This window comes from Sutterella wadsworthensis (genome assembly GCF_003315195.1).
In the GTDB taxonomy this organism is placed as follows: domain Bacteria; phylum Pseudomonadota; class Gammaproteobacteria; order Burkholderiales; family Burkholderiaceae_F; genus Sutterella; species Sutterella wadsworthensis.
Genome location: NZ_QNRV01000007.1, coordinates 1 through 57,671, shown reverse-complemented (window position 1 = coordinate 57,671; position 57,671 = coordinate 1). Strand labels below are relative to the sequence as shown.

General features: G+C 57.6%; 42 protein-coding genes (1 of these 42 running past the window's edge). 29 read left to right on the top strand and 13 right to left on the bottom strand.

The features are described 5' to 3' along the window. From rimO to purF, 9 genes are all read left to right on the top strand, one after another. On the top strand, window positions 1-1,044 hold the 3' portion of the coding sequence (gene rimO / locus DES29_RS04965) for a 30S ribosomal protein S12 methylthiotransferase RimO (protein ID WP_021995427.1). 303 nt of this gene lie to the left of the window's left edge; the window shows 1,044 of its 1,347 coding nt (coding positions 304-1,347); its start codon lies beyond the left edge, outside the window; its stop codon occupies window positions 1,042-1,044. A 258-nt stretch (window positions 1,045-1,302) separates the two neighbouring features. Next, complete coding sequence (locus DES29_RS04960) at window positions 1,303-3,564, top strand: FimV/HubP family polar landmark protein (protein WP_113854530.1); 2,262 nt, start codon at window positions 1,303-1,305, stop codon at window positions 3,562-3,564. Further along, entirely contained in the window at window positions 3,564-4,373 is an 810-nt protein-coding gene (truA, locus tag DES29_RS04955) for a tRNA pseudouridine(38-40) synthase TruA (protein WP_021995083.1), read from the top strand. The genes DES29_RS04960 and truA overlap by 1 nt, the downstream gene beginning before the upstream one ends. A 138-nt stretch (window positions 4,374-4,511) precedes the next feature. Continuing rightward, entirely contained in the window at window positions 4,512-5,384 is an 873-nt protein-coding gene (accD, locus tag DES29_RS04950) for an acetyl-CoA carboxylase, carboxyltransferase subunit beta (RefSeq protein ID WP_005431962.1), read from the top strand. Between the two features lie 207 nt (window positions 5,385-5,591). After that, entirely contained in the window at window positions 5,592-6,935 is a 1,344-nt protein-coding gene (locus tag DES29_RS04945) for a bifunctional folylpolyglutamate synthase/dihydrofolate synthase (protein WP_113854538.1), read from the top strand. Window positions 6,936-7,170: 235 nt separating this feature from the next. Next, window positions 7,171-7,557 carry a cupin domain-containing protein gene (locus tag DES29_RS04940; RefSeq protein WP_021995178.1) on the top strand — a complete coding sequence of 129 codons (387 nt, stop codon included), beginning with the start codon at window positions 7,171-7,173 and terminating at the stop codon, window positions 7,555-7,557. Window positions 7,558-7,708: 151 nt separating this feature from the next. Beyond that, complete coding sequence (locus DES29_RS04935; RefSeq protein ID WP_113854529.1) at window positions 7,709-9,064, top strand: SPOR domain-containing protein; 1,356 nt, start codon at window positions 7,709-7,711, stop codon at window positions 9,062-9,064. Window positions 9,065-9,257: 193 nt separating this feature from the next. Further along, a complete protein-coding gene (locus DES29_RS04930; protein WP_005431966.1) occupies window positions 9,258-9,761 on the top strand; it encodes a CvpA family protein in 504 nt (167 codons plus the stop codon). Window positions 9,762-9,937: 176 nt separating this feature from the next. After that, window positions 9,938-11,449 (top strand): amidophosphoribosyltransferase, encoded by a 1,512-nt coding sequence (purF, locus tag DES29_RS04925; protein WP_021995938.1) that lies wholly within the window; start codon window positions 9,938-9,940, stop codon window positions 11,447-11,449. Window positions 11,450-11,545: 96 nt separating this feature from the next. Here the strand turns inward: purF and DES29_RS04920 are convergent, their stop codons facing one another. The 7 genes from DES29_RS04920 to cas2 (DES29_RS04890) all read right to left on the bottom strand — a co-directional run bounded on the left by DES29_RS04920 (window position 11,546) and on the right by cas2 (DES29_RS04890) (window position 24,337). After that, on the bottom strand, window positions 11,546-12,103 hold the full coding sequence (locus tag DES29_RS04920) for a hypothetical protein (protein ID WP_021995937.1): 558 nt from the start codon (window positions 12,101-12,103) through the stop codon (window positions 11,546-11,548). Between the two features lie 185 nt (window positions 12,104-12,288). Beyond that, on the bottom strand, window positions 12,289-14,877 hold the full coding sequence (gene pbpC / locus DES29_RS04915) for a penicillin-binding protein 1C (protein ID WP_113854528.1): 2,589 nt from the start codon (window positions 14,875-14,877) through the stop codon (window positions 12,289-12,291). Then, entirely contained in the window at window positions 14,874-20,678 is a 5,805-nt protein-coding gene (locus tag DES29_RS04910) for an alpha-2-macroglobulin family protein (RefSeq protein ID WP_113854527.1), read from the bottom strand. The genes pbpC and DES29_RS04910 overlap by 4 nt, the downstream gene beginning before the upstream one ends. Window positions 20,679-22,468: 1,790 nt before the next feature. Continuing rightward, the gene (cas2, locus tag DES29_RS04905; protein WP_021995789.1) at window positions 22,469-22,759 is read right to left on the bottom strand and encodes a CRISPR-associated endonuclease Cas2; all 291 of its coding nucleotides are present in this window, start codon (window positions 22,757-22,759) and stop codon (window positions 22,469-22,471) included. Then, a complete protein-coding gene (csx16, locus tag DES29_RS04900; RefSeq protein WP_021995788.1) occupies window positions 22,759-23,073 on the bottom strand; it encodes a CRISPR-associated protein Csx16 in 315 nt (104 codons plus the stop codon). Before csx16 ends, cas2 (DES29_RS04905) begins: the two co-directional genes overlap by 1 nt. A 19-nt stretch (window positions 23,074-23,092) precedes the next feature. Then, window positions 23,093-24,040, bottom strand: coding sequence for a CRISPR-associated endonuclease Cas1 (gene cas1 / locus DES29_RS04895; RefSeq protein ID WP_021995787.1), 948 nt, complete (start codon window positions 24,038-24,040; stop codon window positions 23,093-23,095). Window positions 24,041-24,055: 15 nt separating this feature from the next. Next, window positions 24,056-24,337, bottom strand: coding sequence for a CRISPR-associated endonuclease Cas2 (cas2, locus tag DES29_RS04890; protein ID WP_021995786.1), 282 nt, complete (start codon window positions 24,335-24,337; stop codon window positions 24,056-24,058). A gap of 358 nt (window positions 24,338-24,695) precedes the next feature. Between cas2 (DES29_RS04890) and DES29_RS04885 the strand changes: the two genes are divergently transcribed. From DES29_RS04885 to DES29_RS04820, 13 genes are all read left to right on the top strand, one after another. Next, the gene (locus tag DES29_RS04885) at window positions 24,696-24,878 is read left to right on the top strand and encodes a hypothetical protein (protein WP_021995785.1); all 183 of its coding nucleotides are present in this window, start codon (window positions 24,696-24,698) and stop codon (window positions 24,876-24,878) included. A gap of 324 nt (window positions 24,879-25,202) precedes the next feature. Beyond that, a complete protein-coding gene (locus tag DES29_RS12355; protein ID WP_147145860.1) occupies window positions 25,203-25,523 on the top strand; it encodes a hypothetical protein in 321 nt (106 codons plus the stop codon). A 72-nt stretch (window positions 25,524-25,595) separates the two neighbouring features. Continuing rightward, complete coding sequence (locus DES29_RS04875; RefSeq protein WP_021995783.1) at window positions 25,596-26,408, top strand: hypothetical protein; 813 nt, start codon at window positions 25,596-25,598, stop codon at window positions 26,406-26,408. A gap of 325 nt (window positions 26,409-26,733) precedes the next feature. After that, the gene (locus DES29_RS04865) at window positions 26,734-27,897 is read left to right on the top strand and encodes a Card1-like endonuclease domain-containing protein (RefSeq protein WP_170126113.1); all 1,164 of its coding nucleotides are present in this window, start codon (window positions 26,734-26,736) and stop codon (window positions 27,895-27,897) included. Beyond that, window positions 27,894-28,991 carry a CRISPR-associated ring nuclease Csm6 gene (gene csm6 / locus DES29_RS04860; protein WP_113854523.1) on the top strand — a complete coding sequence of 366 codons (1,098 nt, stop codon included), beginning with the start codon at window positions 27,894-27,896 and terminating at the stop codon, window positions 28,989-28,991. The genes DES29_RS04865 and csm6 overlap by 4 nt, the downstream gene beginning before the upstream one ends. Window positions 28,992-29,123: 132 nt before the next feature. Beyond that, a complete protein-coding gene (locus DES29_RS04855; protein WP_113854522.1) occupies window positions 29,124-29,801 on the top strand; it encodes an HD domain-containing protein in 678 nt (225 codons plus the stop codon). Then, entirely contained in the window at window positions 29,798-31,657 is a 1,860-nt protein-coding gene (gene cas10 / locus DES29_RS04850; protein ID WP_113854521.1) for a type III-A CRISPR-associated protein Cas10/Csm1, read from the top strand. The genes DES29_RS04855 and cas10 overlap by 4 nt, the downstream gene beginning before the upstream one ends. Window positions 31,658-31,665: 8 nt before the next feature. Then, window positions 31,666-32,097, top strand: a complete 432-nt coding sequence (csm2, locus tag DES29_RS04845; protein ID WP_021995776.1) for a type III-A CRISPR-associated protein Csm2 — start codon at window positions 31,666-31,668, stop codon at window positions 32,095-32,097. A gap of 20 nt (window positions 32,098-32,117) precedes the next feature. Continuing rightward, a complete protein-coding gene (csm3, locus tag DES29_RS04840; RefSeq protein WP_021995775.1) occupies window positions 32,118-32,834 on the top strand; it encodes a type III-A CRISPR-associated RAMP protein Csm3 in 717 nt (238 codons plus the stop codon). 9 nt (window positions 32,835-32,843) lie between these two features. Continuing rightward, the gene (gene csm4, locus DES29_RS04835) at window positions 32,844-33,782 is read left to right on the top strand and encodes a type III-A CRISPR-associated RAMP protein Csm4 (RefSeq protein ID WP_021995774.1); all 939 of its coding nucleotides are present in this window, start codon (window positions 32,844-32,846) and stop codon (window positions 33,780-33,782) included. Between the two features lie 23 nt (window positions 33,783-33,805). After that, a complete protein-coding gene (locus DES29_RS04830; RefSeq protein ID WP_113854520.1) occupies window positions 33,806-35,356 on the top strand; it encodes an RAMP superfamily CRISPR-associated protein in 1,551 nt (516 codons plus the stop codon). After that, window positions 35,356-36,330, top strand: a complete 975-nt coding sequence (cas6, locus tag DES29_RS04825) for a CRISPR system precrRNA processing endoribonuclease RAMP protein Cas6 (RefSeq protein WP_021995771.1) — start codon at window positions 35,356-35,358, stop codon at window positions 36,328-36,330. Before DES29_RS04830 ends, cas6 begins: the two co-directional genes overlap by 1 nt. Then, on the top strand, window positions 36,320-37,072 hold the full coding sequence (locus tag DES29_RS04820; RefSeq protein ID WP_021995770.1) for an HNH endonuclease signature motif containing protein: 753 nt from the start codon (window positions 36,320-36,322) through the stop codon (window positions 37,070-37,072). Before cas6 ends, DES29_RS04820 begins: the two co-directional genes overlap by 11 nt. A 165-nt stretch (window positions 37,073-37,237) precedes the next feature. Here DES29_RS04820 and DES29_RS04815 read toward each other — a convergent pair whose 3' ends face one another. The 3 genes from DES29_RS04815 to DES29_RS04805 form a co-directional block, all read right to left on the bottom strand. Continuing rightward, entirely contained in the window at window positions 37,238-38,407 is a 1,170-nt protein-coding gene (locus DES29_RS04815) for a hypothetical protein (RefSeq protein ID WP_021995769.1), read from the bottom strand. Then, window positions 38,407-39,282 carry an SAM-dependent methyltransferase gene (locus DES29_RS04810; protein ID WP_021995768.1) on the bottom strand — a complete coding sequence of 292 codons (876 nt, stop codon included), beginning with the start codon at window positions 39,280-39,282 and terminating at the stop codon, window positions 38,407-38,409. The genes DES29_RS04815 and DES29_RS04810 overlap by 1 nt, the downstream gene beginning before the upstream one ends. Before the next feature lie 65 nt (window positions 39,283-39,347). Next, entirely contained in the window at window positions 39,348-39,935 is a 588-nt protein-coding gene (locus DES29_RS04805; protein WP_021995767.1) for a Maf family protein, read from the bottom strand. Between the two features lie 169 nt (window positions 39,936-40,104). Here DES29_RS04805 and DES29_RS04800 point away from each other — a divergent pair, with 169 nt between their 5' ends. Further along, window positions 40,105-40,608 (top strand): YceD family protein, encoded by a 504-nt coding sequence (locus DES29_RS04800; protein ID WP_021995766.1) that lies wholly within the window; start codon window positions 40,105-40,107, stop codon window positions 40,606-40,608. Between the two features lie 88 nt (window positions 40,609-40,696). Here DES29_RS04800 and DES29_RS04795 read toward each other — a convergent pair whose 3' ends face one another. Both DES29_RS04795 and DES29_RS04790 read right to left on the bottom strand, forming a co-directional pair. Further along, the gene (locus DES29_RS04795; protein ID WP_113854518.1) at window positions 40,697-44,404 is read right to left on the bottom strand and encodes a pyruvate carboxylase; all 3,708 of its coding nucleotides are present in this window, start codon (window positions 44,402-44,404) and stop codon (window positions 40,697-40,699) included. A 193-nt stretch (window positions 44,405-44,597) separates the two neighbouring features. Continuing rightward, a complete protein-coding gene (locus DES29_RS04790) occupies window positions 44,598-45,428 on the bottom strand; it encodes a biotin--[acetyl-CoA-carboxylase] ligase (protein ID WP_021995762.1) in 831 nt (276 codons plus the stop codon). A gap of 840 nt (window positions 45,429-46,268) precedes the next feature. On the opposite strand from DES29_RS04790, the gene DES29_RS04785 reads away from it, so the two are divergent. The 4 genes from DES29_RS04785 (at window position 46,269) to DES29_RS04770 (ending at window position 51,342) form a co-directional block, all read left to right on the top strand. Then, entirely contained in the window at window positions 46,269-47,318 is a 1,050-nt protein-coding gene (locus DES29_RS04785; RefSeq protein ID WP_113854517.1) for an ABC transporter substrate-binding protein, read from the top strand. A gap of 147 nt (window positions 47,319-47,465) precedes the next feature. After that, window positions 47,466-48,323: an ABC transporter ATP-binding protein gene (locus DES29_RS04780; RefSeq protein ID WP_021995760.1), complete on the top strand. Its 858-nt coding sequence runs from the start codon at window positions 47,466-47,468 to the stop codon at window positions 48,321-48,323. Window positions 48,324-48,344: 21 nt separating this feature from the next. Next, window positions 48,345-49,139 carry an ABC transporter permease gene (locus tag DES29_RS04775; RefSeq protein ID WP_021995759.1) on the top strand — a complete coding sequence of 265 codons (795 nt, stop codon included), beginning with the start codon at window positions 48,345-48,347 and terminating at the stop codon, window positions 49,137-49,139. A gap of 298 nt (window positions 49,140-49,437) precedes the next feature. Further along, window positions 49,438-51,342, top strand: a complete 1,905-nt coding sequence (locus DES29_RS04770; protein ID WP_113854516.1) for a flavocytochrome c — start codon at window positions 49,438-49,440, stop codon at window positions 51,340-51,342. A 15-nt stretch (window positions 51,343-51,357) separates the two neighbouring features. Here the strand turns inward: DES29_RS04770 and DES29_RS04765 are convergent, their stop codons facing one another. Beyond that, on the bottom strand, window positions 51,358-51,612 hold the full coding sequence (locus tag DES29_RS04765) for a hypothetical protein (protein ID WP_113854515.1): 255 nt from the start codon (window positions 51,610-51,612) through the stop codon (window positions 51,358-51,360). Here DES29_RS04765 and DES29_RS04760 point away from each other — a divergent pair. Beyond that, the gene (locus DES29_RS04760) at window positions 51,602-52,507 is read left to right on the top strand and encodes a sulfurtransferase (RefSeq protein ID WP_021995757.1); all 906 of its coding nucleotides are present in this window, start codon (window positions 51,602-51,604) and stop codon (window positions 52,505-52,507) included. The genes DES29_RS04765 and DES29_RS04760 overlap by 11 nt on opposite strands. 1,084 nt (window positions 52,508-53,591) lie before the next feature. After that, a partial coding sequence (locus DES29_RS04755; RefSeq protein ID WP_113854513.1) for a beta strand repeat-containing protein occupies window positions 53,592-57,671 on the top strand: 4,080 nt, incomplete at its 3' end.

Below are 57,671 nucleotides of genomic sequence, written 5' to 3'. Positions count from 1 at the left end.
ATCGGTGTGACGGGACCGGACAGTGTGGATGAAGTCCTCGCCATGGTTGAGGGCGTGCTGCCGCGCCCGCACGATCCCTGGGATGATCTGGTGCCGGCGGCAGGTGTTCGTCTGACGCCAAAGCACTACGCATATCTAAAGATCAGCGAAGGGTGCAACCATCACTGTACTTTCTGCGTGATTCCGCACCTGCGGGGCTCACTGAATTCGCGTTCGATGGATTCCATCATCCGCGAGGCGATGAACCTCAAGGCCGCGGGCGTCAAGGAACTCCTCGTCATCAGTCAGGACACGGCTGCCTACGGCGTCGACAAGCGCTACAAACTCGACTTCGCCTGCGGCCGGCCGGTGCATACGAAATTAATTGATCTTTGCCGCGAACTGGGCAGACTCGATCTTTGGACGCGTCTGCACTACGTCTACCCGTACCCGCACGTTGATGACATCGTACCGCTGATGGCCGAAGGACTAATTCTTCCCTACCTCGATGTGCCTTTCCAGCATGCCCATTCGCGGATTCTGAAGCTGATGAAGCGTCCGGCCTGCGGCGAAAAGAATCTTGAGCGCATTGCGGCCTGGCGCAGAGCCTGCCCGGACATTACCATCCGTTCAACCTTTATTGTGGGCTTCCCCGGAGAGACAGAGGCGGAGTTTGAGTATCTGCTCGACTTCCTGCGTGAAGCGGAGCTTGACCGTGTCGGCTGCTTTGCTTATTCGCCCGTCGACGGAGCGGCTGCCAATGATCTCCCCGGCGCGCTGCCCGACGAAGTGCGCGAAGAGCGCCGCCGCCGCTTCATGGAAGTGCAGGCGGAAATTTCGCTTCGCAAACTCGCTCGCCGCATCGGCCGGATTGAAGACGTAATCATTGACGAAGAGCCTGATGAAGACGGTGTGGCTGTCGGCCGCACTAAGTCTGATGCGCCGGACATTGACGGCGTCTGCTACGTCACGACTGACCGTAAGCTCGTTCCGGGCGATATCGTCCCGGTGCGCATCACTGCCAACGAAGAGCACGATCTCGTAGGGCGAGAAGTTGTGGCATAAGCGTTTCTAAAATCCCAAATCGCAGGGCCCGCGTCTCAAAGCGCGGGCTTCATTTTTTCCATCAAGAAAGCCGTTTCGCAATTAGTAAACCGATTGACTTGAGCTCTGGCGGCGCCGACCGCGAGAGAACGCACGGCTTTTCTGGGGTGATGTGCCGCTCTCGATGGTGCAAGGCCCTGCGGTATCATTCACAGGATCTCCTGAAGGCGCTTTGCGGCAGTTCTGCAAAGCTCAAAATTTTCTAGGCTGTTCTGTTCAATGTTTCATCAGAAGCTCTCCATGCTTGCTGCGGCTGCAGCCGCAGCGCTTGCCGTTTTCCCTTCACTGAGCCAGGCCGTCGAACTCGGCGACCTTAAAGTGGTGAGTCAGCCTGGACAGCCGCTTGAAGCGGTGCTCGATGTCAATGACGTCGACATTACGATTTCGCCCCTTTTGGTGCGCGTGGCGCCGCCAGCCACTTATCTGCGTGAAGGCGTGGAGTGGCCCCGTGAAGCGCAGGATCTGAAGATGGCCCGCATGGGCGGCGAAGCCGGCAAGGTCCGCGTTAAAGTCGTGGGCGGCCAGAGTCTCTCGGAAGGTTTTCCGCTGCTTATTGAAATGAATGCCGGCGGAAAGGTCACCGTGCGCAGCTACCGGCTTGATCCGGTCAACGGCACCTTCCGCGTTTCAGCTGCAGAGGAAATGCCGGCGGCTGAGCCGAAGGCGGCCGCCGGGGGAGAGTTGTCTGCTGCGCCGGCTGCGGAATCCGCCGAGACCGCTCCGCAGTCGATGATGACTGTGGATAAGTCTGTTGAAAAGGTCTCTGAGACTGCCGAAAAGCCTGTGGAAAAAACGGCTTTTGCGGCTGCTGAAGCCCACCAAAAGACGACGCAACGTATTGAAGAAAAAGAAAAATCTGTTAAGTCTCTTGAGGCCGGCAAGAAGGGCGGGCATCGTACAGGACGTTATGCACCGAATGTTGTCCGCGAGTATGTGGCTTTGAACGGATTTAATCCCAATGATGCGTTCACGGTGCAGCGCGACATGACGCTTTGGTCGATTGCGAAGCTTTACTGGCCGAGCTGCCCGGGCGCCCTTCTCGAACAGGTTGCGGTTGCGCTGACGCAGAAGAATCCGAGTGCTTTCGTTGACGGCGATCCGTCGCGCATTGTGATTGGGCAGTCGCTTTCGGCGCCGCTTTCCGACGAAGTCTTTGCCATTGATCCCATGGAGGCGTTTCGCGCTGTGCACGGCGCTTCGGCAGCGGTGCCGGGACCGACACAGAATTTGATTGATGCGCAGCACCGCTCCCGCGAAGCTGCCGGCGAAACGGCTGCGGCGCAAATTGCTGCACTGAGCCGCGGTGAAAGTGTGAAGCAGGTGGCGGAGATCGGCCGCAAGGCGCTGGATGCTTGGGAAAGTAACCAAAAGAAGGCGGCTGCTGCAGGCGCTCCGACGGCTGCAGTGAATGCTCCGGCTGAAGCCGCTCCCGCTCTTCCTGAAGCCCCTGAGTCAGCGGCGCCTGCCCAACCCTCAGCTGAAGCTAATCCGCCGTCGGCCGCGCCCGTTTCGGAGGCCGAGACAGCCGCGGCCAATACGGGTGCTGCAGCCCAGCCGACAGCAGAAAACGACTCGAAGACGGAGGCGGCGGCTCCGTCGCCGACCGAATCGGCGCCTGCTGAGGACGCCAAGCCGGCTCAGTCTGCCGCTGATGCGCAGCAGCCCGCAGCCGAAGAGAAGCGCCCCTTGATTTCATATCTCCTTATTATTGTCGGCATCGCCATCATTGCTTCCATCGCCTGGCGCAAGCGCCGCGAGAAGGCCGTTAAAGAGGCCGAGGAAGCGGTTGCCGCGGCCAAAAAGGGACAAGGTGTCGTGGCTTTTCAGCGTGACGTGGCGCCCGCGGGCGAAGCTCAGTTGAAAGCGGTGGAGGCCACCGTTGATGAAGCCGTGAAGAACGGCACGACGGCCGGAGCCATGGGGGTGGGCGCGATGGCCTACACCGAGGCGCAGATGAAAGCCGATGCGCAGGCCGCAGCCGCCGCAGCCGCTGCTGCCACCGCGAAAAAGCAGGTTGAGGAGCAGCCGTGGCTGAAGGCTGATGATAACGATCAGGAGCTGCCGCCCCTTTCCGACGAAGAGCGCGAAAGCTCAGAGCGAACTGCCAAGCAGACGGCAGGCATGACCGCAGAAAAATTAAAGCGCGTCGACCTCAACCTGGATGAGCAGACGCCCGCCTATGTGCCGCCTTTGGCGCCGGAGCCCATACCGACGGAGGCTGCCGCCGCACCCGTCAAGGCGGCGCCGGCTCCGCAGCCCGCAGCCCAGCCGGCAGCGCCAGTGCCGAATGAGAAGGAGCGTGCGCGTCTCGAAGCCATTGATGCCAAGCTCAATCTGGCGAAATCTTTCATTGGTCTGGACGCCAAGAAGGAGGCGCTCGAGCTGCTCGCGGAGGTGAAAAAGGAAGGCTCGGAAGTTCAGCGTGCCGCCGCACACCGCCTCCTCGATGAGGTGAACGGCAAATCTGCTGGTGCCCGCTGATGGCCTTGGTCAAGAGCGAACCGAAAACGCTTGCGCTCGGGATTGAGTATCGGGGTACCGCCTTCAATGGCTGGCAGGTGCAGCCGGATCACCCGAGCGTTCAGGCGGCGCTGGAGGCAGCGCTTTCGCAGTTTGCAGATCATCCGATCTCTGTAATCTGTGCCGGACGAACGGATACCGGCGTCCACGCCACTCACCAAGTGGTGAGTTTTACCTCCGTCGCTCGCCGACCTTCGGCGGGATGGATCCGCGGCGTCAATGCCATCCTGCCCGAGAGCGTTGCCGTGCGTTGGATGCGCGAGGTGGACGAAAAGTTTCATGCGCGGTTTTCCGCGCGTTCCCGCACCTACGAATATTGGATCTGGAACGATCCCGTCCGTTCGCCGCTCTTTGAAGGGTCGGCCGGGTGGGTGTTTCGGCCGCTCGACGAGGCGCTCATGCAGCGGGGCGCGGCGGCGCTCATCGGTGAACACGACTTTACGAGTTTCCGTGCGTCAGAGTGCCAAGCCAAGACGCCGGTGCGCACGATCAGCGAACTCAAGATCGTGCGGCGCGGCGCATTGGTGGGCGTACGCATTACGGCCAATGCTTTTTTGCAGCACATGGTGCGAAACATCGTTGGCGCGCTTATTTATGTGGGCACGGGGCGGGAAAGGCCAGAGTGGATAGCCGAAGTGCTCGCCGCCAAATCTCGTGATGCAGCCGCGCCCACCTTCAGTCCGGCTGGGCTCTATCTCACCGGAGTGGGCTATCCCGAGCATCCGCATTTGCCTCAGCTTTCGTCAGGACCTTTTGGCAAAGTCTTTTGACGGAGGCGTCTGAAGGCGCATCCGAACGCGGGATGGTCGACCAAACGTGCTAGCCTCAAGCGGCACTCCGTGACGCGTGTTTGAAGGTCTGCACCTCGTATAATTTTTGCTTCGGTTTTCTGTTTCGAGCAAACGTCGATGAGCTGGATCAATCACATTCTCCCCAAAATCAAGCGCGAAGAAGCCCCGAAGAAGCCTAGCCCCATTCCGGAAGGCGTATGGACGAAGTGTCCGGGCTGCGAGCAGGCGCTCTATACCGAGGAGCTTGACCGGAGTCTGCGCGTTTGCCCAAAGTGCGGGTATCACTTCCGCATGGGCGCCCGCGTGCGTCTGCATGCCTTTCTGGATCCCGCTACGGCGGTAGAAATCGGCGCGGAGATCCGCACCAAAGATCCGCTGCACTTTGTCGACAGCAAACCCTACCCGGCGCGCCATGCGGCTTCGGAAGCTTCGACGCACGAAACAGATGCGCTTGTCGTGATGTCGGGTCTTCTTCGTCGTGAGCCGATGGTGGCTGCGGCCTTTGAATTCGGTTTCATGGGCGGCTCCATGGGCAGCGTCGTCGGTGAACGGTTTGCGCTCGGCGTGGAAGAAGCGATTCGCCGCCGCGCACCCTTCGTGGTGTTCTGCGCTTCCGGCGGAGCCCGCATGCAGGAAGGGCTTTTCTCCCTCATGCAGATGGCCAAGACGACCAACGCTGCGCGCCGTCTTGCGGATTACGGCCTTCCGTTCATCACTGTGCTGACGGATCCGACGATGGGCGGCGTCTCGGCTTCCTTTGCCTTTATTGGCGACGTGGTCATTGCTGAACCCAAGGCGCTCATCGGCTTTGCCGGTCCCCGCGTGATTGAACAGACCGTGCGTGAAAAGCTCCCAGAGGGTTTCCAGCGTTCCGAATTCCTGTTGAAGCACGGTCAGGTGGATAAAATCGTCGACCGCCGCGATATGCGTGCGCAGATTTCCGTCATTACGCAGCTTCTGATGAAGAAGCAGCCGATCAACGGGATTTGAGGCCGATCGTCTGCAGCGGCGCGGCTCCCTCCTGAGCGCATTTCCCGCTCATTGGTTTGGCGAACGCAGCTTTTTTCCGGGTTTCTGAATAGGTCAGACATTCGCTGAAGCGGGATACGGCTGCCGATGCGGTAAGTTTCTTTGACACGGGCATGCATCCGCAGCCCGTGTCTTTATTGTTTTTTCGATGAGTTGGATTTCACTGCTATGACTATCCCCGTAGTCTCTGTTTCTGCGCCGCATCAGGCGCCTGCTGCCGGTGCTTCGCTTAATCAATGGCTCGAGTTCATTGAGAAGCTCCACGATAAGCCCATCGATATGGGGTTGGAGCGCATGCAGACGATGATCGCCCGCATGGGGATTAAGTTTGAATGTCCCGTCGTCACGGTTGCCGGCACGAACGGCAAAGGGTCCACCTGCGCCGTCATGGAGCGCATTTGGCGCGAGGCAGGGTTCCGTACGGCCATGCATACGTCGCCGCACCTCATTCGCTTCAATGAACGCGCGCTCCTCAGTGGTGAGGAAGTCTCGGACGAGGCGCTGATCGCTGCCTTTGGCGAAGTGGAGTCCGCACGAGGCGGGATGACGCTCTCGTACTTCGAATACACCGGCCTCGCGGTGCTCAAACTTTTTCAGAATGCGCATCCAGACGTAGTGATCCTCGAAATCGGCTTGGGCGGCCGGCTCGATGCCATGAATGCCGTCGATCCGGACGTTTCTATTGTGGCGGCGATCGGCATTGACCATACGGCATTTCTGGGGAACACTCGAGAAGCAATCGCCGTCGAGAAGGCGCATATCTACCGCTCCGGGCGGCCGGCCATCTGCTCGGACCCCAATCCGCCGTCAACGCTGGTTGGCTACGCTGCCGAAATCGGCGCGAAGCTTCTGCTCATCAACCGCGATTTCAGTGTGACGGAGCATCTTGACGGGTCATTCCAATTCCGCATGGGCGACCTCAGCTGGCAGCTGCCGCGGCCTGCGCTCCAGGGTGAAAATCAATACCGCAACGCGGCGGGCGCCCTTGCAGCGATTATTTCGCTCCTCAATCGTCTTCCCGTGACGGAAGCCGCCGCCGCTGCCGGCCTCACTCAGGTACGCATCACGGCGCGTTTTGAAGAGATTACGACCCAGCCCTGCACGACGCTCCTCGATGTGGGGCACAACCCTCAGGCGGCGGGTGTCTTGGCAGAAAACCTTCATGTCTCCCGAAAGCCAGGAGAAAAGACCTTGGCCGTTTTCGGCATGCTCGAAGATAAGGATCGTGCTCAGGTGGTCCGACTGACAGCGCCGGAAATCGATCGCTGGTTCATTGCCGGCTTGCCCGGTCCGCGAGGGGGCTCGGCCGAGGCGCTCAAAGCTAAGATGCTCGAGGGCGGCGTGAAGGAGCGTGCGATTGAATCCTTTCCGACCATTGCGGACGCGCTTTATGCCGCTCGCCTCTCAGCCGAGGACGAGCCTGCGGCGCCAGTGCGCATCATTATTTTCGGATCCTTCGTGACGGTCGGCGAAGCGCTTGAGGTCTTTGCTAAGGAAGGACTGCGCCGGTGATCATCAGCGTCCGGGGTCCTTGAAGATTCTCCGCGAGTCTGCCCGAGGAAGCGCAGGTTCGCGGAGAAGATATTTGTCTGTTGACAAAAGTTCGATATCGAACTAACATAACGATCGAAGCCGCTCCCACCACAGAGCGGCTTTTAACGAAATAAATAATTCGATGTCGAACCACTTTGAGATCTTCCCTTTCGTTAATGAACTTCCCTGCTCTTACAATCAATGGATAAAAATCATGAATTCATCCAAGAAGAACTTCACGCTCATTCATGCTTCTGGCGACGCCCGCACGGAGCTCCATGATGAGCTTGGCCTAACGGGCTGTGAAGTCTCTGTCAATGACTTGCCAGCTGGTGCTGCCGTACCGTTTGTGCATGCGCACCGGCAAAATGAGGAGCTCTACGGGATCCTTTCTGGCGCTGGCGAAATCTGGCTTGACGGCGAGGTGATTGCGCTTCGTGCCGGCGACTGGCTCCGTGTGGCGCCGGCAGCTAAGCGCGCCATTCGGGCATTGCCGACCGAGGCTATGCGCTTTGTCTGTATTCAAACGAAGTGCGGCAGTCTCGAGGGCTTTACGATGACCGACGGGATGCCTTGCGAAGAAAAGGCGCCGTGGCACTGAAATTTCTTCTTATCGAAAAGTTAGAACGATAGGGCGGCCGACAGGACCGCTGATAGAATTTTGTGAGCTTCACCATTGTCTTCGGTCATAGAAGAGGACGAGCGGTGAAGCTCATACTGTTTTTATTGCTTGTAATGCTCGAGGCGTTCCCATGTCGTTCTTTAATCCTTTCCGGAAAAATCAACGCCCTGAAGGGGTGAAGCTCGCGACGATGCAAACGCCGGAAGAGGCTGGCACTGCCGCGCCGCATGCCGAACCCACCTTTGGACCGAGAACGGAGCCGTCATTAGGACGATTCAATGAGGGAACGCAGACGGGCGGGCAGACGGCACCGTCCGCTCAGCCGACGGAACCTCCGCCCTTTGACTTTGCTGAACCTGCGGCTCAGACCGCTGGGGAGCAAAGTGCTCCTCCTCAAGCGCCTCAGCCGCCGGAACGCCAAGCCGCAGCGCCGACTGCGCCTAAAGCAGCCCCCTGGGATCCGTATGGTATTCATGCGCCGACGACGGATAAAAAAGAGCCCCAATGGGGGGCTTCAGCCGAAAGCGTCTCTGCACCGGAGGCCGCTCAAATTCTGGCGCCCGAGGCCGCAGGCGCTCCGGCTGCGCAGGCGCCTTTTGTCATGCCTGAACCTCGCCAGGAACCGGATCCGTCCCCTGCGGCGGCAGGTGAGAGCGAAGATGCTGAAGTTCTTAAACCGGCCTTGAAGCCCGTGCCGCGCGAACAAGTGCGCGCTCAGGCCGAACGTGAACGCGCCGCTGAACGTCCGGCTCGTCGTCCGCTCACGGATGCGGAGCTGCTTGCCCGCCGACGCACTAAGCACCGCATGGTGGGAGCGGCTGTTCTTCTGATGGCCGCGGTGGTTGCCGCGCCTTTCGTGATCGATAACGAACCGCCGATCGACACGTCTAAGCTCGAGAGTACCGACATCAATATTCCTAAAGAAAGCGAGACGAGCACAACGCTGAATGTGCCGCCGGCGGCTCACGGGGATCGTGCTCAGGCGGGCGACGTGGATGTGTCGGATACGTCTATGGGCCGCGCGGAGTCGACTGCTAAAGCCAATCTTGAGCGTGAAGCGAAAGGAGCCGCCGAGGCCGCTCCGAAGCAGCCCGGCAAGACGGCAGCGCCAGCGCAGGCGGCGAAATCTGAAAAGGCCGAAAAAACGCCTGCCAAACCTGCCGAGAAGACGGCGGCAAAGCCCGATCCAAAGGCTCAGAAACCGGCTCAGAAGCCGCAGCCGGCCGCAAAGTCAGCCGGCATCGCGCCGCCCACGGGCAAGGGCTGGTATGTGCAGGTTGTCGCTACGAGCAACGAAGCCGCCGCGGAGCGCACAGTGAAAAAACTCGCGCTCCTGGGGCTCCCCGCGTACCGTACCAATGAGGGCGGCGCACTTTGGAAGGTTCGTGTGGGGCTTTATGCCGAGAAATCTGAAGCCGAAGGCGTACGGGGTACGATCATGCTTAACGGCATCGCTCAAAAGCCCTATCTGGCGAAAAAAGATTAATGCTTTGAGGCCGGACAGCAGGTCGCTTCGGGGTCATAAAACCTCCGAGGGAATCGAAAGTCCGGCAGACAATTTTCGGTACAATGTAGCCTTTTTAAGAGAAGTCCGGCGGCGCTCTTGAGGCAGCCGGAAACGGGCAGCGTAAAGCTCCCTATTTTCTCTCACTCATTTATCTCCCGCCTGCAGCGCACTCATGACGGAAATCGACTGGATCATCATTGCCGTTCTCGCACTTTCCACCATTGTTGGAATCATGCGCGGCGTGCTGCGTGAAGTGCTGGCCATTGCCGGCTGGGTTGCAGGCATCTTTCTGGCGATGAACTATTCCGCGGTTGTCGCCGAACACATTCCGCTTGAAAGCATCGGATGGCTGCCGCGCGTCATCATTGCGGCTGTCCTGATCGTTGTGGCCTGCCTCTTTGTGGTGGGACTGCTTTCGGCCATTATTCGGCGTCTGCTTGAAACGGCGGCGCTGCGCTTTGAAGACCGCGCTCTGGGCGCCGTTTTCGGCTTCCTGCGCGGCATTGTGGTTGTCTGCGCCTGTGTCTTCTTTTTCGGTATGCCCGCTTCCATCCATGAAAGCCGTATGTGGCAGCAGTCCGTGCTGATCGGACCGACGGAAACGATCATCAATTGGTCGATGCCCTATCTGCCGGCATGGCTCGCTGACATGCGCCGGTCTTATCGCCGCAGCTGAGAGAGGCAGGGCTCATTCATATCATGTGCAAGTTTTCACTCAAAGCCGCTCCGAGACTCGTCCGGGCGGCTTTGCGCATTGTGCCGTTATAGCCCATGCGCGCAAAGTTACTGTTTTTTCCCTTTTTCCTATTTTCTCTTCGGGCGTTCACCCCGGCCTAATCGAGGATTACATCCATGTGCGGCATTGTTGCCCTCCTTTCCAATGAACCTGTTAATCAACGCCTCTACGACGCGCTGCTCCTTTTGCAGCACCGCGGTCAGGATGCGGCGGGCATTGCGACGCTCGACGGTCTGCAGTTCCACATTCATAAGGCCATGGGCCTGGTGCGCGACGTCTTCCGTACGCGCAACATGCGTGATCTGACGGGCAATGTCGGCATCGGTCACGTGCGCTACCCGACGCAGGGCTGTGCGAGTTCGAATCAGGAGTCGCAGCCCTTTTACGTCAATGCGCCTTACGGCATCATGCTCGCTCACAACGGCAACCTGACCAATGCCGAGGCGCTTAAGCAGGATCTGTACGAGCACGATCATCGTCATATCAACACGACGAGCGATTCGGAAGTGCTGCTCAACGTTTTAGCCAATGAAATCTCCCGCGTCTGCGACGGCGGCAGTCTTGACGCTGACGGCATCTTCAAGGCCGTCGCGGCCGTACATAAGCGCGTGCGGGGCTCCTACGCCGTGGTGGCGCTGATTGCCGGCAAGGGGCTCCTTGCCTTCCGTGATCCGCATGCCATTCGGCCGATCTGCTTCGGTTCGGCGATTGCTGCCAACGGCGAACGCGAATGGATGGTGAGCTCGGAATCGGTGACGATGGTGGGGCTCGGCTTTAAGCTCGAACGCGATCTGGAACCCGGCGAAGCGCTTTGGATCGATTTCAAGGGGAACGTTGAAACGCGTCAGTGCGCCGAGAATCCAGTGAAGAATCCCTGCGCTTTCGAATACGTCTATTTTGCGCGTCCGGATTCCCTCATTGACGGCATCAGCGTCTATGGCGCCCGCCTCAATCTCGGCGTTTATTTGGCCGAAACGGTGAAAAAGACGATTGACCTCAAGGATGTTGACGTCGTCATGCCGATCCCGGACAGCTCTCGGCCGTGTGCGCAGGAGCTCGCCAAGCAGCTTGAGCTCCCCTACCGCGAAGGGTTCATTAAAAATCGCTATATCGGCCGCACCTTCATCATGCCCGGGCAGACGACCCGCAAGAAGAGCGTGCGTCAAAAACTCAACGCCATGCCCGTGGAATTTGAAGGCAAGAACCTGCTGCTCGTTGACGACTCCATCGTGCGCGGCACGACGATGAAGGAAATCGTCCGTATGGCGCGCGAGTCCGGCGCAAAGAAGGTCTATGTTGCTTCTTCTGCGCCCCGCGTGATGTTCCCGAATGTCTACGGCATTGATATGCCGACGAAGTCGGAACTGATCTGCGGCGACGGCAAGGATGCGGACGCTGTGGCTGAAGTGATCGGCGCCGACAAGGTGATCTTCCAGACGCTTGACGGCCTGAAGAATGCGCTTTCGGATTTGAACCCGTCGATTCCGGCCTTCGATTGCTCGTGCTTTGACGGCGTTTATGTCACGGGCGACGTGACGAGCGAATATCTCGATCGCCTGAGCCAAGCTCAGGCCGCTCCTCAGCCCAAGGCTCAGGACGATGAAGAAGGCGAAGGCGCAAACGAATAACGCCGAATGCTCTTGTCGGAGCTAAACGATAGCCGTTTGGGTTCATGAAAATGCCCGCCGGGAATCATTCAATGATTTCGGGCGGGCATTTGCCGTTTAGGGAGCGGGCGGCGCGGGAGGCGTTGTGCTGCTCGAACCCATCACGGTCTCCCAGCCGAGCGGGCAGGAGCGAACGGTCGGGAAGTATCCTTGTTCGCTCGAGCACCAATACCACGGATAGCTGCCGGATCCGGCAGCGCCCGATGCCGCGGGAGCCGCGGCCGCATAGGACGTGCTCGGCGTGACGGGAACCGTCTGCACCGGGACCTCAACATAGCGCGGCGTCGAGGAGCGATAGAGCTCTGCGCCGAGGATCGTGCCGACCGTAATCGTCGGCGCCCAGAAACCCCAGCTGCGGTACCAAGGACGAGGGTGCCAGCCGCGATGGTATCTCGGCGGGGGCGGAGGCGGGCCGGGGCGGAAGCCCGGGCGATGACCAGGACCGCCAAAGCCGGGCCCGGGATGGTGCATGCCGGGCGGCGGGCCGGCCAATGCCGGTGAAGGCAGGGCTGAGAAAGCGGCAAAGACGCCGCAGGTGAGCATCAAAGCCAAAGCGCCGAGCGAGCGTCGAAATCCGGAGCCGCTGCCGGCGGCTGCAGCAAACCTCTTCTTCATAACAAAGCTCCTTTCTTTGCAATAGCCATTGCGGCGATTTCTGAATCATTGTTCAGATATGACAAGGTTAGTGCGGGAACGCTGAGGTCAAACATAGGAATTTATAAAAAAGTGTTAGACCTTGCGCCAATCGGTTCTTCCAGACCCTTGGCCGGCAGACAGCCGGCCGTGCCGGGTTCTCGTGATTATCGGCGTCTGATCGTCAGGCGCATCGTGCTCGTGCGCCCGAGATCATCCACAACAGCGAGTTCATGCGTACCGGCGGGTGCAGACCATTCGAGCGCCTTGCCGACTCGGCGGGCACCCAGAAATGCGCCGTCGGCATACCAATAGAGAATGGCGGCGTCCGGATCGGCCCCCGCAGCGAGGAGCACACGGGCTGCGTCAAAGCCGGCAGGCGAGTAAATGGCGGCTCCCGCTTTGGGAGAGGTGATCACCGGTGCGCGGCCCCCTGGGACGCCCAAGCGTTCAGCACATTGGGCCGTGTATGGCGGGGGCGGCTCCTTGGCGATGCCCGCCGCCAGAAAGACCTTTTGAAAGTGCGTCGGCCAAAATTCCCAAACGCGTCTTTCAATGCCGGGACCGGGGCCGCAGGCCCGAAGCCCGGTTTCTTTGTCAATCCAAATTTCGCGAAAAACACCTGAATCCCGCACGGAGGTGCGGCCGGGAAGGATCCAGGCGTTGGTTCGCCGGCTGCAGAGCCGAATATCCAGGTCGCCCGTTGCCGCGCAGACCGGTTCTAGAGCAACTTTTAAATGTTTGTCTTCGGCCTCTTGCTGAGCACTGACCACGGTCGGCCAGTCGAGGGCGGGGATGCTCCCCAGACGCAAAGCCGCCGCGCGAAAGAGCGGGGCGGCAAGATGCGCGCCCTGAAGCTGCGGGTTGGGACGTCCGGCAAAGTCGCCGAGCCACACGACGATGACATAGGGACCGACCATGCCGGCGGTCCATGCATCGCGCCAGCCGTTGCTGGTTCCGGTTTTATAGAGGAGCTCGCGGCTCGCGCCGCGAATCGTCACCGATTCTCCGCGCGAAGCGAGCATGCGGCGAAGGACAAACTGCGCTTCACGCGAAAGCGGATCGGCCTCGGCTGGGGAGGCTTGAGCTTCCAGAAGCCGCAGCGGCCGAAGGAGTCCTTCCCCCGCGACCATGGCGTAGAGCTTGGCGGCGTCAGCCATGGTGATTTCTGCGCCCCCCAAAACAAGGGAGAGCCCGTACCAATTTTTATCATGGGTGAGCTCGACGCCGGCGCGTTTGAGGAATTCATAAAGCCCGGGACTGAGGCGCTTTTCCAAATCGACCGCCGGAATATTGCGCGAGAGCACCAATGCATCTTCGGCGGAGAGCGGCCCCCGGAAGCTGCCGTCTGCATTGTCCGGGGCCCATCCGCCGATGGCGATCGGGCTGTCGATCAAGACCGTCTTTTCGTGAATAAGCCCTTGATCGAGTGCGAGCGCATAGGTGAAGGGCTTCAGCATGGAACCAGGGCTTCGCTTGGCCGTCCAGGCATTGACCTCGCCCTGAATTGAGGGGTCAAAGAAGTTTGCCGAGCCCACCATGGCGAGCACGGAACGGTCGCGGGCGTCAACCACCGAAAGGGCGGCATTCTTCACGCCCCAAGGCGAGAGCCGTGCAATGGTTTCACGAACGAGCGCTTCCATTGCCGATTGAACATCGAGCGAAAGCGTCCCTTTAAGTTTTCCCGCTTTGAAAGCCGTTTCGTCAGCGTTGGGTTCTGACCGCTCCGGGGTCCCCACTATGCGGTTCAGAACCGTTTGCGCGTAGTGGGGAGCGAGAAAAGGGAGGTGTTCCGGACCGAAAACCTCCAGCGGCGCTCGCAGCGCCGCGGCGGCCGAGGGCGGATAAACGCCTTGCTCCACGAGGATCCGTGCGAGCCGCAGCCGCGCGGTATCGAGCGGCGTGCTGCCTTGGGGGTAAGGGCGCCGTTTGACGGGATTCTGCGGAATAACGGCGAGCGCTGCGACTTCTGCCGGCGTGAGATGGGAAGCCTCTTTATGGAACCATACGGCTGCGGCAGCTTCTGCGCCCTCCACATTGCTGCCGTAGGGCGCGAGGTTGAGGTAGGCCTCAAGAATCTGCCGCTTCGTGTAATGCGCTTCGTAGCGCATCGCATGCCAGATCTGCCGAAGTTTCCCGTCGGGTGTATCTGTCTGCAGATGGAGCCGCATGCGGGCAAGCTGCATGGTGATCGTCGACGCGCCGGTGCGCCAGCCGCCGATGTAGGTGCTGGCGGCCGAGCGAATCAGCGCCAGAAGATCAAAGCCCGGGTGCTTATAGAAGTTCCGGTCCTCATAGGCGATGGTGGCTTCAACCAGTTTGGGATCGATCGATTCGAGGGGTGTTTTAACGCGGAAGATGCCGTCAGCGGCCGGTACGACGCGAAGGAGGACGTTTTCTCGCGAGTAAAGCACGCTCGAAAAGGGAATGCCTTCGAGGAGCGGCGGCGCAGCTTCCGAGGCCGCGCGATTTTTGAGAACAGCATACCCGCCGTATAAACCCACGGTCATGATCGCCGCAGAAAGCAGGACATAGGCCGTGCGGCGCAGAAAAACAACGGCAGGGCTGCGGCCGACTTCCAAGGGCTGGGGAGCAGGTGAGGACGCCGTCGCCTCTTCGCTTTTGGCGGATTCTGCGGGGGCAGAAGACTGCGGCGACGCTGCGGCAGGCTGCTCAGCCGGCGCAGTATTCGCTGCGCCGGCCGCTGGTAATTGTCCGCTGGCATCGACGGGTTTGTGTGAAAGGTCGTCGGTCATTGGACTGCGCTCGCAGGCGTTGGGGAAGTGGCCGGCTGAGGAGCGTTCGTGCCAGAAGGCTCTTCAGGCGCCGTGATGCGGATCTTGGCGCTGCGGCTCTGAGCTGCCAGCGCGGGGTTGCTCAAGGACAAGGCTGCTGCGGAGCCCGCTCTATAAACGCCCGGATAGGCTGCCCGCACGGTGTAGGTGAAAGTGAGCGGCTCCCAGTTGGTGAGCGCAGGCACGGCCCACTGCACACGGTCTTCGGCACGGCGGCATTCGAGTGCGCCTTCGGGGCATGCCCCCGCAGGCATGGCCCAGACAAAGCCGCCCGGCAGGAGGTCGGTGACAACGGCGTCGCGTACGGCGCTTTCGCCCGCAAAACTCTTCACTCTGACGCGGACCGTCACGCGTTCGCCGGCGGTGAATTCGGTCTTGGCTTTGCCGTCGGCGCCAAGGTACGTGCGTTCGACTTCAAGCGCGGATCGGTCGGCCGGCTGCGTGTCATCGGGCACGATGTAGCCCGTTTGCTCGACTTGCCACCAAACATAGGGCGATGCCGGGAGACCAGATGCTTCGGCAGCCAGACAGCCGGGGGCATCGAGGAGCGCGCCCCAGGCGCCCAGCACGAGACGATCCTGGTCGGCAGGGAACCCGTCCGCACGTCGAGTGCAGACCAAATCGGGGGATGCGGCCGATTCGCCGGCCGTGAGACCGCCCACTTCGGGCGTGAGCGCAGCACGAGCGGCCGCAGCGGCATAGAGCGGCGAAACAATGCCGGCGGCAAAGGTGCGGGCCAGATCTTCACCGGCCATGCTCACCAAGAACCGTGCAGCGGGTTCTTGTCCCAAGCCGGCTTCGGAGAGCGCCGAGGCAGCCAAGGCGGCAGCCGTTTCCGGCGTCCACGCACCGGCGGCACGAGCCGTCGACGGCGTGGACTTCACCAGTGAGCGAGCCTCGTCACGAAGGCGAAGCCGTGAATAGGCGGCTGCCAGGAACGAGGCGGCAGCATCACGCTCCCAGCCTTCAAAGCGCGACGTCATGGAGGCGCGCAGGGCTTCGAGCTGCGCGGTGGTCATGGTGCCCTCACGGGTGAGCACCCAGAGCGTGTAGGCGCTCGTGCGGGCGTCATCAATCGTCTGAGGATCCAAATTGACTGAACGAACCAGGCGGCTCCGCAGGAGCTGCAGCGGTTCGAGCGCGCTCGAGTCAAGCCGAAGAGCGTCGACCAGATAGTCGAGCACTAAGGCGCTGAGGAAGGGATCGAATTCGCTCCAAGGCATCGCTTTAAGGCCTTCGCGAGTGAGGGTGCTGCGAACCGCGGCATAAACCTTTTCGCGGCGTTGGGCAGCATCTTGAGCGGCCTTCTTGGCGGCCGAGGCGTCCGTTGTCAAAACCGACTGCGGCAACAGGCGTGCGGCGTCCGTGTTGAGCGTAAGCAACACTTCCGGCAGCGATGCAGCCAGCCGGGGAAGTACCGCTCCGAAGTCGTTGTCAGCCGTCTGGAAGGGGCGGCCTAGTTCGGGAGCGAGCGCTGCGGGGGTGGAAGCTGCAATGAAGCGGGTGCGGTCATTGATCGGGTAGAGCACCGTCGGTACTTCGTATGCCGACTTATCCGCTGAATGCTCAGCTCGGCCTGCGTAAAGCCTTGTCTGGAGCAGCGATGCGGGCCGCACAACAATGGATTCGCTGCGCTGGGCGGAAAGCGTCTGTCCATTCTCTTTTGCGCGCGCGTCAGCCTTGAGGATAAATGGATGTTCGCCGAGCGCACTGGGTTGATTGGGAACCGTGAACTGAGCCGAGGCCGATATGCCGCCGACAGCCGGGAAGTTAAGCGGAAGAACTTCGGGTTCAGCAGCAAATGCCGCAGGCGGCGTGATCGTTAAGCTCGCGGATTCTGCGGGCATGTTCGGTGTGACGACCGCTCCAGCACGGAACACATCGCCAAGCGACAAGACACCGGGAAGAGCGGGAGTGAGAGCAAGCGGGGGCGCAGCGACAATGAGCGCCTGAGCAGAACCTGCAGAGGCTTCGGCCGCTCCCACAGCGCTCACGCGCACTCGGCCGGCATAGCCTTCGGGCAGTTCGACAGTAAAGGTTTGAGCGTCAGGCCCCACTTCAACCAGTCCGCCCCACCAAACCGTTGACGGTCCGAAAGAGCGCTTGAAGGGGCTCCCAAAGCCCGCAGCGGCTTTGGCGCTCGCCATGAAGTCGCCGCCAACCGGGGCTTTGATGAGGTCCTTAAGCGATCCGGCGTCGGGCATGAGGAGTGAAAGCGTCTCACGGGTGTCTACTTCGAGCGCTCGATCGAGCAGCATCGTCTTAATTGGGTCGGGTGTCTGCCAGTTGGTGAGCGAAAGCAGTCCGTCATCGGCCGCAAAGAGGAAAACTTTCGCCTTGGCAGCCGCGGAAACTTGAATGGGTATCCGGCGAGCGTTTTCGACTTTTTCGGGCGCCTTAATAGTGACGGGCAGAGTCTTGGCGGAGGCGTTGAGCTCAATGGGAACGGCGGTTTCCGCAAAACCCTTCAGGAACTTCTTGGCGTCAGTTTGGCCGCGCACGACAGAGAGCCGCAGCCATGCCCGCCCGGTGAAATCGGCAGGGGCTTCAAGCTCGAGCAGGTTTTCGCCTGCATTGACGCTCACCCACTTGGTGGAAATCACTTCTGTCGACTCAAAGCTTGCCAGCGCAAAACCCGATACTGGGGAGAGCAGCGAGACACGCACGGTGTCGCCGGCATTGAGATTCGTTTTTTCGAGCTTGGCGCGAAGCTCTGCCGTCGGCAGCATGCCGTCGGCAAAATCAGCCAATCGGCCGCCGGCAGTGCCGTAAGGAATCACGAGGAGTTCTTTGCCGGACTCATCGGCCGCACGAACAAGCCAATTGCCGGGCTCGCCCGTGAGCAGTTTGATCCGAGCAATGCCCTGATCATCCGCGGTGACGTCCATTGTTTGCCGAACTTCCGGGGCTTCATCGTCCGAATAGGTAAAGCGCCCCGAGCTGTCTTCACTCAGGGTAGTGATCCAGCGGCTTTTTTCAATTGTGACTTTGAGCCGCGTGCCTGCTTTGGGCTTGAGATTGCGGTCAATCACGGCCAAAGCCATGGAGGCCGGCTCACCCGTCAAAAGGAACCAGGAGGGCTGCGGCGTTTCTTCGATCCGCCAGCCCACGGCGATGTCGTTAGGCGAAGCAATGAAGGAGAGATGCCGTTCAACAGCGCCGGCCCCTTCGGCTTCGGTGCCGGTAAGCGTGAGGTCCACGTCGGCAAAGCCGTTTAACTCTAAAAGCGAAAGCGGAACCATCGCATCTATTGAACCAGAGCCGGGCGTAACGGCCGCTTCAATGTCCAAGGTCCGGCTTGTCGGCAGCGCCTTCCAAGGCGCGGCGCCGGGAGATGGGAAGAGCCACCCGTCCCATCCGGGCAATTTGACTTCAGAGACGGGCGTTACTTCTGCCGTGCCGGTTACGCGCCGACCTTGAGCGCCCGCGCCAAAGAGGCTCGTCAGCGTTGCTGAAATCGGCAGATCGTTTGGCTTGACCCAGCCGGCTTTAGCCTCATCAGCGGGAAGTTCAGCTGAGAGTGAAAGCGTTTCGGGGGAGAAGTCGCCCACAAAGACGCTTGTGGTGGAGAGCGCGGAGCGTTCTTCGCCGCCCGCGAAAAGGTCCAGGCGAAGCGTGCCCGGAAGCGTTCCGTCGGGAATCTTCCAGTCAAAGGAACCCAGCCCTTCGTCATTGAGTTTTACCGTGCGCCTCTCCAGTACTCGGCCGGCATCATTCGTGAGCTTGAGTTCAATGGGAGTGCCTTCCGGAAGACGGTCAAAATCGAGTTTGCGTACGCCGAAGCCGAAATGCACGGTTTCGCCCGTGCGGAAGATGCCGCGGTCGGCAAAGCTGAAAGCCGAAAGCCCCGTGCCGCCCGTATAACGGCCGCCGACATCCCAGCGAAGCGTTTCTGCAACGTTGGAGCCGTCCTTGAGCGAAAGCCATGCGAGGTCGGTGCCCTTGGAGCGGAGTGCGGCGGCGGCAGGCTTCTTTTCACGCTCCCAGCCGCGGGTCGATTTGAAGTGAGCACGTCCGTCCGCATCGGTTTCCGTGGTTTCCAGCACGGTGCCGTTTTCTGCCAAAAGAAAGGCTTTGAGACCTGCTGCGGGCTTCCCGTCAGCGAAGTTTGCTGCAAAGAGGTCCAGTGCGCCGCTCGCCGAGGTCTTGGCGATCATCGCAATATTGGTAATGAGAATGCGTTTGGAGGCATTGGCGACGGTTTCAGGCTTCCCGTCCTTCATGCGTGTGCCGGTGAGCTCAATTTGATAGAGCCCAGGCCCGCTGCCCATGACGGCTTCAGAGAGGTCAAGCGCTGTGAAGCGCGCTTCGCCCGGACGCTTGGGATTGACTTCTCCGAGGTCAGTGCTCCCCGATGAAGCCGTGACCCAGCTGTCAGGCGCAATCGACTTCATCACATTCCAGCCGTCGGCGGCGAGTGAAAGGAATTCATTGCGTACACGGGCAATGCGCCAATTGAGCTTGTCGATGCCGGCTGTAAAGAGGGAGAGTTCCCAGGAACCCGCCAGCGTGAGCATGTTTCCGGGCTGCAGGAACGTGATTTCTGCGGAGGGCTGCGGCAGGAGCAGTACGCTCTTCCAGCCGTCCTCCAGCCCCGGCATGCCGGCAGGGCCAAAGCCTTTGGGGAGCTCAAGATAGATGTAGTCGCCCGGCGTCGCTTTCAGGCGCAGCTTTACGCGCCCGGTGGTGCTCCATTCCAGATCAGGGCGAACTTCAAGCGCGGAAGCTCGCTTTAAAACTTCATCATCGATCAGCGGCGCAGCGGTCCAGACAGTGTCGGAGGCAGCCGTCGAATCGAGTTTTTTCGGCAGCGTCAGCACTCGGATACGCTTGGAGAGCTCTGTTGGGTCAAGCGCCAAAGACGAGGCGATAGTGATTTCATACTCGGCGTTGAGCCCGTCATCCTTCACCGGCAGAATGGAAGCTTCCGTAATTTGGAAGAGCGTGGAAAGCCCGGGAACCGTTACGGATGCTTTGGCAGCTTCAAATCCTTTGGGAACGGTAAAGCGGCCGTCTTTAAGCTTTGCCCGCCCTGCAGCGCCTTTAACCAAAGCGGAAGCAACGACCGGACTGTCGGCGAGTTCAATCACCGGCACCTTAACGTAGAGGCTCTCTGAATTGTCGCCCCAGACAAAGCTCGGCTTGCCGAGCTTCAAACCGGATTTCGCATCAAAGTCAAGCGTGAAATTCTGCTCAATGCCCGTCTTGACTGCCGCGGAAACGGAAGTCGTGAAATCAAACTCAAAGGATAGAGCACGGTTTTTCTGCTCAAGCGGGTCGATCCAAACTTGAGCACGGGAGGTCACGGCAGTGAGCGGGGGTGTTTCCACCGTGAGGAAATTGGTCGTCAGTGAGGCACGAAGCGGCATCGGCAGACCAATGAGGGAGGTGCGGAAGCGCTTCCCGGGCTGCCAGGCCTCTTTCGGCGTGAAGACAATAGTGCTTGGTGACGCCCATCGCCATTCCCCTGCAGTTTCCGGCGTGAGCTGCACGCCTTGAACTCGAGTTCCGGGTTTCCCGAGCGTCAGCTGACACCGTTCATACCATTCGTCCCCGTAGGCGGCACGGCATTGACTTTCCGCTGGGGAAATCTCAATGCGAAGCGGCGCTTTGGCGCTTAAGGGTGAAGTCCCTGTTGGAGCAAGCCAAATGCTTTGTACGTCATTGGCTGCCGGAGCGGCCGATGCCGCGCAGGCAAAGGCGCCGGCGAGGGCACAGACGAGAAGCGAAGGAGAAGAATTCAAAGGCTTGAAGCAACGCATGCGCGGACTCCACGGAAAGAAAGCATAAGTCCTTCAAGCTTAGCCCGCAGAGATCAAACCGTCGAGGCACGGAGGCAAGGAATGGGCATATGAGCATGCTTTCCAAGTATCAGGCTTGCCAATATCAATCAAATTGGCGGCAAGGCGGCGTCAGCACCAGCTCAAATTCCTGCAGCGACTCGGTCGTAAATCAAGAGCGTTATTGCCCTGGTGGCAGGACATAGTCATGGACTACTTAAGCGCATCGAACTCTATGGTCCTCAATGTCCTTGCTCTTTCGGCGGAGGGATGGGAATCATCTGGTCCCGTGGTGATCAGCGGCAGCAGCTGCACTGAAAGCAAAAGCATCAGTGCGTATCTCTCTGCGACGATCGGAAAAAGTATAAAAGGGCAGCGATTGACTGGATCAGTAAGGCGAAGGTCGGAAGGAGAACGTATGAGCCCGCAAGAATTCAGGTATTCCTCTGCGTTTGAAATGTGTTGGCTGGATAGTGTTTTGAACCAACGATGCTCTCAATCTCTTTTAGATATTTCTATTTCATACATAATGCAATGCAATTTTTATGTTTGAAGATTTTTAATAACTGAGGTCGCATATTGATAAAAATAAGTCAATCTAAACATACTCTTCAGTTCCTCATTTTATGAAGAAATAATTTATAATGAATTAAGTGCGAACGCTATAAAATTTGGGTGTAAAAGAAATTGTACTCAGTTGTGATCTTCTTTTTATATGGTCATCTCTCGATATAAGCAAATCAAATAAACATCCAGTTTGTATCGTAAAAGCCCTCGAGGGAGAAGGGCTTTGTGCATTATTCTTCAATCATTTTTTTCTTGTAAGGTATCCAGTATTCCCATTGCTGCTACATCAGTAATTAGCTTAGATCCTTTATAGATGGCTCCAACAATATTGGAAGTAGGAGCTTGTGCCTGTACTCTAATCTTTGCAAGGGCATCGTCGCCTTTCTTCAAAAAAACTATGGCAGAGAGCTGTTGGTTAGCTTTCGTATATCCTAGACTATCAATAGCTGTTCCAAGTGTTCTTTCATGCCATCCATATAGATTTACTTCGAGTATAGGTGAATATCGGTCAATTACTTGTTAGAGATGAATGTCTGTATGCTTGTTAAACTGTCGTGTGCTTCTTTAGCGAAATTATTTTTTAGTGACGAGTAAGCAAAAGACATTGAAGAAGCCATCACTAACTACATCAGTACGATGGGTCGCAATCCCTTTCTAATCAAGGTTGTCTTTCGACCGATTACTTGTGTCGGCAATGACTGGGTCTTCACCCGTCGCAATCCCTTTCTAATCAGGGCAGTCTTTCGACAGAAGAATTCGCTCAGGTGACAACCCAAAAGATTGTCGCAATCCCTTTCCAATCAGGGCAGTCTTTCGACTATGTGTGTGATCAGGAACTGCTTCTTGCAGCTCGGTCGCAATCCCTTTCTAATCAGGGCAGTCTTTCGACTGAAAACGCCTAGCGTCCTCGATCCCTGCTGCGTCGCAATCCCTTTCTAATCAGGGCTGTCTTTCGACAAAAGTGCCGGATCGTACTGGAGCCAGTCGACCTGTCGCAATCCCTTTCTAATCAGGGCTGTCTTTCGACTCTACTTTTCCAAAAATATTTCATTTTTATCAATGAAATGCGACAATGTCCAATAAGGGCAAAAAAGTGAATTTTGGTGCATTTGATCGATATCAAATATTTTCAGCAAGCCGCTGTCAATGAACTGTCCAATTTTACGCATGAAATCCTTTCAGATCCAGCTTGGGAGTTCTCAGCTTCAGCAGCTCTGAGAGAGCTCCGGAAACTCGGATAGATAGATGCCATCGGGAAGCGGTGCCTGCCCCAGAGCAATTTTGATGCCTCGTTCCGGGAGGGCGTAGAACCGAAGATCGTCCTTTGACGAGTCGATGATCTGTTCGGCCTTCTGACGGCACTTTGCAAACTGCGCTTCACTTCCCATGAGCAGAAAGACACTTTTCTGTATGGGCAACGCATACTCGCAGAGAGCCTTGTGAAGACGTTGAAGACGTGACGGGTTGGTGACGTCGTAGGCAATGATGAAGTGCATCAAATCTCCTCCCCGCACATAGGTGCGCAACGGACGACCTTGTATTCAACAAGACGGCATTCGAGTTGGTTCATTTCGTCGACGCCAAGCTCGCGGCCGCGCAGTTCTGGACGGAGACCTAACTCCAGCGTGAAGAAACGCGCGCCCCTTTTGCAGACCTCGGCAACAGCCTTCATCGGCAGCGTGCCAATGACGACGTCGCCGGTTTTTACAATTTTGGGATCAAGATGTGTGATCCATTGATCAATGCCGAGATTTTGCCTGCGAGACCATTCAATGGCTCCCGGGTGGCGTGAGATGAAGAACGTGCTCATGCAGATAGCGATGGAAGAATCAGTGCTCTTTTGCGTAAGTCAGGATGTCATCAGCAAGTTTGCGGGCTCTTTTTGCCAACATTCCGCGCCACTCACTGGCAGCCTTCTCAAAGGCGGGATAGAAGACAGACCGGGCATTCTTTGAGATAAAGCACCCGGCGTCGGTAGTCGAAAAGCTTTTTAAGGTAAAGAGTCCGCTTTCAAAGAGGTCGAGAACAAATCGGTCTACTAACGGTCGAGCGGGTTCCATGAGGTCGCACGCAAGCGAGTGACGGCCGAATTCGGGTTTATGCAGGAAGCCGACAAAGGGATCGAGTCCCGCTTGATGCGCAGCTATTGCAGCATCGGCGTAAAGGAGCACATAACTTAAAGAAAGCGCAGCGTTGACGGGGTCTCTCGGCGGCTTGCGATTGCGTCCAGTGAAGCCGAGTTCAGCAGGAAAGAGTGCCGTAAGGCCTTCGAAATACACGCGGGCAGCTCTTCCTTCTACTCCGCGGATGGCGGGTTCCGACGCCTTGGCGTCGATGAGCGGCCATAGTTTGCGGAGATTGTCGGTGGCTGCAACGAGTGCTTTTGGCGCGGTGTCTTTAAGTGCATCAGCACGGCTTTGAAGAAACTGACGCTGCGCTTCAATCTTCGTCTGAAGAATGTCAACAGCGACCAATCGACAAGCCTCAGGGTTGCGGCTCAGTACGCATTGATGGATGCGGATTAAGGCATCGTTATGCGGCCGCGGCAAAAAGAGTACCGGCTCATGCCTGCGGCCGAAGAGAAAAATCACTCCGACACCCAAACTGCCGAGTTTGGCAATTGCCTGCGTTTCCACTTTGGCGGTGCCCCGCATAACAACGCGTTCGAGCGGCGCCGTCGGAATAGTTCCGACGCGCTGACCGTCTTCATAGCAGGTAAGCGCCCCGCCCTCGAGTCGAAGTTCCAAATTGTTCCGGTCTATGTAGAGCGTTGTCATAAATAAAGAGGCTCCTCAGAGAATGAGAAACGGATCAATGGAACTGCGGCGGACTTTGCCGACGGCGGCGGCCAGTCGGCGCGGGTCAAGCTCGAAGAAATGGATACGGTCCGTTTTCTCATCCATGACAGCCTTGAGCTCGCTGACGAGCTGCGCACGTTCGCGATTGTCAAGAAGGCATTCCTTGAAAGACTTCTGCCCGCTTACTGCGTAGGCAGAGATGTGCTTGCGGATCTTTGCTGAAGCCTTCGGTGAGCTGACGTCGTAGAGGACGAGGAAAAGATGTCGAGCGGTCATAGAGGCGCATTCCTTGCAGTCACCGCCATGGTCGCACATGTCCGAGAACGATGAGGGGTTCACAAATTTGCGGTGGCTCGCGGCCGCAAATTTGTGAAGTCTTCACGAAAAAAACTTCCGTCTTAGGATTCGTTTCAGCCGCACTGAATACCGGCGAACGCTCTTATTTGGCGGGCGCAGGTTCCTGCCCAAGCGAAGAATGCGGACTGCGTTGCTGCGGAAAGTCTTTCTCCCATCGTCCGTCGACGACTTACCGCTCGGTCTCCGGACGTTGTTTCCGTTCCGGCGACGCAGGTTCTGCTCGATGCCGGCCAGTGCGGCTTCTCTCTCCCTCACTTTCATGGTCAAGAGGTATTAAATGAAAACACTCCTAGGATTAGCAATTTGCGGTGTGATTGTCTCCGTCATATCCGGTATTAGCAGCGGCAACGGCGCCGTTCTGGCGGAAAAGTTGATGGGTTCTATCGGTGCACTAGTATTCATTCTGATCATCTACGGCGTCGTGAAGCTCTTCAAGGCCGGCGGAAAGGATGCAAAGTAATGCACGTATTGGGAATCTTCGGCGGGTTGAAGCGATGGATCTGTTTCGTAGGGTGTAATCGCGTCCATAGGGGCGGCTGCTCAGGATTGGGCTCAGTTCTCATGTCCCGATGCCGACTTCATTGTGCCGGCGGATTGGCAAGCTCTCGATACAAACGAGAAGCAGCAAATTGCGGATCAGGCGGATGCCCTTCTGCGTCGGCAAAGACTGGAGGGTGGGGGCTCGTCTGCATCTAAGGTGCGGCACCTTGTGATGCGGGAGCCTTCAGCACCGCCGCAGGCGCTCATCCGATTTGTAACACAGCGTGGCGAGTTCGCAGCAGACGTGAGGAATGCACTGAGTGACGATGAGGTCTTTCGCGGGGTTTCCGAAGCGATCCGTACGGTATACCCTCGAATGATTCCGAATCTGCTGCGGTTTGAATCTGTCAGCCGACAGCGAATCAATGGCATTTCGGCACTTCAAATATTGTATTTCAGACGCGGAGAGGTCGATACCCAAACCGTCTGGCAGGTGCGCATGTTCATGGTGCCGCTCTCAGGTGACCGCTGGGCCACACTCACGCTCTCAAACGACGTGTCTGCGTCTGAATCTATAAAGACTGCTATGGATGCCCCGGCTCGTACCCTACAGCTCAAACGCTGAGACTCGACAATTGCGCATGCTGCTTCAGCCTTAGATCGATTTCACATTTCCGCTTCAGAAGGAGTCAGATACATGATCATTGCGCACCGCGACCTGAATGCTTTCGAACGGTCCTTAGAGCAGGGCTGCGCGCTCCACGGCCGGGTGATTAGACGGAAAGCCGGCGGCTACGAGGTGTTGATCAACGGATCCAAAGCCTTTCTGCCGAATGCCTGCGTACTCAAATCTGAGGATGCTCCGCTGCCCCGGAAGTACCTTGGGTGGTTCGTTGTTCAGACGCTCGCTTCACCCGATGACCTCCTGAACGGACGTTTGACGGTGGTGAAAGAGGTGTCAAAGTCGTCAGAGTGCGTGCCGGCAATGCCGCCAGAGGCCGAACTGGCGCCCGCCTCCCCGACCGAGGTCAGTGAGGCATCTTCGCCCGCGCGGACAGACTGGCGCAAGGGCTGGGCGACAGCGATTTCTCCGCTTTTGAGTACGCCGTCTCACTCAACGGCGCCTAATCCGTCGATCAAAGCGAAACCAGGGAGCCTATTGGCCCGCCTGAATATGCTCTTAAGCGCCTACGGTATTTCGGATCCCATGGAAGCGAATGAACTCCGGCTGCTCGTGCAGGATCTCGGTACAAAGAACTTCGCTTCGAGCGGCGATCTGAGCTTCTATATCCGCAGTCATCATCTGCAAACGCGCTATCCGCATATTGCCGGACGCGTGAAGTTCAGGAATTCCTGGGATGCCTCGCGTGAGTGGACGATGGACGGAGGCTTTTCCACCCAAATCTACAAGATCATCTGTCAGACACTCGGCTTGACCGGGCGCGGATCTGATGCGGTTGCGGTGGATTTCCGCTCAGAAAGTGAACTCTCGGCTGTCTGGCCGGCATGAATTGTTTTCAAAAAAGTCTTTCGGCGGATCTCACTATTAGATAGGAGGCAGCAAATGACAGAGGATTTGAATCGCGAACGAGCAAATGCCGAGAGTGTATTCACGCTGAACAGGAGAGCCGAATTCGTCATGACGGCACATTTTGCTGATCTGCCCCCGTGGATCGACTGGAGCCCCAGTGCGCTTGCCGAGGAAGTGTCCCGAACCTATGCTGAAAACACTCCTCAGAGCGGAGTTTTTTCTAGGCAGCAGAGGTGCGGAAAGCGCTCAGTGATGCGCTAGGATGGTCGCAATTATTAATTTGTCTACAGAAGGAACGTCGTCCATGGGTAACGCTGCCGAGAGCCGATCGAATGTCGATTTTCAGGCGTTCAGAACGCATTTTTGTCTTGTTTCTGAACAAGCTGCCGCAAACTTTTGGCCCATCATCCTTTATCGGCCGGATCATGTGGTCTTATTCGTTTCAAAAGCGATGAAGGAGGCAGCTGATCAGCTTGAGTATGCTGTGCGTACCGCTTCGCCTTCCACGAAGATTCGTCGCGTGTCGATAGAGAAGGTCGACGACGACAATGAGGTACGCAGCCTGGTTTTTGAACTTGCCTTTGAATTTGAGTCGTCCAACCCCATTGTTAACGTCACGGGCGGCACCAAGCTCATGGCTTTTGGTGCGCTTACGGGAGCCTATGACGCAGGTCTTCCGGCCTTTTACCTTAACGTGCAGAACAATGTCATCAGCATCCTGCGCGGCGGCAAGGAGAATCGCCGTGAATTTGTCGCGCCTATTGCGGTGAAGCTCAACTTAAAGACCTATCTTGCCGCTTACGGATATGAAGCGGGTGCGGTAGAGCTGCCATCTCTCTCTTATAAAGAGGAGCAGCTCGCTGAGAGCCTCATCTCCAAACAGAGTCAGCGTAGCGTTCTGAGTACGCTCAATTGGCTTGCAGCCGAAGCCCAAGAGAGGCGCGTGCTGCAGATTGATCCCAAGGAAGCGAAGCTTTCACCGGACCAAGATGAAGCCTTAAAGACCTTGTGCGAGTCCTTCTGTGATGCCGGTCACCTCACATTCAAGGGGCGGCTCCTCAGCTTTCCGTCTGAAGCCGACCGCTTCTTCGTCGCGGGCGGCTGGTTAGAGCGCTACGTCTGCGGCCAGCTCGCCGCCATGAACCTGCGCCCGCAGGCCAACCTCGTTGTCAAGAACAAGGTGAAGAATGAAATTGATGTCGCCTTCATGCATGAGGGCGGGTTCTGCATTGTTGAATGCAAGACGAGCAGGCTCGATGACCTTGAGGAGGCAAAAGCGGTGGTCTACAAGCTTGAAACGCTGAAGAAGTTCGGCGGGCTGAAAACGACCCTTATTCTTGTGAGTTATCACAAGCTTCATGATGAAGCAAAGAAGCGCGCCGATTCGGTTGGCATCAAAGTGATTCACGGCGAAGGACTCCGCAGCCTCAAAAATCAGCTTCGCAATGCCATTGCTGGGGAAAGATGATGAAATATCCTCGACGCATCTTTGTCGCCGTGGTCGGCATGACGCCTCAAGTCGTAACAGAGACGCTTTACGCACTGCTTCAAGAAAAAGGCGAAGCGCCGACTGAAATCCATCTCATTACAACTTCGAACGGCCGCAACCGAGCTGTCCGAGATCTGCTGGACTCTCAAACAGGGCAGTTTCATGCCTTCTGCAGAGACTTCAGCCTCTGCGGTCAGATCAAATTCGATGCCTCGATGATCCATGTCATTCACGATGCCGAGGGCGCAGAGATCCCCGACATCCGCACGCCCGAAGAGAATACGGCTGCGGCTGACCTCATTGTCGGATTGATTCGATCCTTTGCGCAGGATGACAAGACTCAGATCTGGGTGTCGCTTGCGGGCGGCCGCAAGACGATGAGTTTCTTCATCGGCTATGCGCTCTCTCTTTTTGGGCGCGAACAAGACAGCCTCTCGCACGTACTGGTCTCCGAACCCTTCGAGAACAACCGTGACTTCTTTTATCCTTCGCAGTCGCCCAAAACGATTTTTTCGCCTGCTGGTGAGCCGCTCGATGTGAGCACGGCCAAAGTGATGCTCGCCGACATCCCGCTGATCAGACTGCGCAGCGGCCTTCCAGACGCGCTCGTTACCGGCCAGGCCGGATACGGTGAAACCGTACTGGCAGCTCAGAGCGAGGTGGTGCCGGTGCATTCACTGAGCTTTGTTGCAGAGGAACGCACCGTCATTTGCGGAACGACCCCGGTGAAGCTCGCTCCGGCTCTTTTTGCCGTGCTGTGGTGGTTTGCCGAACGGCGCTGGAGAAGACTCGAACCCGTCCGGGCAGGCGAAAATGCCCAGGCCGAGGAGTTTCTGAAGATCTACCGTCGTGTCGTTTCTACTGGATCGGCCGAATACGAAGCAGCCTGTAAAACTGTCAAAACTCCTGAATACTTCCTCAAATATATTCAGGAAAAGCGCACTCAGGTGAATAAGGCGCTTCGCGCTAAGCTCGGAGAACGCGACAGCCGACACTATCGGATCGAAACGATTGGCCGCAGACCCAAAACGTGCTATGAGCTCGTGACGGCTCCTGAACTGATTCGAGTGTAAATAACTGACGCAAAAAAAGTATATCAACTGGTATAAACTCTAGTAAACACTTCTTAAACCTGCGACGTCCTGGTTCAGCTTCAGAGCGGCGCGGACATTGAGTCATACCTGAATTTTTCAAAGCGCATGCATATGGACAGTCTTCTGAACGATTCTTGCCGCGTTGCCTTCGCAGGCTTAATTTATAACCTTGACACGTTGTTTCAACGTGCGAACCTTAAGGGAGAAAGCCCGGCGGATGCGCTGCGCAGCATTCTCGGCCGCGCACCGGTCCTCGAGGGCGAGACAGCTCCCTTCAGTCCGCAGGGATCGGATGAGGTGAATGGCGAAACGCTTGAAAAGGTTGTCACACATCTGCAGCGGCCAGAAACCTTCCTGCAGTCAGTCGTTGCCACGGCAGGGCGCCTGTCGGCGGGTTTTGAGCGTGAGCTCTATGACGACGAGGGAAAGAGTGCCAAGGTGCAGAACCCTCTGCGTACGCGGCTGCGCGCTCTTTTCGAAGAGGTTTCGATTAGTGAGCCAGGCCGAACACTTTCCGCCAAGGCGCTGAAGAAGTGCTATGCCCTTCAGCCCCTCACACCGAAGTCGCTTTTCCCAGTGAGTCTTGCTGAGTCTGAACCCCGCACGGACGCGGCGGCCTCGGATGAATACGCTCAACTGTGGAGAGCATTCTCAGAAGCGCTCCGTAAAAGCAGCGTCGATGCTGTTGCGGGCAGCTTCACCAGTCAATGGCCGCTTTGGCTCGATGCCTTTGACACACTGTTGCTCACCTATACCCATGCAATACCGTTTTTGCCGAAAGCGGCGTGAAGCCCGACGTATCGCTCTACGATCATGCCAAGACGACGGCGGCGCTTGCTACGGCGCTTTGGCGATGGCACGAGGTGCGGGGCGAAACGGACAGTGCCGCAGGAGAGCGCCTGAGATCCCTTGCTGAGGAGGACAAAGCGAAATTTCTCCTCATTCAAGGCGACTTCTTCGGCATTCAGGACTTTATCTTCAGCGAAGGCGCCGAAACAAACAAAAATTCTGCGAAGGTGCTCCGCGGGCGGTCTTTTGACGTGTCGCTCATCTGTGAACTGGCGGCGCTTAAAGTGCTCGAAGCGCTCTCACTTCCGCCGACCAGCCTCATCATCAATGCTGCGGGCAAGTTCCTGATCGTTGCGCCGAATACGGCAGCGTCGGCTGAAGCGCTCGACCAAGTGCGCCGCGAGCTTAACGCATGGTTTGTTGATCATGCGTTTGCCACCTGCAGTGTCGGACTGGTGTCAACCGAGGCCTCCAGCAGGGACTTCACCGCCAAGCGCTACGGCGACCTGCTCGATCGACTCTTTGCGGATATGGAAAGCGCTAAATTTCAGCGCTTTGATCTTGCTGAGCGAAAGGAAGTCGTGCTCAACGCCGATTTCCAGCACGGGGTGTGCCGATGGCAGGCAAAACTGCCGGCCGATGGTTTGGCCGACGGAACCTCCTGCGCTCTCTCGCGCGATCAAATTCTCATCGGCCGTGCGCTCACGAAGCATGAGCATCTGCTGATTTTGAAAGAAACGGCGGAAGTTCAGTCGTCCGAATCGCTTCTAGTGTGCGAAATGCCGATCTTTGGCTATCGCGCGGCCTTCGCTCAGAGGCCTGGCGCAGATAAGCGCATTGAAGCGCTTGTGCGCTCGGGCGATCTCCTGCGCTGCTGGGATTTCGCACTTCCGGGGTCCGAAGACGAAGTGCTCTGGAAGGGCTTCGCCCGCCGAGCAATTAACGGCTACGTGCCGCACTTCGAAGAGACAGATCTGACAGACGCTCGGGGTGAAACAGTCGGCCGCGGCCGGCTCGGGGAAGTTAAAACATTTGAAGACCTAGCGTCTGCAGACCACCGAGACGGACACGGTGTCCGCGCGGTTATGACGCTCAAGGGCGACGTCGATAACCTCGGACTTATCTTCCGGCGCGGACTTGTGCATGAAGACCGCGATCCGGCAAAGCGCCGCACACTCAATTTCGCGAAGACTGCTGAGCTCTCGCGCAAGATGAACGGCTTCTTCTCGACGTGGCTGCCGCTGATTTGCGCTCAGTCATACCGCAACGTCTACACCGTCTTTGCGGGGGGCGACGATTTCTTCATGATCGGGCCCTGGCACGAAATGCAGCAGCTCGCGGCGCGCCTCAAGCAGGATTTCGATGCGTACGTTGCTGAGAACCCAGAGATTCACTTCTCTGCAGGGCTCGTAATGACCAAACCCGCCGTACCAGCGAAGACTTTGTCGCAGCTCGCCGAAGAGGCACTGGGCGATGCAAAGTCTGCAGGGAAAAATCGCCTTGCGCTTTTCGCAAACATTGTCGAGTGGAAAGACCTGCAGGCACTCCATGATCTCGAAGCGTTCCTGCGGCGAGCCGTCGATGAATATGGGGTGACGACTGCATACATGTACGGGCTCTTTGAAATCCTCGACATGTCCGCAGACACGCGCAATCCCGCTGCAAGCATGTGGCGCAGCCGGCTCTACTACAACACCACGCGGCTCTTCGAACGCGAGGCTCGCCGACGCAGCGTTGACGTCGAACAAGCGCGCAATGAATTTCTTCAAACTGTTGCGCGGGGAGTGGAGCGGCATCAAGCCGCCTTCCGCATCCCGCTCAGCAATGTCTTTTATTCCATTCGTGAGGTCAAGTGAGGGACGACATGGCAAACAACACCACCAGCTACGCTTCGTCAGCGCTGCCGAAGATCAGTCTTGAATCGGACTCATCCGAACTCTACGCCGACACGGCCGAAGAGGCGGCAAGGTGCTGCAGAAGCACAAAGTGCAACAAGCAGGCGCAGCTGCGCCGCTTTTATGACGAACTCGTGATGTGGCACGAGAAGGTCTTCAATAAGCAGACGGCCGAAGAGCAGGAAAAGTGCTTCAGAGAACTTCTGCCTTTCATTCAGATGATGCGTGCAAAGGCCGCTTACGCCCAGAGCCGAGATCTGATCGATCAGAACTTCCGTGATCTCTTCAACAACCTGATCCGCGAAGTTAAGTCGCCTAAGACGCTTCATGCGGCAAAGCTTTTCTTCGAAGCTTTTCTCGGTTTTGAGAAGTATTTCGAATCCCTTAACAAAAGAAACTGATCTGCAGTTGGAACAAGGCCATGAAACTTACCAAAATCCTGACGATCCGTGCGAATCTCCGCTGCCTCTCCGGTCTTCATATCGGCGGAGGCGATACTGAAATGCATATTGGCGGCATCGACAACGCTGTTGTGCGGAATCCGCTTACCGGCCGTCCCTACATTCCCGGCTCGAGTCTGAAGGGCAAGATCCGCAGTCTGCTCGAATGGCGCACGGGCGCGGTGAAGCCCGAACCGCTCAGCTACCGCGACTACCAGCATTCGAACGGGAATACGGATGTGCTGACGCTCCTGAAGCTCTTCGGCACGGGCGGCTCCGACAAGCTCACGGACGCAGAGTCCTATGAGCTTGGGCCCACGCGCCTCTCTTTCTGGGACTGCGACCTCAAGGACGAATGGATCAGCCGTGTTGAGGAGGCCAACGAACTGCCGACCGAAGCGAAGAGCGAAAATGCGATCGACCGTATTTCAGGTGTTGCCCGCAACCCGCGTTACACCGAACGGGTGATTGCCGGCGCGCTCTTTGACTTCCGTCTTACCGTCAAGGTGATCGATGATGAAGAAAAGACGCTGCTGCCGACAGTCCTCGCCGGCCTCAAGCTCCTTGAACTCGACAGCCTCGGCGGCTCTGGGTCACGCGGCTACGGCAAAATCGCCCTCGAAGGACTGACGATCGACGGCCAGGACCGGCAGGCGGAATTCGCCAAACTCGATCCTTTCAAGACTCAGACGAAGTAAAGGTGCGGCATGACTGCGCTGAGATTCACTATTCGCCCGAAGGCACCTTTCGGCTCGCCGCTTTTGGGGGAAACGCTTTTTGGGCAGCTTTGCTGGGCGATTCTGCGTCTTTACGGGAAGGAACGCCTGGAGGCGCTGTTGGATGGCTACTGCGAGGGCCGGCCTTTTGCAGTAGTCGCCGATGCTTTTCCGAAGGGATGCATTCCGCTGCCCGCACTGCCTGCCCAGTTTTGGGCGCAGCATGATGATTCGGACCGCAAGTATCTGAAGAAGAAGGCCTGGATGCCGCTCGCAGTGCTCTCCGAACCCCTGAGCCGATGGCGTGATCTTTCCTATACGGATGCTGAGGCTGCGCAACGGTTTTCTTCGGACTCTTCTTCTCTCAGAATCACCGGCCCGCGGGTGCATAACACCATCAATCGCCGTACGCTTACGACCGGTACGGGCGTTTTTGCGCCCTATATGAAGAGTGATACCTGGTTCAATCAGAACGTACCGCTTTGCGTGCAGATCGTGCTCGATGAGACTCGCATCGATCGGGCGGAGTTTGCTCAGGCGCTCGAATACGTAGGACTTTCTGGGTTCGGGCGAGACGCCAGCGTCGGTCTCGGCAAATATGAGATGGAGGGCGAACCCGAGGTCCTGCCGGCACCTCGGGCCGCAAAGGTACACATTACGCTCGCCTCGTGCGTACTGAGCAGCGTTCCCGATATTCTCCCTGCAAAGACTTACTACAAAGCAAGGACGCATTTCGGACGCCATGGCGACGTGCTTGCAGTCGCGGGTGCGCCCTTTAAACGGCCTCTTCTGCTGGCTGCCGCAGGAGCCTGTGTTGAGACGAAACTGCCGACGAGCGCTGAGTTTTTCGGCTGCGGCATCGGCGGCGTTTCGCCCTCGCAGCCGCAGGCAGTGCATCAGGGCTACGCACCTGTAATCGCTGTCCTCTGAAGGCTGCAGAAGGAATTTTTAAGATGAACAGTCCATTTCTTTCGACGCACCGGCTGCTTCTCACCCCTCTTTCGCCGATTCACATCGGTTGCGGCGTGGATTACGAGCCCACAAACAGTGTCATCGATGCCGATCGGAACTTCCTCTACAGTTTCAATCTCGGCCTCGTCGGACTCTTGCCTCAGGAACGGCGCGGCCTCATGACGGCTGTACAGAATGGCGTGATTGAGGAAATCAACAGCTTCTACGCGCGCAACATCGATATCTTCCGGCCTTGGTCCTCGAACATCGTGCCTGTGAGCGGCAAAGCCGTTCAGAAGTACCGCAGTATGCTGAGCCCTAAGCCGCAAGTTAAGGGCGGACAGAAGAAAACGGCGCAGTTCGCCTTCCAAAGATTGGTATTCACCCGCTCTGAGGCGGGAGATCTGCCGATGATCCCAGGTTCCTCACTGAAAGGGATGATTTCGACTGCCCTTAAAGAGCGTGTCAATCAGCTGCGTTCCATCGGTTCCAAGGAAGAGGCGAGGCTGCTCGGGGGCGACTTTGATAAATCGCCGATGCGCTTTCTGAAGGTCGGCGACATGCAGCTTCGCCCCCCTCAGGCTGCCACTCGTCTTTACTATGCCGACCGCGTGCATAAAAAGGATGCTGAGCCTTTAGGAATCGGCAACGGTTTTGAAGCCGTGGTGCCGGGTTTCTACCGTCAGTTTGAAGGCGAAGTCGTTCTCACTAGCGGTCAAAACACATTGGGCATTGAGAAGGTCTATAAAACCGTCACAGAAATCCTTAAGGATCTCCACGCGTATTCGATGCGCGTGTTGCTCTCGCAGTCTTTCTTTTACAGCAAAGCAGCGCCCGCATGGCTGGAATCGGTTATGAAGCTGCTTGCCGAGCTGAAGCCTCAGCTTGAGTCCGGGCGGCTGGCGCTTGTGCGTCTGGGCAAAAATACCGGCGCAGAAAGCAAGACGATTCATATGCCTGACGACGCGCCGGATGCGCTTCCCGGCAGATTCAAGACCGGCGCTTCCACAGCCTATATCACAAGCGATGCGGACGAAAAGTTTGGTGCTCAGCCTTTCGGGTGGGCCATTCTTGAAGCCGATCCGGCTGGCGACGTTCAAGCGCTCAAAGAGTGGTGTGCTCGTCACGCATGCGAGGAGCTGCCCGCTGCTCTTTCCAAGGAGTGGCAGTTCATTGCGGACCTCCGTGCTGAGCGTAAGGCGCTGCTTGACAAGACTGCAGCTGAGGAGGCCGACTTGATTCGCCGCCGTCAGGAAGCTGAAAAGGCGGAGGAGGCCGCCGAGCGTGCCAAGGCTGCTATGTCGCCCGAGCGCCGCGCAGCAGTCGAAATCTGTGAAGCTCTCGCGAAGTTCCCCGGCATTGTTCAGCCGGGTACGCTGCTTTTCGATCGAGTGAAATTACTCCTTGAAGAAGCGCTCTCCTGGACGAATGCCGAGGACAAGAAGCAGCTGGCGCTTGAAATTCAGCCGCTCATGAAGAAGAAAGACATGTATCGCGGCAAGGCTGAGAGGCTCTTTAAGTCGCAGCTCAAGACGCTCCGAGGTGAAGGCTGATGGCTGGTCTTCAGGAAGTTCTCTTGAGTCCGAACACCATGGAGAGCGTAACGCTCCCCATGGTGCGCTACCGCATTGCCTTCGAAGTGACTGAACCGGTGCATCTGCCCGAATATTCCGGCTCCACCATTCGCGGCGCCTTCGGAGGCGCACTTCGGCATGTCGCCTGTATGACGCGGCAGAAAGACTGCAAAGCCTGTCCGCTGTACCGCAGCTGTCCTTATACGGATATTTTCGAGACGCCGCCGCCCGAAGAGCACACGCTGCAGAAGTTTTCACAGATTCCAAATGCGTACGTTATTGAGCCGCCTAACTGGGGAGCTCGGACGTACGAGAAAGGAGAGACGCTCGAATTCCACTTCGTGCTCTTTGGGCGTGCGCTCTATCACCTCGCACTCGTTGTATTTGCATTCCAGCGCGCATTTTCACGCGATGTTGGCCGCGGCAAAGCGGTCTTTAAAACGCTGTTCGCAGAATATCCGACTGGCGATGTGTGCGTTCTCGACGGCGAAAAAGACCGCATTCGGGAGCATGTCCCGGAAACCACAATGCCGCTCCCCCAAGGGAAAGAGATTGTGCTCAAGGTGACGACGCCCTTGCGGCTGCAGAAGAACGGCCGACCGCTTCGCTCCGAAGAGATCACGGCGCGGGGGCTTCTTACTGCGATGATGCGCCGCACTGCGCTCATTTATGAGTTTCAGTGCCGCACTCCGCTGGGGCTTGATTTTGCGGGTCTCGCAGAGGCCGCTGAATGCGTTGCCTTGGCGTCGCGTCTCACTTGGCGCGATTGGGCACGTTATTCCAACCGTCAGGATCGACGAATGAGCCTTGGCGGTGTAGTGGGCGAGATCCGGCTGTCCAATGTCCCTTTCGCCTTCACCGCGCTTGCGGCGTGTGCGACGCTTGCCCACGTGGGCAAGAACGCGACCTTCGGACTCGGACGGGTCTCACTGGAGCAAAAAAATGGCCTTTGAACTCACGCCTTTTATCAAGTCGACATCGGATGACTGCCGATTCTCGGATGCTCTGGACTTCTTTGGTGATGTTGCCAAAGGGACCGCTCAGGGCGTCGTCAGCGGTATATGCGGCACGGCTGGCGATCTGATTGAAGGCTGTACGCATGTTGCCAAGGGGGAATTCGGCAAGGCCGGGAGGATTGCGGTCCGCCGAGCAGCAGGCGTCGTTGCCGGAGCCGTCAATGTCGTTGAATCCAGCGTGGGACTTGCCGCTTCGGGTGCCGATGCGCTGCTCCATGACAGGGACTTTCTGACGGAAAAGAACAAAGCGCGCATGACGGCGGTCTGCCAGGCAGCCGTCTACGGCGCTGCGGGCGGAGCACTTATTGATGACAGTGCGCCCCACGGCGACGGCTGCGCGCTCAATGGAGACGCCTGCAGTCTCCCGGGTGTTGAGAACGGCGTCTTCGTGGGCGACGGAAACGATCTCCAGGCGCTGATTGCCGCGGGTGAAGACCCGGATGCAGCGTACGTCAGCACGGCAGATGTATCGAGGGATCCCGGCGTCAGGGCCGAGTTTCTGGATGCTCACGGAATTGACGATACCGAGGGCTGGCAGGTGCACCATGTGAAGCCGGTAAGTATGGGCGGCATGGATGTACCGGAGAACATGGTCCTCATTGATCCTGAAGATCATCAGACGATCACGAATGCGCACGCCGAGTATTACGGATGGCATGAGAGAGACGGATCTGCTTAGTCCGTTCAGTGTGTGCGCAGCGCTTCAGCGGCTTCGTCACACACAGGTTTTTTAACGTCCTGAAGGCTGCGGTTGGGCGACACTGGAGGTCTCGCCCAAGCGAAAAGCAGTCCCTGCGGAAGCGTTTCTGAACAGTCTTCCGCCAGGGTGTTTGAAGAATGACGCTTATCGCGCTCTCAGCATTTCCTGATGCGCAGCTTCACCGGCTTCGGATCCGGAACTTGGTTCCCGCGGATAAAGTTTTTCGAGCGCAGGAATCATCAGTGCAGCGTAGTCCGAGGCGCTGATGCCCGGGCGTCCCGCACCTTCACTCGTGGAGAGCAGGAAGCTCTCGGCTTCCTGGACATGAGCCGAAAGCAGATTTTTGAGTTCGTTGGTCGGGCGCAGGAAGAAAACGGCATTGGTGGTCCGAAGCACCGGGGCAGCGGGGCGGCCCGCAGCGACGGAAAGCGCCGCGGCGGCGAGCACCGTCTGGATCAGGTCTTTGGTGCGCATGGTTTCAGCCCAGCGCAGCGGATCGTCAAAGCGCCCGCCTTTAGACTTGTATTCCAGTGCAATGAGACCGGCGGGGAGCTCCAGCACAGCATCGGGCTGCGCGCAGAGTGCGCCGGCTTTGAACGTTTCGCGGTCCGATTCCGTCAGAAGAAGCTTCGCCGCGTTAGCCGGAAGAAACGGCACCAGTCTCACTGCGTCTTCATCCAAACGGGAAACCGGTTCCGGGTCAAAAAAGACCGCTTCTACGCCAATCCCGCAGAGGTCGGCGTGAGCCATGGATAAGCCCGATCGGCGTTCAAAGGGGAGTGTGAGGAGAAAGCGAGTGCCGGCGAGCGGATCGGGCGCCTTCGGCTGCAGTTTTGCCGGGGATTCCCAAAAAGCCGGTGCGGCAGCTGCAGGCATCGGCGGCTGCACTTCTGCAGCATAAGCCGAGACGGCGGGGGCGGATTCCGGAGCTTGAGCAGACTGAACGGGCTGAGTCTGTTCCAAAACGGGTTCCGGCAGCTTGGGTTCGGCCGCGGCGGTAATGTCAGGACCGGCAGCCCGCAGACGGGCGAGCGCAATAGGGGCTTTGGATGCGGCTCGGGCAGATTGTTCTGCGGCTTCACGATCAAATGCGGCCAGCGGATCTTGAGATGCGGACTCGTCCGCAGCGGGAGAGCTGTCAGCGGTCTCGTCGTCCGTATCGGGGGTTTGATCAATCTTGACGCCGCGGCGGCGCAGGAGCGATCCAATCCAGAAAATGAGCGCCGTGAGGAGCAAAACGATGCCGATGAAGGCAACACCGACAACGATGAGCATGCCTTCGGGCGTTGATGCGTATTCGATGATGGCGTCCATCAACGACCTCCTTTGGGTGTCTTGACGGGCGATCCTTCAGGCCGGTGCGTTTTATTAGCTTGCTTTGGCCGATTGTTGAAGACCGCAGGTTTGGAGGACGGTGCGGTATGGGCACGTTTTCCGCCGGCACATTCCGGTGCATACCGAGGTGCTCTGTTTCCTGGGTTAGCGAGGAAAGCAAATACAGTCGGGAGCTTCGGCAGCGTGCGCATTGCTTTAGGAATCGCCTTCCAGGCAGCAGCCGTTAATGTGCGGATGGATTCGTTTTGTCCTGTGACGTCAATCGCTACCGTGAGCCGTGTGTCGGGCGCCAGTGTTTCAAGGAGCGCATCGAGGAGCGCAGTGTTGCGGTACGGTGTTTCGATAAAGAGCTGTGTTTCGCTTGCGCGGCTCGCTTTTTCGGCAGCCAGAATGGCAGCGCGCCGTTCGGCATCGTGCTTAGGCAAGTAGCCCGAGAAACGGAAGCGCTGACCGTCGAGCCCCGAGGCCATGAGCGTCAAGAGAATCGAACTGGGGCCGGTGAGCGGTACGACGCGGATGCCCAATTCATGCGCCCGTGCGGCAATCTGCGCACCGGGATCGGCAACGCCGGGGCAGCCGGATTCGGAAAGAACGGCCGCATCGGCGCCGTCAAGCACGGGCTGCAGCCATTCGCTGATCAATTCGGGGGCCGGATCATGACCAATTTCAACAATGTCAAGTTCAGCAATGGGTTTGGGATGACCCATGGCTTTAAGCGTTGCACGGGCCGTTCGGGCCGCTTCAACGAGAAAGTGATCAATGCGGCGGGCCGTTTCAACGGTCGACGCCGGAAGCGCATCCAGCGCAGGTGCTTCGCTGATGGGGCACGGCAGAAGATAGAGCTGACCAGACATCACGGCGTCCTTAGAAAAACGGAAAAACGGGCGGGCTGAATGAAAGTTTCGGGCAATGACTGCGTTTATAGGCCGGGAAGCACCTCAATGCCGGCCTCTTTAAGCAGTGTCGTGAGCTTCATCAGCGGAAGCCCAATCAGTGCGGTGGGGTCGTCCGAGGATACGGCAGACATCAGTGCAATGCCGAGCGATTCAATTTTCGCTGAACCCGCGCAGTCAAAAGGTTTTTCGCGGTCGATATAGGCTTCAATTGCACTTTGGCTCAAAGGACGCATACGCACCCGTGTGAGGCTTTCGGCGGTGTGAGCATGCCCTTGGGTGTCGATGACGCAGAGTGCCGTCGCAAAGACGGTCTCTTCACCCTGCATGGCGCTGAGCTGCTTCACCGCATTTTCGCGGGTATGGGGTTTGCCGAGCCGCACGCCGTGCAGGTCGGCCGTTTGATCGGAGCCGATAACAACGGATCCCGGATGCTGATTCCAGACGGCACGCGCTTTGAGTTCGGCCAAACGGAGGGCTGTTTCTCGCGGCGTTTCGCCGGGCTGAGCGCTTTCATCCACATCCGGAGAAATGGATTCATAGGGCAGACACAGTCGATCCAGGAGCTCGCGCCGGTAGCGGGAGCTTGAGGCAAGAATAAGGAGAGGCTTCATGGTGTAGTGGATTGTAGTCGCAAGCCTCTATAGACACTGCATTTAAAGAGCGATTCGATGCGGATAGGCTAGACTTGGTGCCGCTCGAACCAAAGAGCCATATACATACCAAGGCTCGATGGGGAGTTCGCTGTGCGAAGGCAGACTTTTGTTGAGGAGCTATTGAGCCATGCCGCAGTTCATTAATATTTTTGAGCTCGCCCGCCGAGGTGAGACGATTGAAGGCGAAGTTGCCGTGAAGGATCTTCCCAATTTGCTCGGCTTCACCGCTACGGAAAACGGCACGCTCCGATTCGTCGCAACGGGGCTCGGCGAACGCCGCGGACTTCCTGCCGTGGATCTTGATATGGAAGGCGACGTGGACATTTCCTGCGCCCGATGCTTGAAGCCCATGTCCGTGCACATTGCTTCCGGAGCAGTCTTTCGTTTGGTAAGAACGGAAGCAGAAGCCAATGCCCTTCCGATTGAGGATGACGAAGAGGACGAAGATGTCCTCGTAGGATCGCGCAGCTTCGACCTCGAAAAGTGGGTTGAAGAAGAAGCCATTCTGGCGCTGCCGCGCATGGTCGTGCATGATGCCTGCGAAGAAAAGCGCGAATGGAGCGACGAGGAAGAACCGCAGGAAGAGAAGCGCCCCAATCCCTTCGCAGCTTTGGCGGCTTTGAAGAAATAACCTTCAGCGCATTCGGATAACAATCGGCCCGTCCGCATCGAAATGCGGCGGGCCGTTCTTGTTAGATGCTTATTAAGTCAATGTGACTTTATTTCGCCTCAGCTTCATCAGGCAGTCTGGCGCCGCACACTGAACAGAAGAGCGAATCGCGCGAGACCGCGGGTGTGCCGCAGGCCGTGCAGCGCTTAGGCACCGGGGCGAGTTCGACAATCAGTTCGCCTTCCTCTACCGGGACCATGCGGCGGGTCTGAGCAAAGTCAGCGCGCTTAAGCACGCGCTTGACGATCCCGTCGACGGCTGCGCAGACAGCCTTTTCCTGCTTCATGATTGAGACATTGAAAAGTTCCTGACCGGCTTTGACAATGTCGCCTTCGGCTACGTGCACGATCCAAAGATCGGCCTTGCGCGGGCTGGCCACCTGATAAACGTTGCCGGGCTCTGCGCGCAGCACGGTCGACTTCGGTCCCGTGCCTTCCTTCACCTTCACGGCACAGGTGAGGATCTCACTGTCGAGCACATAGCGCACCGTGGAGAAACCCTCTTCGGTCACCGGATCAATCGACAAAATGTGCATCTGGTGGGGTTTGCCGTCAGAGCTCGAAAAGTTGAGCGTTTCGCCCGACCGGAGCCCCTCAAACCACACGTCAAGCGGCAGCGCGTTGGGGTCGCCGAAACGGCGGCGGAATTCGATGGTCTTGAGCGCGTCGGCCGGATGATTCATGTACATCACGAATTCTTCTTCGGTGGCCGGACGTTTGATCAGACTTTCGAGCTTCACGCGCTCGCCGGCAAGGTCGGCGGGCGCGAGCGTGAGGAGCGGCGACTCTGCACGGCGGTCGCGCAGGGCTTCGCGCCACTTTGCCCCGAAGGCGCTTTCATAGACCCAATCCTCGGGGAAGCCGAGCGGAAGCCGGCCGAATTTGCCTAGCAGCAGATTGCGGAACGCTTCGTTGCAGTCCATGTAGATGATGAGGCGCTCATCGCGCTCGGCCTGAGTGAGGTTCGTGCGCTTGCTCCCCGCCGTACGCACGGCGTTGAGGAGCCGCTCCACTTCAGGCATTCCGCCGCGCTTCCAGGCCCCGGTAACGGCTAGGAAAGCGGTGTTCCAGGTGATTTGCGAGCCCGGCGTGACGTCGTGGTAGCGCACGATGCGGCGTGAGCACTCGAGGAATTCAAGCATGAAGGGCAGCAGCTGAATGTAGCCCTGCTTGACAGCGCCTTCCTGCGAAGATGAGGTAGCTCCGCCGGGCATTTGGTAGCGCGTGACGTCATAGTCGACGCCCTGGAAAAAGGGCGAGCAGTAGCGGTCAAACCACGGCATCACCTGCTTGGCGGCAAAGTTGGCTTTAGCGACGGCCTCGCGGTCTAAGAGCGTCTTCATGCCGAGTTCGTCTTCAAGATAGGCGGCGAGCGACAAGAGGTCGCCCTGACCATAGCTGCGCACCGAGGCGCCGAGCCCAGCGTCGAGAATTTCGCAGCCCGCAGCGGCAGCGGCAGCACAGGCCGGCAGGAAGAGACCGTCGACGGCATGACGGTGGTAGTGAAGAACGAGTTCGGGCCAGCGTTTTTTGAGCGCCGTCACCAAGGCCGTCATGAAGGCGGGCGAACAGACGCCCGCCATATCTTTGAGGCCGAGCGTGATGCGGCGGACGGCGGTCTGTTCGGGCACGCCCATGATCTTTGCGGTCATGTCGACCACGGCTTCGGCGGACTGCAGGCAGTAGTTGACGTCAAACCACGGCGCGCACGAAAGCGCAATGGCGGGCTCAAAGAGCTTATCGGGACGGCTGAGAACCACTTCGGCGATCGGCGCCATATTGTCGGCTTCATTAAGGAAGTCAAAGCACCGCACGACGTCGTAGTGCTCGCAGATCATTTCGCCCGTAAGCTGCATGAGATTGCGCGGCTGCGGGGTGTAGCCCAGCACATTGGTCGAGCGCACGAGGAGCTGCTTCAAAGTCTTCGGCGCAAAAGCGTTCCACTCGCGGGCTTCCTCGAAGGGATAGGTCATGTTGGCGAGCATCGCCACATGAAAGTGTGCCCCGCCGCCGTTCTCAATGGAAAAGAGCCCTGCGCTGTCCAGATAGGGGCCGACCAGCCGGTCCTCAGCAAGACGCATGCGGTTGCCGTGGTTGGACTGGGTCATGTCGCGCGTGGTCGTATCCGTAAAGTGGATGCGGCCCGTGTCGCGGATGAAGGCGAGGAGGTCTTCTCGGTCTCCCTGCGGATAGGGCGAGGGGCGGCTTCGCGCCGCTTCAGAGAGCTCGGGCGAGAAGGGCTGAAAGTGCGCTAGTTTGGGCGTGGTCTTCGAGCGGTATTCGCCGAGCGAAACGTAGGGGTTGAAGCCGCGCGCAGAAATTTCCGCGACAAGCTTGGCGAGCCGTTCGCTTTCAGGCTCCAAATCCGTGTAGCGCAGAATCTCCGGGTGCTCTTTGATGAAGGTGGTGGTCACTTCACCCGCGCGGAAGCTCGGATGGGCCACGACTCGGCGCAGGAAGGGAATGGTGGTCTTCGGGCCGCCGATCACGTATTCCTGCAGCGCTCGGTCCATGATCCCAAGCGTCTTTTGCCAGTCACGGGCATAGGTGATGAGGAGCGCGCCGGCGGAATCGTAGTTGGAGGGGAATTCATAGCCGGCGGAGAGGTTCGAGTCGAGGCGCACGCCCGGTCCGCCCGGAGAGACGTAGCGGGTGATGAGGCCGGAATTGGGGGTGAAGCCTTCCTGAGGATCCTCCAGATTCACGCGGACCTGAAGGGCATGGAAGGAGGCCCGCGTATTTTCCTCGGTAAAGCGCAGGGTGCTCCCGAAGGCGATAGCGATCATTTCTTCGACCAAGTCGACGCCGTAGCGGCTTTCGGTAATGCCGTGCTCGACCTGCAGACGCGTGTTCACCTCGATCATGTAGGGTTCGCCCGCTTCGGTCACGAGGAACTCCACGGTGGCAACCGAGTGATACCCCACAGCCAGCACGAGCCGGCGGGCATAGTCTTTGAGCTCTGCGCGCAGTTTTGGCGTCATGCCGCGCCACGGCGACGGCGTGACTTCGAGGAGCTTCTGGTTGTTGCGCTGAACCGTGCAGTCGCGTTCGTCAAAGGCAAACACATTGCCCCAGCGGTCAGCGATCACCTGAATTTCGATGTGGTGAACCTTGGGGAGGTATTTTTCAACGAAGAGCCGAGGGTTGCCAAAGGAGGCCTCCGCCATGGCTGAAGCCTTTTCAAAGGCGTCTTCAAGCTCATCCTCGTTGGTCACGAGGAAAATGCCGCGTCCGCCGCCGCCGCCCTCGGCTTTGAGCATGATCGGGAGACCAATTTCATGAACGATCTTTCGCGCGCCCGGAACGTCGACGGATTCGTCGGAACCCGGGACCACCGGAATGCCGAGGCTGCGTGCCACGCGGCGTGCTTCGACCTTATTGCCGAGAAGGTGCATCGCTTCGGCCGTAGCGCCGATGAAGGTGATGCCGGCCTCGGCGCAGAGCTTCGGAAAGTTATTGTCTTCGCTCGCAAAGCCCCAGCCCGGATGGATGGCGACGCAGCCGCGTTCGCGGGCGAGGCGGATGATGCGCGGAAGGTCAAGATAGGCGCGCGGGTCCGCTCCGAGCAGAATCAGTTCCTGTGCGGAGGCTGCTGCCGGTTCGGTTTTGTCGATGTCGGTCGCGGTAATGGCGGCAATCGCTTCAAATCGCTCGCGAATCGAGCGGCTGATGCGGCGTGCGGGGATGCCGCGGTTGGCGACCAAAATCACCTTGCCGCGCAGACTCTCGCGTACTTCCTCAAAAGTTCGTTGCTGCATGGATGGAATTCCTTCCCTTGAGTTGTTTTAAAGGCTTGCGTTGATTTTGTGCTGCGTATGAGACTTTATTTTTAAAGCGTGTCTCACGCGCGGCTCTTTTGGGGATCAAGTATCCGAGACGTTTCAATCCCCTTAGAAGAATTCATGCCGCCCGGGGCGGGAGACGTTCAATGCGTCTCCGGCGACCGGGCACTCAATTTCGCGGTGCCGCTGCCGCTGCTGCGGCGTGCGGCGCTGGCGCCGCTTTGATGAGACTGCCGCGGTCGATGGTGACTATTTCGCCTGACGGCGTCTCGAGGAGGAGCTCTCCGTCGGGCGCGAGACCAATAAGTCGGCCCTCGGTCAGGGTGCCCTCAGCGCTCTCAACCGCCACGTCGCTTCCGAGCCAAAGGAGGTGAGCCTGCGCGAGCGCTCGCCAGGAGGCGGTAAGCCGGACGGGGTCGGCTTCGCGCAGATGACGAAGAATGCGACGCCAAAGTTCATAGGGATCCATTGCGGCTCCCCCGCGGGGCACCAGGCGCCCGGGCGGGAGCGCAGCGCCCTCTCGGAGCGCCGACGCTTCGGGCGACCAGTTGACATTGAGGCCGATCCCTGCGGTGAGGAGCCCGTCAGTTTCTTCGAGCAGAATGCCGCCCACTTTGGCCGGCCCATTGGGCGAAAGACAGATGATGTCGTTAGGCCACTTCATGAGCACCGGGAAGCCGAGACTGCGAAGCGCTTCAGCGGTCAAAGCCGCCGTCGCTGCGGCGGACGCCCGCGTGGCATAAACCCCTTCAAGCGGCAGTCTGACGCCGGCATGAAGATTCCCTCGGGCGCTCTCCCATGCGCGGCCGTATTGTCCGCGTCCTGCTGTCTGCAGGTTTGCAAAGATCGAGCCATAGACCGGCAGGCGGTCTGCAGCATAGAGCGAGCGGGCGAGCGTGAGAACTGAATCCGTTTCGTCAATACGGTAAATGCCGTCAGGATCAGGTTCACCGAGCGCAGACGCCGGATCGGTCGATTGAAGCAATGGTGCTGGGATCATGAAGCGGAGGTCCGAAAAGGACCGGAAGTTGTTTTCTTTGAGCCTATCAGCCTCATTGGCTGTTGGCGGCGCTCATTGCGCCAAACCTGCGCCGGCGTGCACGGCTTTTGCGCCTTTCCTGCACGTGTTGGGAGATATGCCGTACAGACTAAATGCTTAGTTCGGGGTTTCGGGCGGCTGCTTTCGATTCGCCGGGTCGGCGTACGTCCATGGGGACGATGTCGTGCTGAGCGGCTCCTTTAGTGCAAGGTATTTGACGGATATGTCTGCAAAAATTCGGTTTAAACAATATATCTAATTGATTAATAAAGAAACATGCACGCAATTATTAGAAAATTGCAATGAATGTCGGGGAAATTTGAGAAATATCCCGTTCTCCTAAGCGGATCTACTTAGAGGCGGCAAACAAAACCATCGAGGAAAAGTGCACTATTACTGCACTAGAGATGGAAACGAAAAGAAGTTTCCATAAAGCTCAATCAAATACGTCTTTTATTTCGGAGATTCTGCGATGAAATTCACTGCCTTGCATATGAGTGATGCCGCTTCGGCAGCATCTGCTGCAGGCGGGCAGAGTCTCCGGCTTCCGCCCCTGCACCTAGGGCTGCGACTGCCGCCGCGGTCGGCGCTGCACCTTAGGGTGGAGGACGGTTTCTGCTGAAGCTTTGTGCTTCAAGCTTTTCGAGGCCGCCCTCCCGCCCCGCCCCAACGCGCAGAGGGTTGACCTGACTGCATGACTGCATTTATGGCGGTCTGCGCTGAGCGCATCCCGATGCCTGCAGTCTTTCTTTTGAAAGACCGCATCAAACGATTTCCAGCTTTTTTCCTGAGGATGCCGTCATGTTCCAGTCCTTTGCCTTCATGTCTCGCCGAGACTTTATTGCTGCCGCCGCTATGGCCGCTGCCGGGATCGTCTGCTCGTCGCCTCGCGGCGTTTTTGCCGCCGAGCCCGAAAAGCGCTCGGTGACCATTGCCGTCGGCGGCAAAAATCTCTACTACTACCTGCCGATGGCGCTCGCCGATTGGATGGGCTTTTATAAGGACGAGGGACTTGACGTCAAAGTCGTGGACTTTCAGGGCGGATCGAAATCCCTTCAGGCTGTGGTCGGCGGCTCAGCGGATGTGGTTTCGGGGGCGTTTGAGCACACGCTTTCGATGCAGACCAAGCGCCAGTCCATGCAGGCCTTTGTGCTTCAGGATCGTGCGCCGCAGTGTGTTTTTGCCATTAACCGCCGCACCATGAAGGGAGTCAAGGATCCCGCTGCGCTCAAAGGCCGCCGCATCGGCGTCACGGCGCCGGGGTCGCATTCGCACGTGATGGCCAACTTCGTGATGGCGCGTGCGGGCGTGAAGCCTAATGAATACTCGGCCATCGGCATCGGTTCGGGCGCGGGCGCTGTGGCCGCCGTCCGCTCTGGGCAGGTGGATGCTTTCGTCGGGCTCGATCCGGTCGTCACGCAGCTCGAAAAAGCCGATGCCATTGACATTGTGGTCGATACCCGCCGCGTGGAAGAAGGCGACGCACTCTATAACGGCCCGATGGTCGCGGGCTGCCTCTACGCGCCTCAGACCTTCATTGACCGTAATCCGGAAACGGTTCAGCGCATGACGAATGCGGTTATTCGTTCGCTCAAAACCATCGCAGCGATTACGCCCGAGGAGCTCATGAAGTCCGTGCCGAAGGCCGCCTTCCTCGGCAATCCGAAGCTCTACGCCGAATGCTTCCTGCGTAATCGCCCGGCCATGTCGATTGACGGCCGGTTCCCGGAGGGGTGCGTTGAGACCGCCGCCAAAGCGCTCGCATCGGTGAAGCCCGAACTCGCTGACTTCAAGTTTGATGCCGCGGCTGCGTACACCAACCGCTTCGCGGATGCCGCGAAGAAGGCCTGATTTCTAACCCCATTATCAACACTTTCAACACTTCGCCCGGGGGAATAACCCTCGGGCCGCGCCCATAATCCAAAGCCGCTCTCATGCAAATGCGGCAGAGGCGCAAAACCCTAAAACAAAAAAGAAATTCATAGAGGAAGCGGTCTGATGTCGAGCGAGACAAATGAACCGATTGGAGCGGCTCGAAACCCTGTGCCGGCCATAGCATTTGAAAACGTCACCTGCAGTTTTGAAACGCCTGAGGGCGTTTATACCGCCACGAAGGATGTGTCCTTTTCGATCGGCGACGGCGAGTTTGTGAGCGTCGTCGGACCGACGGGCTGCGGAAAGTCGACGCTGCTTAACGCTGCGGCCGGGCTTTTAAAGCCCGCTGCCGGGCGCGTCTTGATTTACGGCGAAGCCCTGAACGGCATCAACCATCGGGCCGGCTACATGTTTCAGGCCGAAAGCCTGATGCCTTGGGCGACAGCGATTGACAACGTCATGATGAGCCTGAAGTTTCGCGGCGTCCCGGAAAATGAGGCGCGTGAGGCGGGCTTTGACTGGCTCGAACGCGTGGGGCTCGAGCGTTTTGCCGACCGCTATCCGCATGAACTTTCGGGCGGCATGCGTAAGCGCGTCGCCATGGCCCAGACCATGATTGCCGATCCGGACATTCTTCTCATGGATGAATCCTTCTCAGCGCTCGATATTCAGACGCGGCAGCTCATGGAAAACGAACTGCTTGAACTCTGGCAGGCGAAGAAAAAAGCCGTGCTCTTTATCACCCACGATTTGGATGAGGCCATTGCGATGTCCGACCGCGTGGTCGTGATGTCGGCAGGGCCCGCTTCGCACCCCTTGGGGAGTTTCCCCATTGCCATCCCGCGTCCGCGAAACGTTGCCGAAATCCGTACCCGCGCGGACTTTAACGAATGCTATTCGGCCATTTGGGAGGTGCTCCGCGAAGAGGTACTGAAGAGCTACCGCGAACACCGCGCGCACGTCGGCTCGATGGCGAGCTGATTAGAGAGAGGGAGACACATCATGCAGCGCAAAGGTTTTCAAATTCGAATTTGGCAGTGGGGGCTCCTCGCAGCGATCTTCGTCTTTTGGTGGGCGATGACCAAGCCCGGATTAATTCCGGCGTTTTTCTTCTCCGACGACAGTCAAGCCGCCTTCTTTTTCGGCGAACCGGTGATCATTCTTCAGCGTATTTGGGAGTGGTTTGCGGGCGGCGAAATCTACAGCCACCTCGGCGTTACGCTTTATGAAACCGTCATGGCCTTTGTGATCGGCACGGTTGCAGGGCTCGCCGTTGGTCTTTGGCTCGCGCTCTCGCCGGTGGCGGCAGCCGTGGCGGACCCCTTCATCAAGGGTTTCAATTCCATGCCCCGCGTCATCCTTGCGCCGATTTTCGCCGTGTGGTTCGGACTCGGGCCGGCCTCCAAGATTGCGCTCGGCTTCACGCTCGTCTTCTTCATTGTCTTTTTCAATGTCTATCAGGGCGTGCGCGAAGTGAATCCCAATGTTCTCGCAAGCGCCAAGATGCTCGGCGCCACGCGCCGGCAGCTTCTGCGCTACGTCTATCTGCCGAGCGCCATGAGCTGGGTCTTTTCGAGCCTCCATACATCGGTGGGCATGGCGTTTGTTGCAGCCGTGATTGGTGAATATTTGGGCTCGGCAGAAGGCGTGGGCTATCTGATTCTGCAGGCCGAAACGACCTTTGACATGAATACCGTGATGGCCGGCATTTTGGTGCTGACGGCCTGTGCGCTGATCCTCGACCGCATCGTGACGGAAGTTGAAAAGCGCCTGATGCGCTGGCAGCCGACGGTTTGATGGGGGAGCGGGTTCTAACCGCTTAACACAGCATTTTTTAAATTCTTCCTCTTTGGGCTCTCTAGGATCAGCAGATCGCGAGAGCCCTCTTTTTTTGTGGTCCCTCAGCCCTCAACCTCAAATACAAGGGAGGGAGAAAAACAAATCGTCAACAACACGCCGATCGGTTGATCAACTGTTAACCGGCGTATAAGCACTTTGACTGCCGCTCTAGGCATTAGAACAAATCCTCTGGCCGGAAACGGGGCTCGACGCTTACGCTTCCCTGATGCGTAGGTAACTTTTAAAGGAGCGTCAAATGATCCGAGTTTCTCTGCTTTCTGTCGCTGCGGTACTGGCTTTTGCGGCGGGCTCCGCCCCCTCGGCTTTTGCAAAGGACGGCGTGTACACGTCGACAACCCTGGGCCGCAATGGCGACGTCACGGTCCAGACGACCATCACGAACGGACGCATCGCGGACGTGAAGGTGCTCGATTGGTCGGAAACGCATCCTATTGCAGACCTGCCGCGAGTGAAGGTGCCGGCAGACATCGTCAAAAATCAGAGCCTCGGCGTTGATGTCGTTTCGGGCGCCACGCTCACTTCATTTGCCATCATCAATGGCGTGAGAGATGCGCTCAAACAAGCGGGACTCAATCCCGCTGACTTCTCAAAGAAGATCGCACCGCAGCCGAAATTAACCGACACGGTCGAAGAATCGGCCGATATCGTCATTATTGGCGCCGGGGGTGCTGGTCTTTCGGCTGCCGTAACGGCTGCTAAAGCCGGCAAGAGCGTCATTGTGATGGAAAAGACGCACTACGCCGGCGGCAACACCAGTGTTGCGGGCGGGTGCTACAACGCTGCCGATCCCGCTCTGGAAGCGAAGCAGGAAATGTCTCCTCAGCGCCGTGCATCAGTTGACACACTGCTCGCGGAACCGGTGCGCAGCAAGCTTCACGGCGAACTGATTCAGAAGGTCAAGGAGCAGCTCGCTCAATACGATGCCAAAGGCGGGAAATACCTTTTTGATTCGGTAGAGCTCCATGCGCTTCAGTCCTGGAAAGCAGGGGATTACGCCGGGAATCTCGACCTCGTTTATGAGCTCGCCAAAGGGGCGCCGGAGATGCAAAAAGAGCTTGCCGAGATGGGATTTAAGTGGAATTCGGGTACGGAGCAGGTGGTCGGCGCCCTGTGGCCGCGCTCCAACCGCGCGAGCAACTATAAGTCCGGCGTGGGTTATATCGACACCTTCTTAAATGAAATCAAAACAAAACATCTGCCCGTCACCTTCATCATGAATACGGCAGCATCTGACATCCTGATGAAGGATGGACGTGCGGCCGGTGTTGTCGGCACTGCAGAAAACGGCAGAACTTTTAAAGTATTGGCCAAAGACGGCGTCATCCTCACGACGGGCGGCTTCAGCGCCAATATCGATATGCGCGTCCAGTACGACACCATCTGGGATAAAAAGATTGGGAAGGGCGTCATGACGACCAATGTGCCGTCGATTACCGGTGACGGCATCAAAATGGCCCAGAAGGTCGGGGCGAATCTGATTGATATGGGCTACATCCAGCTCCTTCCGACGACGGATCCCTATACCGGCGCCACCAATCATGCGGTTTCCCTTACCACGGGCATCTATCTCAATACGGACGGGAAACGCTTCGTCAATGAACTCGGGCGCAGAGACGAACTCGCCCGCGCAGCGCTTGCTCAGCCCGACCACAAGTTCTTCATTTTGGCAACGAGCGATGCCAATAAGATCGATAAGGAAGGACGGAATCAATACGGCATTAAGGTGGCTGATCTCATCAAATCAAAGAAAGTCTTTGAAGCGAACACCTGGGATGAATTGGCTGAGAAGGCCGGCATCAACAAAGAGAACATGAAGAAGACCATTGCAGATTGGAATGCTTTCTGCCGCAATCCGGTCAACGATCCTTTCGGCCGTGTTTCCTGTGACCCAGGCGTGCGGCTTGACGGCAAGGGTCCGTTCTATGCCACCGTCTTCACGCCTTCCGTGCACCACACGATGGGGGGCGTTCAGATTAACGGCAAGGCCCAAGTTCTCGATACTAAAGGCACGGTTATTCCAGGACTCTATGCTGCCGGCGAAGTGACGGGCGGCGTGCATGGGAAAAATCGAGTCGGCTGCAATGCTGTGCCGGATGCTTTGGTGTTTGGGCGCATTGCCGCACTCAACGCGGTGCACTGAGGTCGGCAACGGTCATTAGATAAAAAAGACTAAAAAGAGGAGACCACGCTGATAAGGTACCCCCAAAAGCGTGGTCTTTTCTTTTGCACCTTTTCTTTTGAAGCTTTTCTTGGACGAAGTTCGCTCATGAGGCCATTTCAAAGAAAACGGTTTTCTGCCAAAATCGAATAATTGAAGCATTTGATTTTCTACCGTGAACACGCCTCGCAGAGGCATATCCTCTCTGAGGCCGGTACTTTTTTTGATGGAAGGTTTCACCATGCCGGCCATGCCGTTATTTATTTCCGTCAGTGAAGCGGCTTCGCTTCCTAACCGTTGTTTCATTGATGTTCGCTCACGCGTGGTTCACGGATGGGATGCCCTCGGGGCATACAGCAAGGGGCATATTGCCGGAGCTCAGTTTCTGGCTTTTGACCGCGTGTTTGCTCGTGACCCGGTCTTTGAGCTGGGACGCCATCCCTGGCCGGATCGCCGCACCGTTGCCGCACATCTCCTCGGTGTTTTGGGACCGGCGGGCAATGCTCATCATCGCGTGATCTTTTATGACGACGGCGGCATGAATTTTGCAGCACGAGCGGCGCTCTGCGCTCGTTGGGCAGGTTTCTCGAATGCCCAGATTCTCGACGGCGGTCTTTCGGCTTGGGTGCGGTGCGGCTTGCCGCTCAATGATGGCGCACCGGCTGCTGCAGATCATCCAGCGGCCAAGAGGGTGAACGATTTTCTGCGGCAAACGATCGCTGGCGCCGTTCTTCAGATTCTTGGCAAAGCGGCGTTTTTCAATGCAGTTAAGCAGGTTGACCGACTGGTGATTGATGGCCGGCCTCGGGAGCGCTTTGCTGGGCGAACGGAAAATCTGGATGCTCGGCCCGGGCATGTGCCGGGTGCGGTCAATCGTCCGGCCACAGAAAATCTCGATGCTGACGGCTCTCTCAAGTCCCGAGAAGCACTTCGCCGTGAATGGGGCGCAGTGATTGGCAGCAGAGATCCGCGAAGCATCGTTCAGATGTGCGGCTCGGGTGTGGCGGCATGTCTGAATGCGGCTTCGCTCGATGCGGCCGGCATTTTGCCTATCGCTGAGGCAGTGCTTTACCCAGGCTCCTGGTCGCAGTGGGCGGCAGATTCCCATTTGCCGGCGGAAATCGGTTATCGCGATACCGCGGAATAACGCGTGTTTTGCGGTTGATCTCCCAGTCTTTGGAGAAGATGCACTTCAAAGGCTGGGGAATGTCTCGTTTGCATAAATAAAATGCGATATCCAATAAAGGATCTTTAAAAAGACAGAATTATTCAAATAAATTTCTTTCTCATTTCGAGAAAGATTCTTGCCAAAAAATAAATATCGGTTTGGCATTGATGACAGTGAAGCAGTTCTCAATCTCAGCGCTTGATGAGTGTTGACAGCAGGACGGCGTCAAGCGCCAAAAGCAAATGAAGCTCTCGATGCACAGAGCGCCAGCTTCAACGAGGCAATCGGCGTTCGGATAGCCTGCCGTCCTGTTTTGTGACCTGTTGGGGTAGGTCATTTTTGCGTTCGTTAGGTAGGCAATTTATGCGTTCGCGTAACAGTTTGACCGATTTTTGTGTAGGCAGATTGATTTGAGTTGACGCTTTCAACTAACGCTTTCCTTGCTGGGGACTCGGCAAAGGAGATGACTCGAACGGCAACAGGAGTCTTCGAAACCCTACGACTCTCAAATTGACCTTAAATGCCGCGCCGTTCTCTAATGTGTTTTCGTTTTCCGGTGGTCAGGGAAGCGGAGCAGCAGGAAATCGGCAATGACTTCCGCTTTGCTGACGGGTGGATAAGCCTCCTCGAAGAATCGTTTGCAGAAATTGTGAACGCCTTAGGCCTGCATTGCTCCAGTCGCAGTCGTGATAGCCCCGATTTATTGGAGGAGGCGTGGAGATCATTTCGTAGTGACTTTCCCAGCGTGAGGAGGTTCGCCTGTTTACATGGCGAAGGCAGACCGTCGAGTAAGAAAGCGAATACATCAACCATATGTTTACAGCATCTTAACTGAGTGTTGCATATGAGCAAACTGCATTATTTAAGCGTTAACACTACCCATTCCAATCATTAAAGTTTACGCATTTAGAACGTTTTCAAAAATTCATCATAGGGTTTACCCCCCCCCCCACGATGTTGACACATCCATTCCTACACTCCCGTCAGTGCTTCGCGCACTTGTTCTGTTCACGACGTGTAAACGCCGACGCAGAAAGAACCTCATTATTCTTGGAGTAAAAGAATGAATCGTAATTTCAAGGTGGTCTTCTCTAAAGCACGTGGTGCGCTGATGGTGGTTAACGAAGCCACATCGAGCGTCCAGGCTAAGGGTACAAAGACCGTTATCGCCGCCGCTGTCGCTGCGCTCTCTCTCGGCGCAGGCGTGGCTTCGGCTGCTTCGCAGACATTCAAGGATGTCACGCTCGGCGCCGGCGATGTTCTGACCGTCACGACAGAGACCGATGCAAATAAATACGCTGTAACCGGTGAAATCAAGGGCTCTGTTGATGGTAAGGACGAAGCCCAGACCTTTACGAAGGATGATACGTTCGGTGCTGATGCCTCGATCAAGCTCGACGGCGGCAAGCTCGTTCTGCAGAATACGGAGGCGTTTGATGTCGCCGTTACTGCTGGATCGACTGGCGACATCGTAGTTGAAGCGGTAGATACGACAGGGAATACTTACGGAAAGCTCGCAAGTGGTACCTACGACAAGGATCTCAATATTGATCTGAAGACCTTCAACGCCAAGACGGGTGGCACAGCTGGTGATGCTAAGGTTGAAGTGACCGGTGCACTGACCCTTAAATCCGGTGCACTTACCATTGGAGCTTCTGATAAATCCGAAGGTTCGGCTGTTCTTGGTACTGCCACTCTTAAAGCAACTGAAGCTCTTGCACTCGGTGTTCAAGACGAGCTCTATAAGGACGGAGAAGTCGAGACCGCTGGTTCAGTCTATGACATCACGAATAATGGCCAGAACGCCGTTGTAGAAGGCTCAACGGTCACCTACAACAAAGGTACCGTCACCAACTCGGGCGATCTGACCATCCAGAGTACGAATGGTTTGGTCAAAATCACTGATCAGGTTGGATTTGCCAACACTGGGACGATCTCCATTGAAGCGGCCTCCGGCAACGTTGAATTCGGTGCTGACTACGACACTGCTGCCAATCAGGGCGGTCAGGTTTTCTTCAAGGTTGCTGATGCTAACACCATCAAGCTTAGCGGCGCTGTCGCCGCTGATACCGTGAAGGTCGGAGAGAAGGTAAAGGACGAAAAGAATCAGATCGTTTTTGACGGCAATACGGAAATTTCTGGGGACGCTTCGCTTTCCGCTAAGACCCTTACTCTCTCGGGCAAGACGCTGACGGTTCAGGCTAATACTCTGGATGATACGGCTTCCCTTACTGCCGAAGCCACCACCGTGGATGCGGCTGGCTCCAAGATTGCGGTTAACGGCTACGCTGCCGCCAACCTCGGCGCCATCACCATCGCTGATGCCTCAACTGCTGCGGGCCTCACGCTGACGGTAGATTCCACTGCCTCGGCTTCCGCCAAGTCCCTTACTATCAAGGCTGCAGGTACAAATCCGACTACCAATGCCGGCACCTTTGCCCTCTCCGGCAAGCTTGGCATCGAAACCCTTGACAATGCCGCTGGCGGTACGGTCACAATTGGTGATTCCGGTAAAATCGGTGCGCTCACGCTGACTTCCGGCGCTTCCGTCAACAACGGTACGATCGCGTTCGCTAATGCATCAACTGATGCCAGCACCGACTCCCTCGTCATCGCCAAAGATGCAGCCCTTACCAATAAGGGTACGTTGGGTTCCGATGTTGCTAACGGCGCCATCGAAGTCGCCGGCACTCTGACCAACGTCAATACGCCTGCAGGGACGAATCCTGTGACTCCGGCTGTCACCGGCACGATCACCACTAAGACCCTTACAGTCAAGGACGGCGGTACGGTTGTTGCTGACATCGATGCAGCTGGTACGGTCTACGGTGTTGCTGAAACCACGCTCGAAGCTGGTTCCACCTTCAAGACGGCTCTGAACTCCAACGTCGCTGCTACTCCGGCTACGGGTGCCGCAAAGGATGAACTCACACTCGTCAAGACCTTCAACCTGAACGGCGGCACGCTTGCTGACGCCGACGGCAATGCCGTCGCCAATTATGAACTCGGCGACAGCGGCGTCCTTAACGTCAACGCTGATCAGGAATTCAAGGCCGTTAAGGTCAACGGAACTGATGCTGAGTTCAACATCGGTACTGAAGACGCTGCTGTGGTTACGGTTGCCGACCTGGAACTTGCCTCCGGTTCTGCTGTGGTTAACAACGAAAGCACCCTGACCGTCGGCAAGCTGACGACGGCTACGGGCCAGACGCTCACGGTTAATGACGGCACCCTGAATGCCAGCCTTACGGCTATTGGTCTGACCAATACGCTGGCGGCTGGTACTGGTGATGCCTACGGCAAAGTTGAGGCCAATACGATCGGTCTCGGCGTTGACGGCGTCTTCGCGCTCTCCGGCTTTACCGATGGTCAGGAACTGACCGCGGCGAACATCACCACGCTCAAGGGCAAGATGGCCAATGGTTTCAAAGGCCTCGTTGATCTCGGCAACGTTGCGATCAAGGATCTCGATACTTCGAAATCCATCAAGTTCTCAGAACTCGCCGCCTTGAAGGGCTTCACCACGACCGCCCTCAAGAGTGCGACCATTGACGGTGAAGGCAAGGCTGTTACGATCGATACTAACTCAGCGACCTACGGCAAGTTCGAAAAGACGGACAGTCTGACTGTTGACGGCGTGAAGCTCACGCTTACGGGTTCCGGCGATCTCGTTACCAAGGTCGTCAACAACGCCGCAACGCTTGCGGATGTGACGCTTGAGAACGAAGGTGTCCTCGCGGTTACCGGTCAGAATGCGGTGATCGGTAATGTGACTGCTGATAGCAGCTCTAAGGGCTTCTTCGAAGTCGAACAGGGCGGTTCGCTTACTGTTAAGGGTAATGTCGACGTCACCGAACTCGCGGTTGGTGCTGACAGCTCGATGACGATCGATGCCTCTAAGACGGATGTGCCTTACACCGTTAAGACGGGTTATCTCGAAGTCGAACAGGGCGGCGTCTTCACAGCTGAAGCTGCGACTGTTGAACTGACAAATACCGGTGCGGCTGGTGATGAAAGTGCCGGTTCCATTGCCGGTACGGCGAAGGTCAAGAGCATCAAGGCTTCGGGCAACGGCAACTTCTTTGTCGCCGGAACGCTGGATGTCACGGATATCCTTGAGATGGGTACTGGCACCCTCTATGTTGGTGATGCAAATCGTTCTGCCGGTACGCTGACGGTTGGTACGCTGAAGTCCGGTACGGTTAATGTCAGTGCGGATTGGGCCAAGAACGAAGGCGTCAGCATCGCTTCCTTTAAGACTCTTGAACTCGGCACTGCCGTTCAGGCTGAAAAAAAGGCAGTCGTCACGATCGGCGCCGATGCTTACACTGCTGACGCAGTGAAGGCTCTTACTGGCTTCACGATTGCTGAATCGCCCGTCTCGGGTGACAAAGCGGTTGACGCTAAGGTTTCGGGGACGGTCAACAACGCTATCGTCGTTGATGCTTCCGACATCATCAAGGGTGTTGTCAGCGCTGGTGCTGCAAATCAAGCCGGAAACTACATCGGCCAGAATAATCTCCTTGTCATCGATGCTCTGACGGCTGACACGACGGGTGAACGCGCTGTGTTCGGTAACTCGCTGACGCTTGCGCAGGGCTCGGTTCTTTATCTTGACAACGCTGCCAACGGTCAGGCGATCAAGATGAGTGCTACGGATTTCAACGCTGATGGTGCAAATGTGGTCTACGAAGGCGATTTGCTCCTGAATGTTGATCGGAAGGCCAATACAAATCTGTTGGTTGTCGGCATCGAAGATAAGGCTGATGTGGTCAATGCACTCGGCGACGTTGCTGGTCTCGATGCGATCTACGGCATGTATGAAAAGGGCGAAAACGTCGGCAACGCCAACGCCAAGTTCTTCCGTGATCTCATGTCGTCGCAGACCTCTTCTGCTTATGACAAGACCACCGGCGAATGGAACTACCAGACCATCCGCACGACTCTGAACGACGTTGCCGCCATCGGCGCCACGACGGGTGCTCAGGCCGTGACGATGGATGCCGTCAACCAGATGGCTGACACCGTTGCTGCTCGTACGTCCATCCTCACGCAGCGCGCTCAGGGCGTCAACGTGTGGGTCGACGTCAACGGCGGCCGCTTCGAAGGCAAGAAGGTCATGGATGGTGCGGGCTACTCGTCC

Coding starts and splice junctions, on each gene's coding strand:
- DES29_RS04960 (WP_113854530.1), top strand. CDS start 1,303: ATGTTTCATCAGAAGCTCTCCATGCTTGCTGCGGCTGCAGCCGCAGCG.
- truA (WP_021995083.1), top strand. CDS start 3,564: ATGGCCTTGGTCAAGAGCGAACCGAAAACGCTTGCGCTCGGGATTGAG.
- accD (WP_005431962.1), top strand. CDS start 4,512: ATGAGCTGGATCAATCACATTCTCCCCAAAATCAAGCGCGAAGAAGCC.
- DES29_RS04945 (WP_113854538.1), top strand. CDS start 5,592: ATGACTATCCCCGTAGTCTCTGTTTCTGCGCCGCATCAGGCGCCTGCT.
- DES29_RS04940 (WP_021995178.1), top strand. CDS start 7,171: ATGAATTCATCCAAGAAGAACTTCACGCTCATTCATGCTTCTGGCGAC.
- DES29_RS04935 (WP_113854529.1), top strand. CDS start 7,709: ATGTCGTTCTTTAATCCTTTCCGGAAAAATCAACGCCCTGAAGGGGTG.
- DES29_RS04930 (WP_005431966.1), top strand. CDS start 9,258: ATGACGGAAATCGACTGGATCATCATTGCCGTTCTCGCACTTTCCACC.
- purF (WP_021995938.1), top strand. CDS start 9,938: ATGTGCGGCATTGTTGCCCTCCTTTCCAATGAACCTGTTAATCAACGC.
- DES29_RS04920 (WP_021995937.1), bottom strand. CDS start 12,103: ATGAAGAAGAGGTTTGCTGCAGCCGCCGGCAGCGGCTCCGGATTTCGA.
- pbpC (WP_113854528.1), bottom strand. CDS start 14,877: ATGACCGACGACCTTTCACACAAACCCGTCGATGCCAGCGGACAATTA.
- DES29_RS04910 (WP_113854527.1), bottom strand. CDS start 20,678: ATGCGTTGCTTCAAGCCTTTGAATTCTTCTCCTTCGCTTCTCGTCTGT.
- cas2 (WP_021995789.1), bottom strand. CDS start 22,759: ATGCACTTCATCATTGCCTACGACGTCACCAACCCGTCACGTCTTCAA.
- csx16 (WP_021995788.1), bottom strand. CDS start 23,073: ATGAGCACGTTCTTCATCTCACGCCACCCGGGAGCCATTGAATGGTCT.
- cas1 (WP_021995787.1), bottom strand. CDS start 24,040: ATGACAACGCTCTACATAGACCGGAACAATTTGGAACTTCGACTCGAG.
- cas2 (WP_021995786.1), bottom strand. CDS start 24,337: ATGACCGCTCGACATCTTTTCCTCGTCCTCTACGACGTCAGCTCACCG.
- DES29_RS04885 (WP_021995785.1), top strand. CDS start 24,696: ATGAAAACACTCCTAGGATTAGCAATTTGCGGTGTGATTGTCTCCGTC.
- DES29_RS04875 (WP_021995783.1), top strand. CDS start 25,596: ATGATCATTGCGCACCGCGACCTGAATGCTTTCGAACGGTCCTTAGAG.
- DES29_RS04865 (WP_170126113.1), top strand. CDS start 26,734: ATGGGTAACGCTGCCGAGAGCCGATCGAATGTCGATTTTCAGGCGTTC.
- csm6 (WP_113854523.1), top strand. CDS start 27,894: ATGATGAAATATCCTCGACGCATCTTTGTCGCCGTGGTCGGCATGACG.
- DES29_RS04855 (WP_113854522.1), top strand. CDS start 29,124: ATGGACAGTCTTCTGAACGATTCTTGCCGCGTTGCCTTCGCAGGCTTA.
- csm2 (WP_021995776.1), top strand. CDS start 31,666: ATGGCAAACAACACCACCAGCTACGCTTCGTCAGCGCTGCCGAAGATC.
- csm3 (WP_021995775.1), top strand. CDS start 32,118: ATGAAACTTACCAAAATCCTGACGATCCGTGCGAATCTCCGCTGCCTC.
- csm4 (WP_021995774.1), top strand. CDS start 32,844: ATGACTGCGCTGAGATTCACTATTCGCCCGAAGGCACCTTTCGGCTCG.
- DES29_RS04830 (WP_113854520.1), top strand. CDS start 33,806: ATGAACAGTCCATTTCTTTCGACGCACCGGCTGCTTCTCACCCCTCTT.
- cas6 (WP_021995771.1), top strand. CDS start 35,356: ATGGCTGGTCTTCAGGAAGTTCTCTTGAGTCCGAACACCATGGAGAGC.
- DES29_RS04820 (WP_021995770.1), top strand. CDS start 36,320: ATGGCCTTTGAACTCACGCCTTTTATCAAGTCGACATCGGATGACTGC.
- DES29_RS04815 (WP_021995769.1), bottom strand. CDS start 38,407: ATGGACGCCATCATCGAATACGCATCAACGCCCGAAGGCATGCTCATC.
- DES29_RS04810 (WP_021995768.1), bottom strand. CDS start 39,282: ATGTCTGGTCAGCTCTATCTTCTGCCGTGCCCCATCAGCGAAGCACCT.
- DES29_RS04805 (WP_021995767.1), bottom strand. CDS start 39,935: ATGAAGCCTCTCCTTATTCTTGCCTCAAGCTCCCGCTACCGGCGCGAG.
- DES29_RS04800 (WP_021995766.1), top strand. CDS start 40,105: ATGCCGCAGTTCATTAATATTTTTGAGCTCGCCCGCCGAGGTGAGACG.
- DES29_RS04795 (WP_113854518.1), bottom strand. CDS start 44,404: ATGCAGCAACGAACTTTTGAGGAAGTACGCGAGAGTCTGCGCGGCAAG.
- DES29_RS04790 (WP_021995762.1), bottom strand. CDS start 45,428: ATGATCCCAGCACCATTGCTTCAATCGACCGATCCGGCGTCTGCGCTC.
- DES29_RS04785 (WP_113854517.1), top strand. CDS start 46,269: ATGTTCCAGTCCTTTGCCTTCATGTCTCGCCGAGACTTTATTGCTGCC.
- DES29_RS04780 (WP_021995760.1), top strand. CDS start 47,466: ATGTCGAGCGAGACAAATGAACCGATTGGAGCGGCTCGAAACCCTGTG.
- DES29_RS04775 (WP_021995759.1), top strand. CDS start 48,345: ATGCAGCGCAAAGGTTTTCAAATTCGAATTTGGCAGTGGGGGCTCCTC.
- DES29_RS04770 (WP_113854516.1), top strand. CDS start 49,438: ATGATCCGAGTTTCTCTGCTTTCTGTCGCTGCGGTACTGGCTTTTGCG.
- DES29_RS04760 (WP_021995757.1), top strand. CDS start 51,602: ATGCCGGCCATGCCGTTATTTATTTCCGTCAGTGAAGCGGCTTCGCTT.
- DES29_RS04765 (WP_113854515.1), bottom strand. CDS start 51,612: ATGGCCGGCATGGTGAAACCTTCCATCAAAAAAAGTACCGGCCTCAGA.